At 64.5% G+C, this 56,849-nt stretch carries 49 protein-coding genes (1 of these 49 running past the window's edge); 26 read left to right on the top strand and 23 right to left on the bottom strand.

Annotation, left to right across the window (positions count from 1 at the left end):
- Window positions 1–199: 199 nt before the first annotated feature.
- On the top strand, window positions 200–634 hold the full coding sequence (locus tag KVP70_RS25940) for a hypothetical protein (RefSeq protein ID WP_217945314.1): 435 nt from the start codon (window positions 200–202) through the stop codon (window positions 632–634).
- A 137-nt stretch (window positions 635–771) separates the two neighbouring features.
- On the opposite strand, the gene KVP70_RS25945 is transcribed toward KVP70_RS25940, so the two are convergent.
- From KVP70_RS25945 to KVP70_RS25955, 3 genes are all read right to left on the bottom strand, one after another.
- Window positions 772–2,190 carry a tyrosine-type recombinase/integrase gene (locus tag KVP70_RS25945; protein ID WP_217945315.1) on the bottom strand — a complete coding sequence of 473 codons (1,419 nt, stop codon included), beginning with the start codon at window positions 2,188–2,190 and terminating at the stop codon, window positions 772–774.
- 542 nt (window positions 2,191–2,732) lie between these two features.
- A complete protein-coding gene (locus KVP70_RS25950; RefSeq protein WP_262311791.1) occupies window positions 2,733–2,993 on the bottom strand; it encodes a helix-turn-helix domain-containing protein in 261 nt (86 codons plus the stop codon).
- Between the two features lie 373 nt (window positions 2,994–3,366).
- Complete coding sequence (locus tag KVP70_RS25955) at window positions 3,367–3,636, bottom strand: hypothetical protein (protein WP_217945316.1); 270 nt, start codon at window positions 3,634–3,636, stop codon at window positions 3,367–3,369.
- Between the two features lie 458 nt (window positions 3,637–4,094).
- Between KVP70_RS25955 and KVP70_RS25960 the strand changes: the two genes are divergently transcribed.
- On the top strand, window positions 4,095–4,340 hold the full coding sequence (locus KVP70_RS25960; protein WP_217945317.1) for a hypothetical protein: 246 nt from the start codon (window positions 4,095–4,097) through the stop codon (window positions 4,338–4,340).
- A 177-nt stretch (window positions 4,341–4,517) separates the two neighbouring features.
- Here the strand turns inward: KVP70_RS25960 and KVP70_RS25965 are convergent, their stop codons facing one another.
- From KVP70_RS25965 to KVP70_RS25995, 7 genes are all read right to left on the bottom strand, one after another.
- Window positions 4,518–4,955, bottom strand: a complete 438-nt coding sequence (locus KVP70_RS25965) for a YeeE/YedE family protein (protein WP_217945318.1) — start codon at window positions 4,953–4,955, stop codon at window positions 4,518–4,520.
- 1 nt (window position 4,956) lies between these two features.
- Entirely contained in the window at window positions 4,957–5,391 is a 435-nt protein-coding gene (locus KVP70_RS25970) for a YeeE/YedE family protein (RefSeq protein ID WP_217945319.1), read from the bottom strand.
- Window positions 5,385–5,723, bottom strand: a complete 339-nt coding sequence (locus KVP70_RS25975; RefSeq protein WP_217945320.1) for an ArsR/SmtB family transcription factor — start codon at window positions 5,721–5,723, stop codon at window positions 5,385–5,387. Before KVP70_RS25975 ends, KVP70_RS25970 begins: the two co-directional genes overlap by 7 nt.
- A gap of 90 nt (window positions 5,724–5,813) precedes the next feature.
- Window positions 5,814–6,236 carry a hypothetical protein gene (locus KVP70_RS25980; protein WP_217945321.1) on the bottom strand — a complete coding sequence of 141 codons (423 nt, stop codon included), beginning with the start codon at window positions 6,234–6,236 and terminating at the stop codon, window positions 5,814–5,816.
- Between the two features lie 46 nt (window positions 6,237–6,282).
- Window positions 6,283–6,780 (bottom strand): TPM domain-containing protein, encoded by a 498-nt coding sequence (locus KVP70_RS25985; protein WP_217945322.1) that lies wholly within the window; start codon window positions 6,778–6,780, stop codon window positions 6,283–6,285.
- Between the two features lie 2 nt (window positions 6,781–6,782).
- Window positions 6,783–7,634, bottom strand: a complete 852-nt coding sequence (locus KVP70_RS25990; protein ID WP_217945420.1) for a TPM domain-containing protein — start codon at window positions 7,632–7,634, stop codon at window positions 6,783–6,785.
- 5 nt (window positions 7,635–7,639) lie between these two features.
- Window positions 7,640–8,257 (bottom strand): LemA family protein, encoded by a 618-nt coding sequence (locus tag KVP70_RS25995; RefSeq protein ID WP_217945421.1) that lies wholly within the window; start codon window positions 8,255–8,257, stop codon window positions 7,640–7,642.
- A gap of 397 nt (window positions 8,258–8,654) precedes the next feature.
- Here KVP70_RS25995 and KVP70_RS26000 point away from each other — a divergent pair, with 397 nt between their 5' ends.
- Both KVP70_RS26000 and KVP70_RS26005 read left to right on the top strand, forming a co-directional pair.
- The gene (locus KVP70_RS26000) at window positions 8,655–11,765 is read left to right on the top strand and encodes a TonB-dependent receptor (protein ID WP_217945323.1); all 3,111 of its coding nucleotides are present in this window, start codon (window positions 8,655–8,657) and stop codon (window positions 11,763–11,765) included.
- Between the two features lie 109 nt (window positions 11,766–11,874).
- Window positions 11,875–13,392 carry a tryptophan halogenase family protein gene (locus KVP70_RS26005; RefSeq protein WP_217945324.1) on the top strand — a complete coding sequence of 506 codons (1,518 nt, stop codon included), beginning with the start codon at window positions 11,875–11,877 and terminating at the stop codon, window positions 13,390–13,392.
- A 45-nt stretch (window positions 13,393–13,437) separates the two neighbouring features.
- Here KVP70_RS26005 and KVP70_RS26010 read toward each other — a convergent pair whose 3' ends face one another.
- The 3 genes from KVP70_RS26010 to KVP70_RS26020 all read right to left on the bottom strand — a co-directional run bounded on the left by KVP70_RS26010 (window position 13,438) and on the right by KVP70_RS26020 (window position 18,763).
- The gene (locus tag KVP70_RS26010; RefSeq protein WP_217945325.1) at window positions 13,438–15,882 is read right to left on the bottom strand and encodes a GH92 family glycosyl hydrolase; all 2,445 of its coding nucleotides are present in this window, start codon (window positions 15,880–15,882) and stop codon (window positions 13,438–13,440) included.
- A 114-nt stretch (window positions 15,883–15,996) separates the two neighbouring features.
- On the bottom strand, window positions 15,997–18,030 hold the full coding sequence (locus tag KVP70_RS26015) for a glycoside hydrolase family 97 protein (RefSeq protein WP_217945326.1): 2,034 nt from the start codon (window positions 18,028–18,030) through the stop codon (window positions 15,997–15,999).
- A 202-nt stretch (window positions 18,031–18,232) separates the two neighbouring features.
- Complete coding sequence (locus KVP70_RS26020; RefSeq protein ID WP_217945327.1) at window positions 18,233–18,763, bottom strand: DUF2939 domain-containing protein; 531 nt, start codon at window positions 18,761–18,763, stop codon at window positions 18,233–18,235.
- A gap of 208 nt (window positions 18,764–18,971) precedes the next feature.
- Here KVP70_RS26020 and KVP70_RS26025 point away from each other — a divergent pair, with 208 nt between their 5' ends.
- Genes KVP70_RS26025 through KVP70_RS26035 form a run of 3 tightly spaced genes read left to right on the top strand, consistent with a single transcriptional unit; the run spans window position 18,972 to window position 22,250 of the window.
- Entirely contained in the window at window positions 18,972–19,727 is a 756-nt protein-coding gene (locus KVP70_RS26025) for an ABC transporter ATP-binding protein (RefSeq protein ID WP_229225100.1), read from the top strand.
- Window positions 19,720–22,125, top strand: coding sequence for an ABC transporter permease (locus KVP70_RS26030; RefSeq protein ID WP_217945328.1), 2,406 nt, complete (start codon window positions 19,720–19,722; stop codon window positions 22,123–22,125). Before KVP70_RS26025 ends, KVP70_RS26030 begins: the two co-directional genes overlap by 8 nt.
- Window positions 22,126–22,136: 11 nt before the next feature.
- Window positions 22,137–22,250, top strand: a complete 114-nt coding sequence (locus tag KVP70_RS26035) for a YdgA family protein (protein WP_217945329.1) — start codon at window positions 22,137–22,139, stop codon at window positions 22,248–22,250.
- Between the two features lie 8 nt (window positions 22,251–22,258).
- On the opposite strand, the gene KVP70_RS26040 is transcribed toward KVP70_RS26035, so the two are convergent.
- Together KVP70_RS26040 and KVP70_RS26045 are read right to left on the bottom strand one after the other, a co-directional pair.
- The gene (locus tag KVP70_RS26040) at window positions 22,259–22,495 is read right to left on the bottom strand and encodes a hypothetical protein (RefSeq protein ID WP_217945330.1); all 237 of its coding nucleotides are present in this window, start codon (window positions 22,493–22,495) and stop codon (window positions 22,259–22,261) included.
- Window positions 22,496–22,594: 99 nt separating this feature from the next.
- The gene (locus tag KVP70_RS26045) at window positions 22,595–23,302 is read right to left on the bottom strand and encodes a substrate-binding periplasmic protein (protein ID WP_217945331.1); all 708 of its coding nucleotides are present in this window, start codon (window positions 23,300–23,302) and stop codon (window positions 22,595–22,597) included.
- Window positions 23,303–23,526: 224 nt separating this feature from the next.
- On the opposite strand from KVP70_RS26045, the gene KVP70_RS26050 reads away from it, so the two are divergent.
- A complete protein-coding gene (locus KVP70_RS26050; RefSeq protein ID WP_217945332.1) occupies window positions 23,527–23,850 on the top strand; it encodes an energy transducer TonB in 324 nt (107 codons plus the stop codon).
- 7 nt (window positions 23,851–23,857) lie between these two features.
- Here the strand turns inward: KVP70_RS26050 and KVP70_RS26055 are convergent, their stop codons facing one another.
- From KVP70_RS26055 to KVP70_RS26065, 3 genes are read right to left on the bottom strand one after another with little or no spacing between them, the layout of a single operon-like run.
- Window positions 23,858–24,448, bottom strand: a complete 591-nt coding sequence (locus KVP70_RS26055) for a TadE/TadG family type IV pilus assembly protein (protein WP_217945333.1) — start codon at window positions 24,446–24,448, stop codon at window positions 23,858–23,860.
- Window positions 24,435–24,908, bottom strand: coding sequence for a TadE/TadG family type IV pilus assembly protein (locus KVP70_RS26060; protein ID WP_217945334.1), 474 nt, complete (start codon window positions 24,906–24,908; stop codon window positions 24,435–24,437). Before KVP70_RS26060 ends, KVP70_RS26055 begins: the two co-directional genes overlap by 14 nt.
- Window positions 24,905–26,425 (bottom strand): pilus assembly protein TadG-related protein, encoded by a 1,521-nt coding sequence (locus KVP70_RS26065; protein WP_217945335.1) that lies wholly within the window; start codon window positions 26,423–26,425, stop codon window positions 24,905–24,907. Before KVP70_RS26065 ends, KVP70_RS26060 begins: the two co-directional genes overlap by 4 nt.
- Before the next feature lie 178 nt (window positions 26,426–26,603).
- On the opposite strand from KVP70_RS26065, the gene KVP70_RS26070 reads away from it, so the two are divergent.
- From KVP70_RS26070 to KVP70_RS26110, 9 genes are all read left to right on the top strand, one after another.
- Window positions 26,604–26,975: a VOC family protein gene (locus tag KVP70_RS26070; RefSeq protein WP_217945336.1), complete on the top strand. Its 372-nt coding sequence runs from the start codon at window positions 26,604–26,606 to the stop codon at window positions 26,973–26,975.
- A gap of 249 nt (window positions 26,976–27,224) precedes the next feature.
- Window positions 27,225–28,490, top strand: coding sequence for an ABC transporter substrate-binding protein (locus tag KVP70_RS26075; RefSeq protein WP_217945337.1), 1,266 nt, complete (start codon window positions 27,225–27,227; stop codon window positions 28,488–28,490).
- A 73-nt stretch (window positions 28,491–28,563) separates the two neighbouring features.
- Entirely contained in the window at window positions 28,564–29,580 is a 1,017-nt protein-coding gene (locus tag KVP70_RS26080; protein WP_217945338.1) for a LacI family DNA-binding transcriptional regulator, read from the top strand.
- A gap of 76 nt (window positions 29,581–29,656) precedes the next feature.
- Entirely contained in the window at window positions 29,657–30,958 is a 1,302-nt protein-coding gene (locus KVP70_RS26085; protein WP_217945339.1) for a glycoside hydrolase family 5 protein, read from the top strand.
- Between the two features lie 4 nt (window positions 30,959–30,962).
- Window positions 30,963–32,327: a GH1 family beta-glucosidase gene (locus tag KVP70_RS26090; RefSeq protein WP_217945340.1), complete on the top strand. Its 1,365-nt coding sequence runs from the start codon at window positions 30,963–30,965 to the stop codon at window positions 32,325–32,327.
- A gap of 31 nt (window positions 32,328–32,358) precedes the next feature.
- Window positions 32,359–34,887 carry a glycoside hydrolase family 3 protein gene (locus tag KVP70_RS26095; protein ID WP_217945341.1) on the top strand — a complete coding sequence of 843 codons (2,529 nt, stop codon included), beginning with the start codon at window positions 32,359–32,361 and terminating at the stop codon, window positions 34,885–34,887.
- A gap of 21 nt (window positions 34,888–34,908) precedes the next feature.
- The gene (locus KVP70_RS26100) at window positions 34,909–36,198 is read left to right on the top strand and encodes a sugar MFS transporter (protein WP_217945342.1); all 1,290 of its coding nucleotides are present in this window, start codon (window positions 34,909–34,911) and stop codon (window positions 36,196–36,198) included.
- 324 nt (window positions 36,199–36,522) lie between these two features.
- The gene (locus KVP70_RS26105; RefSeq protein WP_217945343.1) at window positions 36,523–38,094 is read left to right on the top strand and encodes an oleate hydratase; all 1,572 of its coding nucleotides are present in this window, start codon (window positions 36,523–36,525) and stop codon (window positions 38,092–38,094) included.
- A gap of 39 nt (window positions 38,095–38,133) precedes the next feature.
- A complete protein-coding gene (locus tag KVP70_RS26110; RefSeq protein WP_217945344.1) occupies window positions 38,134–39,168 on the top strand; it encodes a hypothetical protein in 1,035 nt (344 codons plus the stop codon).
- Here the strand turns inward: KVP70_RS26110 and KVP70_RS26115 are convergent.
- A complete protein-coding gene (locus KVP70_RS26115) occupies window positions 39,160–39,624 on the bottom strand; it encodes a hypothetical protein (RefSeq protein ID WP_217945345.1) in 465 nt (154 codons plus the stop codon). The genes KVP70_RS26110 and KVP70_RS26115 overlap by 9 nt on opposite strands.
- 251 nt (window positions 39,625–39,875) lie before the next feature.
- Between KVP70_RS26115 and KVP70_RS26120 the strand changes: the two genes are divergently transcribed.
- Window positions 39,876–40,487, top strand: a complete 612-nt coding sequence (locus KVP70_RS26120) for a 2OG-Fe(II) oxygenase (protein ID WP_217945346.1) — start codon at window positions 39,876–39,878, stop codon at window positions 40,485–40,487.
- 10 nt (window positions 40,488–40,497) lie between these two features.
- On the opposite strand, the gene KVP70_RS26125 is transcribed toward KVP70_RS26120, so the two are convergent.
- Both KVP70_RS26125 and KVP70_RS26130 read right to left on the bottom strand, forming a co-directional pair.
- A complete protein-coding gene (locus KVP70_RS26125; RefSeq protein ID WP_217945347.1) occupies window positions 40,498–40,965 on the bottom strand; it encodes a cyanophycin metabolism-associated DUF1854 family protein in 468 nt (155 codons plus the stop codon).
- 12 nt (window positions 40,966–40,977) lie between these two features.
- On the bottom strand, window positions 40,978–43,251 hold the full coding sequence (locus KVP70_RS26130; RefSeq protein WP_217945348.1) for a cyanophycin metabolism-associated ABC transporter: 2,274 nt from the start codon (window positions 43,249–43,251) through the stop codon (window positions 40,978–40,980).
- A 261-nt stretch (window positions 43,252–43,512) separates the two neighbouring features.
- On the opposite strand from KVP70_RS26130, the gene KVP70_RS26135 reads away from it, so the two are divergent.
- The 4 genes from KVP70_RS26135 to KVP70_RS26150 all read left to right on the top strand — a co-directional run bounded on the left by KVP70_RS26135 (window position 43,513) and on the right by KVP70_RS26150 (window position 51,122).
- Entirely contained in the window at window positions 43,513–45,690 is a 2,178-nt protein-coding gene (locus KVP70_RS26135) for a cyanophycin synthetase (protein WP_217945349.1), read from the top strand.
- 27 nt (window positions 45,691–45,717) lie between these two features.
- Window positions 45,718–48,288, top strand: a complete 2,571-nt coding sequence (gene cphA / locus KVP70_RS26140) for a cyanophycin synthetase (RefSeq protein WP_217945350.1) — start codon at window positions 45,718–45,720, stop codon at window positions 48,286–48,288.
- 181 nt (window positions 48,289–48,469) lie between these two features.
- Window positions 48,470–49,933 (top strand): catalase, encoded by a 1,464-nt coding sequence (locus KVP70_RS26145; RefSeq protein WP_217945351.1) that lies wholly within the window; start codon window positions 48,470–48,472, stop codon window positions 49,931–49,933.
- Between the two features lie 118 nt (window positions 49,934–50,051).
- Window positions 50,052–51,122 (top strand): patatin-like phospholipase family protein, encoded by a 1,071-nt coding sequence (locus tag KVP70_RS26150; RefSeq protein WP_217945423.1) that lies wholly within the window; start codon window positions 50,052–50,054, stop codon window positions 51,120–51,122.
- A gap of 1 nt (window position 51,123) precedes the next feature.
- Here the strand turns inward: KVP70_RS26150 and KVP70_RS26155 are convergent, their stop codons facing one another.
- Complete coding sequence (locus KVP70_RS26155; protein ID WP_217945352.1) at window positions 51,124–52,005, bottom strand: LysR family transcriptional regulator; 882 nt, start codon at window positions 52,003–52,005, stop codon at window positions 51,124–51,126.
- A gap of 87 nt (window positions 52,006–52,092) precedes the next feature.
- Between KVP70_RS26155 and scpC the strand changes: the two genes are divergently transcribed.
- The 4 genes from scpC to KVP70_RS26175 are packed head-to-tail and all read left to right on the top strand — an operon-like array spanning window position 52,093 to window position 55,534.
- Window positions 52,093–53,586 (top strand): succinyl-CoA:acetate CoA-transferase ScpC, encoded by a 1,494-nt coding sequence (scpC, locus tag KVP70_RS26160; protein ID WP_217945353.1) that lies wholly within the window; start codon window positions 52,093–52,095, stop codon window positions 53,584–53,586.
- Between the two features lie 32 nt (window positions 53,587–53,618).
- Entirely contained in the window at window positions 53,619–54,743 is a 1,125-nt protein-coding gene (locus tag KVP70_RS26165; protein ID WP_217945354.1) for a M14 family metallopeptidase, read from the top strand.
- Between the two features lies 1 nt (window position 54,744).
- Window positions 54,745–55,209, top strand: a complete 465-nt coding sequence (locus KVP70_RS26170) for a CYTH domain-containing protein (protein ID WP_217945355.1) — start codon at window positions 54,745–54,747, stop codon at window positions 55,207–55,209.
- A 28-nt stretch (window positions 55,210–55,237) separates the two neighbouring features.
- Window positions 55,238–55,534 (top strand): hypothetical protein, encoded by a 297-nt coding sequence (locus KVP70_RS26175; protein WP_217945356.1) that lies wholly within the window; start codon window positions 55,238–55,240, stop codon window positions 55,532–55,534.
- Window positions 55,535–55,607: 73 nt separating this feature from the next.
- On the opposite strand, the gene KVP70_RS26180 is transcribed toward KVP70_RS26175, so the two are convergent.
- A protein-coding gene (locus KVP70_RS26180) for a DUF2863 family protein (protein ID WP_217945357.1) crosses the window boundary here: on the bottom strand, window positions 55,608–56,849 show its 3' portion. 27 nt of this gene lie beyond the right edge of the window; only the last 1,242 of its 1,269 coding nucleotides appear in the window; its start codon lies beyond the right edge, outside the window — the gene reads right to left on this strand; the stop codon is at window positions 55,608–55,610.

Consider the following 56,849-nt stretch of genomic DNA (forward strand, 5'->3'; position numbering starts at 1 on the left):
GCCTCCAGGCCGACCTTGCCCTTGAACTCCGCCGTGTGCACCCGCCGTTTTTTTCCTTCACTCATTTGCTGTCATCCTTTCACGGACCACAGCTTAAACCATCGTCTCAGATTCGGGATCCACTATAGATGAAAAAATACGAAGGCTTGAAAAAGAGCTGACCGAAAAAAAATCTGCGCTTGCCGCTGCAAATTCGTTAATGGCAGAAGCTACCGCTAATACACCTTTTCTTCCCGGAAGTGTCTATCCCGTAGGAATCGACAAGATTCACATCGGCTCAACGCGCGAACAGGTCGCCGAAGCCTTCCCAAACGCAAAATGGACTGAGGATGACTATGTTTCTGTACAGTTCAACCATACACTGTTTTCTAGCGCTGCATATTATTTTAGTGGTGACAAGAAAAAACGATACGTTTCTAGCATATTATTTTTCTTCGGAAGCAAATCTCCATTGACCACTGACGCTATAAAAAATCGGTTTAGTATTCTCTTTGGCCCGCCAGCGGCCACCAGTCGTCGGGGTGAAAATTGGTGGAGAGCGACGCCTAGAGAAGTCATCGTAATGGATGTCCCTGGAACATATTCGGTTAGGCTTGGCAGTTACGTCCCATATTGGGCATCGACAAATCATTAGGTCTTAACTGAGCAAAGACAAATGTCTGATTTGGTGCGGTAACCGACGTTGGCTTTGCAAATGACGTAGAAAGAGGATCACTTGGTCAGCAGTGGTCGAACTCATGACACGGCTAATCGGGAATGCTCAACCCCTTTTTATTTATCGGGCAAAGCAGCGTCATTTTCAGCATTAACGATTGCTTCTAACTGCCGCCCTAGCTTGTTCCAAGCGTCCCGTTTTTCACGAGCATAGTCGTAGTGCAGGTAGTGGCGGCGAACCTTGCTTCCCGCCAGTACGTGGTTTTGGCAACGGTCGATGACGTCCAGGGTGATGCCGAGACTTTGCATCAGTGTGGCACCCGTCCTGCGCAAGTCATGCGCGGTCCACGCGCCGTACTTCCCACGCTGCAGCACAAGACGATCGTCCTGGCGGCGATGCGTCATCTTGGCGCGAGGCCCGCCGTCGCGCCCGTGCTTGAACATGGTTTGCCGGTCGCTGATCTGTTTGGTGATCGCTCGCGGGGAAATGTGGAGCGTGCCCATGTAGTTCGGGAAGCACCAGTCGGTGTCCCCGCTGCAATCGTACAAGCGGCGAAAATATCGCAGCGCGAAATCGGATAGCGAGATCGTCAGACTGCTGATGCGGTCCTTCACGTTCTCCTTTGGTATAAACCATTCTGCGCGCTCGAAACTGACGTGTTCCCAGCGCGCCATGGTCAGCTCGCCGACCCGGCACAGGGTCGACAGCATGATCCAGATCGCGCATTCGGTTGTGATTTCGATGGGCTGCACGGCGGTGCGTCTGTTTGCAGCTTGCGCATATTCCTTCCGCGCGCGGTCGAGGACGCTGTGCAATTCGTGAATCTCGGCAGGGGAGAGCACCCGCTCACGCACGCCGCGCGGATCGAAGTCCGGGCTGACGATGCGGCCGATCTCGATCAGATCCATCGGGTTGCCCTCGACGAGTAGGCGGCGCCACGGCTGACGCTCCTGTGCCCAGTTCAGCATCTGCTTCAGGTTGTTCCTCAGCGAGACGGCGCTGCGGTTGGCGCCACGTGCCACCATGGTACGCAGCACGTGACGCAGATCGTGCTCCGTCAGTGCGCGGACGGCGACGCCGCCAATCTTGGGCAAGACGTCGGCATTGAACTGCCGTTTCAATTCTGCGTTGTCGTTCCTGCGCCGCACGCCGTCCAGCAGCCAGACGTCGAACATGTCGCGCACCGTCAGGCCTGCCTCGCGTTGCGCCTCGACCTGGGCCAGCTTCGCTTCCAGCATCTCCTGGACCTCGATCTTCTGCACCTTTTTTACCGTGGCAGGATCGGCTCCAGTGGCCGCGCGGTCGCGCGCGGCATCGCGGGCTTCCCTGATCTGCGCCAAGCTGTCATGCGGCCAGGAGCCGCACGAAATGTCGTGCAGCTTGTCGCCATGCCGGTAGCGGTAGTAGAAGGGGATGGTGAGCGTATTGTCGGCCTTCACGCGTACGCGCCCGAACAGTCCGCCATCATCCCGGACGATGAGTCCGACTTGTTTCGTCGTAATCGCCAACAAATCCTTCTGTGTGATCCTAGGCATCTTGTATTCCAGAACGTCAGCCCTGCAATGGGCCGGAGGTTTTTACAAGGGGTCGCAAGAGGAGCAAAAAATACCCCAACAAATACCCCAACAAGACGCTCGGCTAGGACTGGATGAGTACGGATGGGTATAGACGCATGGTAGCGCCAAGCCATTGATTCTTAATGATGTTGCTCAATGGATGGACGTTCCCGGACGCTAAAGGAAGAGTTAACTCGGCCATGGGGTGCAAGGGGTCGGAAGTTCGAATCTTCTCGCCCCGACCAAAGAAAATGTAGTAAGGACAAGGACTTACGATTCATCTGGATCGTAGGTCTTTTTTCTTTTCTGGGCCTGTACACTAGCTGACCACAGTGTGGCGCTTCCCGAATGCATCGCTGATGGACGTGGCGGCCGAGGCGCGTGTGGAGCTGGCGGGCAAACTGCGGAAAAACATTTGTACAGCGGTGCTCCTCTAGGCGCCCAGCAAAATTATCGCGCCAATGCAAAAGCCCGCTGCCAATGGTAGCGGGCTCGTTTATGGCCGGGAGTAAGAAATCTTACTACGCCGCTTCTAATTCCCTTACGCTGAAATGAACGCACAAGCCCAAGGCCGAAACAATGTTGACGAGTGCGTCCAAATAAAAGCGAGACACTCGACCACGCAAGAGATCGTTCACTCGAGGTTGAGCAACGCCGCAGTGCTCAGCTGCCTCTGCTTGTTTCCATCCATTGTCACGAATGATTTTAGTGATCAAGAGAATCAATTCGCCACGGGCCTGCAGGTTGGCGCCCCGCCTGGGGTGTCTGCAAGGGCATCCCACACATTGCTAAAAATCTCAACGTTTTCCATTTTGATCTCCGCCAATCTGGACCTTGTGAAGTTGGAAACCTACATCCTGCATTGCATTGCATCGCCAGCAAAATTGCGGATTTGCTTCAGGCTATCCCCACAAGAGCTAATTTTTTCATTTGGCGTTGATCAAATTCGAATAAGCATTTATATCCATATCAGGATAATTTACAACCGTCATCGTCGTCCGAAATCAGTACCGATGACCCAAATGCTTGTGTTTTCCTCGACATTGCTGATATGATGGGGTCATAGGCGGATCTCGTTCGCCTTGAATTAAGTTCACCGCGCACCGATTGCCGCGGGAGCAAGCCACCCTAGAGGTGGCTTTTTCTATTCCAAGGCTACTCTTCTGTCGCCGCTTCTTCGATAGCAACCCGAACGTTGTCAGCGAAACCGAGATATTTTACGTCGCCGTTTGGTCCATCTTGATAGAAAGTATGGACTCCATCATCGTGCTCTGCGGTCCATATTTCTACCTCAGCGCGGTCTGATGGGTCTTGTGCGCTAACCGCGTCAATAGTCTGCCGTGAGCCAGGCTGCAAATGTTTGATGACGTTTTTGGTCCGCTTTGTTGCAAGCGGGATATACGCTGCTTCGATGTGATTAGGCATGGATTCTCCTCGTGATAATTCATGGTAGTCGATCGCTGGATATGTCGGCGCGCAGCTGGCCGGGGAGGGCCGGATGAGCAATACCACGCATTCGCCCAAGGAAACCGTGAGGGGCATACATGGAGCGCCGCACGCACGCGCCGCTGGACCCACCGCCAACGGGCGAAGAGATCCGCCGGCAGCTCGGCTGGCACCTGGTTCCGGCGAGTCGACAGCCGGACCGGGAGCTCGCGCGGTGTACTTGGGCCGTTGGAACAGGATCTTATGTGGTCAGACAGACCGGTCAGGCTGCACACTGTCCTTGGTGTTAGGCTGCGCACAGACCTACGAAACCTGATAGTCCATGCTGAAATGGTGTGTTTGTAAAGAGGTTGGCGCCGATGCCTAGCCCGACGGGTGCCTTACGAAAGCGACGCCTCGGGCCGATGTAGACGATTATCTAAGCGCGCGGAGGCAGCATGCTGAACCTCACAGATAAAATTGAAAGATTTCTCAAGCAAACCGGTGCTCTTATCAAAGACAGCGATGGACAGGATGTACTGCGGGGACTGAGCTATTCAGAGTCCAGCTTTTTCATTGAATACGAGCAAAATGAAGACCCGTCAAGTGCTGAGCGTGAGCTATATCTGCAATTGAGAAAACGTCACCTGTCCGCACGGCTACACGCGATGGGCCTTAGCGCGCCCGTCCATTTTTACAATTAAGCGTATGGCCATGGGCGCACCCCGACCATTGCACAGGTTGCGGGCCTCGCAGATCAAATCTCGAAGCTGAAGGGCGGGGCTGCACAGATCAGCTGGTCATGGCCGAGTGGCTTGTTGTGTTTCGCGAACGCGGCGGCGGCAAACATACGCGCCATTCCCGCGCCCATGCAAATCCCTTCACTGCGGGCGTTGTGTTGTGCGCAACTTAACCCGTTCAAATATTTCGAAGAGGCCCATTCCCGCTACCATGGCGGCCACGAAGCCGATCGCCTTTGGATATCCCGCACCCAACGCAACCAGCGCGGGGCCGGGGCAGAAGCCCGCCAGGCCCCAGCCGACGCCGAAGGCGGCGCTGCCCAGTACCAGTCGCAGCGTCACGTCGGCGCTGGCCGGCAGTTGGACGGGCAATCCGAGGAAGGAGCGCTTGCGGCGTTGGGCTATCAGAAATGCGAGCGAACCGATGGCGATGGCGCCGGCCATGACGAAGGCCAGGGAAGGATCCCAGCGCCCAGCCAGGTCGAGAAAATTCTGCACCTTGGCGGGATTGGCCATGCCAGAGACCATCAATCCCGCGCTGAAGAGCAGTCCCGCGAACAGCGCGGTTATTGCGCTCATGTCAGCCTCCAATCACATGTCGTTGCACGAAGACCGTGAGGAACCCAGCCGCCATGAACGTCAGCGTGGCGACCAGGGAGCGAATCGACCCGCGCGAGATGCCGCAAACGCCATGGCCGCTGGTGCAGCCGCTGGCATAGCGGGTGCCGATGCCGACCAGGAAACCGGCGACCAGAATTTCGTTCCAGTTCGCCTGTATGTCGGCAATGGACGGCTTACCGAGCAACCCCGCGATCACCGGACCGGCAACCAGGCCGATCAGGAAGGTCAGGCGCCAGGCCATGTCCGCGCGCGGAAGGCTGAGCAGGCCCCCGAGGATGCCGCTGATGCCAGCGATGCGGCCGTTGAACAGTATCAGCACGGCCGCCGCCGCGCCGATGATGAGCCCGCCCACCAGGGACATGGCGGGGGTGAAGTTGGCGAGGTCAATCAGCATGTGGTCTCCACTGAGGTATCGGCGCAGAATTGTTGATACAGCACGGCCATGACGGCCAGGGCCTGTTTGTTCGCCACCGAATAAAAGATGCTTTTGCCATCACGGCGCGTGCTCACCAGGCCGCTTTCACGGAGCACGGTCAGTTGCTGCGATAGCGTGGGTTGCCGGATGCCGAGCAGCTTTTCCAGTTCACCCACGGACAATTCGCCTTGCGATAGCTGGCACATCACTAGCAGGCGGTCCTGATTGGCAAGAACCTTGAGCAGCGCGCAGACGTTCGCCGCGGCGGCCTGCATCACGCTTGGGTCGATGGGGGGATGGGTTTGCTCCATGGGGCACCTGAGATTTCAATAGAAATCAGTATATCACTAAATATAATATAAGTGAGTATAGCTTGTTTCACCCAAGGAGACCATCATGCCTCATTTGGACGCCGGCGCCGCTTCCTTCACACCTTGATGTTGCACCATCTGCTCCATCATCATCTGCATCATATCCATGCGCTTTTCCATCATGTCGGGGCGCATCATCATGCCGCCACCGGCCTTGCCTTGATGCTTGTCGCTCGCCGGCGAAGCATCGGCGGCGCGCATGGCCTTCATATTGTCCTGCATCGCCTGCATGTGCTCCTGCATCAGCTTTTGCCGTTCCTTGGGGTCGGTGGTCGCCTGAATTTTCTCCATCTGGCGCTGCATCTTCTGCATGTTTTCCATCATGCCGGCTGATGTGGCGTCCGGCGTCTTTTTTTCCTGCTGTGCAGGATCTGGATGATGCGGGTCTGCGGCGCCAGCGTGGGATACGCTCAGCAGCGCGGCGAGGAAGGTAATTGCGATAGTGGTTTTCATGGTCGTTTCCTGGTTAGATTTTCGTTCTGGTTGTTTGATTCACGGGTTAAAGCACCAGCACCTGGTTTGGCAATTCGTTTTTCACCTCGCCATCTGCCGGATAGTGCTGCTTCAAATGGAGGGTCACCGCTTCGATGCCGCTGAGCACCCCGGCCTCATAGTCCCCTTGCCTGAAGGCGGTCTCCATCTGATGGCAAATCCTTTCCCATTCGTGCGCACCGGCTTTGCCGTGAATGCCGCGGTCGGCGACAATCTCGACGCTGCGGTCGGCCAGCAGCAGGTAGATCAACACGCCGTTGTTTTGCTCCGTGTCCCATATCCGGTATTGTGAAAATATATCGATGGCACGCGCCCTGGATGACTGGTCGCTGAACAGTGGCGAGCCGTCCAACGCGGCTTCCACCACAAAACGAATTTCGCCGGCATGGGTACGCTCGCTGTCGGCGATTGCATTTTCAATCGCGCTCAGCGCCTCCGGTGGAAAGGTGCGTTTGATGTTCCGGCGTGTCGTCAACAGATGCCGCACCAGGCGTTGAATGTCCATCGCTACCATCTCCCTGAAGCGCCACCGCCACCAAAGCTGCCGCCGCCTCCGCCGAAGCCGCCTCCGCCTGAACCGCCACGACCGAATCCGCCGGCGACACCGCCAAGACCCCGTGCGAGCATGCCGCCGCCAAGCAAGGTGAACAACAACGCCAGCGCGCCCGCGCCGACGGCAATGTAGACCGTTCCCGCCAGCAGCCAGACGACGCCGGCCACCGCGCCGCCGGTGAGTACGGCGGCGGGAAGCCTGCCCAGCAGGGCGCGCAACACGCTGCCGATGGTGAACACCAGGATGAAGGCGACCGGCAGGTAGCGTTGCGCGCCGTCCGCGCGGTCCAGCCTGGTTTCAGGCGCCGGCAATTGCTCGCCGTCGACCAGCCGCATCATCTGCCCGGTGCCGGCGGCAATGCCGCCATAGAAATCGCCTTGCTTGAAATAGGGCGTAATGATCTCGCTGATGATGCGCTTGCTGGTCGCGTCATTGAGCGGCCCCTCCAATCCGTAGCCGACTTCGATGCGCAACGCGCGATCGTTCTTGGCCACCAGCAGGATGGCGCCGTCGTCGATTTTCTTGCGTCCCAGCTTCCATTGCTCGGCGACGCGCAACGCGTATTGCTCGATCGTCTCCGGCGCAGTGGTGGGAACGATGAGGACGGCGAGCTGGCTGCCTTTCTTCGCTTCAAACGATTGCAGTGTTTGTTCCAGGCTGTTTGCCTGCTCGGCTGTCAGCGTCGCGGTCTGATCGGTAACGTGTCCTGTCAATGGCGGCACGGCGATTTGAGCGCCGGCGCTGAACGGCACCCATAGGGCGAAGGCCAGCAACGACGCCGATGCCGCGCGCCTGGCGCCGGCCATCGTCGTCATTTTGTCTGCTCCTGGGCGCCAGCTTGAGGCTTGGCGGGCGCGGATTTGAAATCGACCATCGGTGGCTTGCTGATTTCCTTTTCATTCTCGACCGAGAAATTGGCTTTCGTCTTGTAGCCGAAGGCCGTCGCGGTCAGATTGGATGGAAACGAACGCACGGTGACGTTGTATTCCTGTACCGACTGAATATAGCGATTGCGCGCCACGGTGATGCGGTTTTCAGTGCCTTCCAGCTGCGCCTGCAGATCCCGGAAATTGGCATCGGCTTTCAGCTGCGGGTAGTTTTCACTGACCGCAAGCAGCCGCGACAACGCACCGGACAACGCGCCTTGCGCCGCCTGGAATTTTGCGAAGGCGGCCGGGTCGTTCAATACTTCCGGCGTGACTTGCAGCGACGTCGCGGCCGCCCGCGCCTGTGTCACCTGCGTCAGCACGTCTTGCTCATGCGTGGCATAGCCCTTGACGGTATTGACCAGATTGGGGATCAGGTCGGCCCGCCGCTGGTATTGGTTGACCACCTCCGACCAGCTCGCCTTGATTTGCTCGTCCTGGCTTTGCAGGGCGTTGTAACCACACCCCGACAGCCCAAGTAGGGCCAATATTGCTAGCATCATCCACAATTTACGCACTTTATTTCTCCCAATATCTGCAGTGTTGATCTGGTCTGGCCCCGTCTAACCTGGCATGTTCGCTCCAGACTAGTCGTCTGACGATTGACTTTCTATGACGCAGATCAAAACAGACGGGGAAGCCGTCCGGCAGCCGGCTGTCGCACGCCCACCTCACTTGTTTCCTAAACAACGCTAAACTTCATGCAAACTTTGAAAGTTTGTAGAGCCACCATCGCTTCTTCTGTATAAATCTTTCTGGTTGGAATGCGGTCCCCATCGATATGCAAGCGGCTTTTGAGTCGTTTAGGAAAACTTCAGGGTTCGCGTTGCAATGCGGTAGCCAGCTACCGCCAAATAATAAATACAGCCCCTCGTTGGGCACACGACCAGGAGACAGCACATGACGTTAAAAACCCCTCACGCTGCACGCCAGCGCCGCTGGACCAAGACGCCGATCGCCACGGCCTTGAGCCTCGGCCTGATGACCCTTTCCAGCGCCCACGCGCAAACCGCGCCAGCCGATAAACCCGCCGAGAAAACCGCCGACGGCAAGCCGATCGACTCCGTGGTCGTCACCGGCTACCGCTACGCGATCGAGAAAAGCCTCGACCAGAAGCGCAACGCCAACGCCATCGTCGACGTGGTCACCGCCGAAGACATCGGCAAGTTCCCCGACAAGAACGTGGCCGACGCGCTGCAGCGCGTGCCTGGCGTGATCATCGACCGCAGCGGCGGCGAGGGCAAGAACGTCAGCGTGCGCGGCCTGTCGTCGGAGCTGACGCTGACCCAATTGAACGGCAACTACATCGCCACGGCCGAGTCCAACGGCGATCCGACCCGTTCCTTCAACTACATGCTGATGCCGGCCAACATGCTGTCCAGCGCCGAACTGTTCAAGACGCCGGAAGCGCGCATCGACGAGGGCGGCATCGGCGGCACCGTGATCCTGCACACCCGCCGTCCGCTGGAAGTGAAGTCGGGCACCGGCTTCGTTTCCGCCGAGGGCACCTGGGCCGACACCAGCAAGAAGACCGACGGCCAGTTCTCCGGCCAGTACGCGTGGCACGACGAGGGCAACCGTTTCGGCGTGCTGGTCGGCTACACCCAACAGAAGCGCACCACCCGCACCATGGGCGCCAGCACCGAAAACTGGCAATGGTATGGCGACGACTACGACGCCCATCCGGCCACCGACGTCAACGGCAAGCCGTCCAATATGAACAGCTACTGGTGGGGCCAGTCCGGCTTCAAGGACCAGAGCGGCAAGAAGTACACCAACTTCATGATGCCGACCGCGGTCGACTTCGACGTCAAGACCGAGGAACGCGAACGCAAGGGCGGCCAGCTGACCCTGCAGGCCAAGCCGGTCCGCAACCTGACAGTCACCGGTAACTACTTCCGCTTCGACCTGTCGCAGAACTCGCAGACCAACACGCTGAAGATCCCGGAATGGAACCTGGCGCGCTACGACGGCGACGGCAACTGGGCGGGCGGGCGCATGCTCGACGGCCTGACCTTCGACCGCAGCGGCACCATCGTCACCGGCGCGCAATACAGCGCGCACCCTGGCAAGACCTACTACTGCAGCGGCGACCAGGCCAAGGCTGGCGGCCTGACCAACACCGGCGGCTTCGGTCCGGACGATTGCACCATCCCGACGCCGCAGATCACCGGCAGCTACAACCGCGAAAAGGCGCTGTCGCAAACCGCCGACATCGAAATCGAATGGCACGGCGACTCGCTGGACGCCACCTTCAAGGGCGGCCGTACCTGGGCCGGCGGCGGTCCGGACCTGCAATTTGCCATGCCGATCAAGCCGCGCCTGCAAAACGCCGACGGCAGCTGGACCCTGGGCAACTACGCCAGCGCCTGGAGCACGGCCGGCAAGCCGAGCATGACCTTCTCGCCGGAACTGATGGCCAATCTGCAAAAGGGCATCGGTGAAATCGATCTCGGCTCGACCAGCTCGTCGTGGACCCACAACAGCACCCAGCAGAAATACGCCCAGGCCGACTTCACCTGGCACGCCGACAGCAACTGGCTGGACTCGCTGCAATTCGGCGGCAAGTACCGCGACGGCGGCACCCACCGCAGCACCGGCAACAACTACTGGGTGTGCAAGGGCGCCGATCCGACCAACTACGACAAGCGCTACCAGGCTGGCTGCGATCCGACCGCCAACAAGTTCCAGTCGCAGTTCCTGTACGGCCAATCGCTGGACAACCTGGCCGGCGGCATCAGCGCCAGCGCCTTCCCGGCGATTAACTACCCGGCCTACATCGGTTACCTGAACCAGACCTACGGCGCCATGCAGACCCGCAACGAAGACAACTTCGTCTACAACGTCAACGAGAAGATCTCCTCGACGTATTTGCAGGCCAACATCAAGACCGACCGTCTGCGCGGCAACGTCGGCCTGCGCGTGGTGCGCACCAAGCAGCATGCCGATTCGACCGACCGCGTCGACAACTACAACGACTACTTCTTCAACGGCGCCAACGGCAGCCCGGCGCCTTGCCAGGCGGGCGGCGCTCCAGCGGTCGGCGCGCCTGCCGGCTCCGGCTGCACCAGCGGCTTCACCCGTCTGCCGGACAGCACCGCGCGCAGCTCGTCGTTCGTGCTCAGTTCGCTCGACCGCAACTACACCGACGTCCTGCCCAGCTTCAACCTGGCCTTCGACGTACGCAAGGACCTGCTGCTGCGCATGGCCGCGTCCAAGGTGGTGTCGCGGCCGAGCTACGGCGACATCGCGTCGCCGGGCGGCTTGCAGTACTACAGCCAGGAATACGTCAACGACCGCCGCCTGATCGGTGGCGGCGACAAGCAGGGTTGGTTCGGCGAAGGCAGCAACAAGCAGCTCGATCCGTACAAGGCGACCCAGCTCGACCTGGGCCTGGAGTGGTACTTCCACCGCGGCTCCGTGCTCGGCGCCGACCTGTTCCGCAAGAACGTCAGCAACTTCGCGGTGCCGGTGGTGCGCGACGTGACCATGAACGTGGGCGGCCAGACCGTGACGGTGCAGAACTACTCGACCAGCGCCGGCGGCCGTAACGGCGTCTCGCAGGGTATCGAGATGTATGCGCAGCACACGCTCGATTCCGGCCTCGGCTTCCAGGTCAACTACACCTACAACAAGACCAACCAGGCGGCCATCACCCTGAGCGACGGCACCGAGATCGGCAAGTCGCCGCTGGTCGGCAGCGCCAAGAACCAGGCCAACATCACCGTGTTCTACGAAACCGACAAGTATCTGGCGCGCGCCTCGTACAACCGTCGCGGCGAAGTGGTCAACGGCCTGGTCAACGGCTTGAACGTGTATTCGGAGCCGTACAGCCAGGTCGACGTGAATGTGGCCTACAACCTGACCAAGGAGCTGAGCCTGACCGCTTCGGTGCTGAACCTGACCAGGGAAGAGACCCGTTCCCACCTGGGCAGCGACACCAAGGATCGCTTCTACTCCAACGGTTACACCGGCCGCATCGCCTACTTTGGCTTGAACTACAAGTTCTGATACCTTCCTCCCGCCCCCTCGCGCCCGTTGGCGCGAGGGGAGGTTCCCGTCGGCGCCTGCCTGTTTTGGCAAGCGTCGACTTTTTTGCTTCTGCAAGGGATAAAGAAAAATGACAAACAACCGTATCCAACGCGTGGTCGTGGTCGGCGGCGGCAGCGCCGGCTGGATGGCGGCTGCGGCGCTGGCCACCTACCTGGGCAAGCAGGCTTCGGTACGCCTGATCGAGTCCGAGGAGATCGGCATCGTCGGCGTCGGCGAAGCCAGTGTTCCGCATATCCGCATGTTCAACAGCCAGATGCTGGGCATAGCCGAGACCGAGTTCGTCAAACGGACCCAGGGCACGGTCAAGCTCGGTATCGAGTTCAAGGATTGGTCGCGCATCGGCGACAGCTACATCCACGGTTTCGGCGTCATCGGCCGTTCGCTGGGGCCGCTGCCCTTCCACCAGTTCTGGCTCAAGCTGTTCCAGTCCGGCCGCGCGGCGGCGATCGGCGACTATTCGGCCCAGACGGTGATGGCGCCACAGGGCAAGTTCGTGCCCGGCGTCGGGGATGCGCCGCCGAGTTCGCCGCTGTCCGACATCGCCTATGCCTATCACTTCGACGCCAGCCTGTACGCGCGCTTCCTGCGCGAGCTGTCGGCGCAGCGCGGCGTGCAGCGCATCGAAGGCAAGATCGTCGGCGTCAACCAGCGCGCCGACGATGGCTATGTCGAATCGGTGACGATGGAAAATGGCGACGTCGTCGAAGGCGAGCTGTTCATCGATTGCTCGGGTTTCCGTGGGCTGCTGATCGAGCAGACCCTCAAGACCGGCTACGTGGACTGGACGCACTGGCTGCCGTGCGACCGCGCGATGGCCGTGCCCAGCGAACGCATCGACCCGATCGCGCCGTACACACGCGCCACCGCGCGCGCGGCGGGCTGGCAGTGGCGCATACCGCTGCAACACCGCACCGGCAATGGCTATGTGTATGCGAGCCGCTACCTCGGCGACGACGAGGCCGCCGCGACCTTGCTGGCCAACCTGGACGGCAAGGCGCTGGCCGAGCCGCGCCCGCTGCGCTTCACGCCCGGCATGCGCAAGAAGTTCTGGAACAAGAATGTGGTGGCGCTGGGCTTGGCCAGCGGCTTCCTGGAGCCGCTGGAGTCGACCAGCATCTATATGGTCCAGTCGGGCATCAGCCGTCTGCTGTCGTTGTTTCCCGGCCGCGATTTCAATCCCTTGCTGGCCGAGCGCTTCAACCGCGAATCCGCGTTCGAGTACGAGCGGGTGCGCGATTTCCTGATCCTGCACTACCACGCGACCGAACGCAACGACACGCCGTTCTGGAACTACTGCCGCACCATGTCCATCCCGGACAGTTTGAAGGAGGCGATGGATTTGTTCCGCAGCGACGGGCGCTACTTCCGCAACGGCGACGATTTCTTCGCGCTGCCGAGTTGGGTGCAGGTGATGCTGGGCCAGCGCATCATGCCGCAAAGCTACCATCCGATCGTGGACGATATGCCGGAAGAGAAGTTGGTGCAATACGTCGAAGGCATGCGCGCGACGTTGGCGCGGGCTGTGGCGGCCATGCCGACGCATGGGGACTGGATCAACCGGTATTGGAAGGCGGCCGCGCAGTAAGTAAGCCGGGTGGCGGCTCGCTGCCGCCTCCCGGCATGTCCTGCGTTATGGACGTTGTGGCTCGCGCAGATCGGCGGGCAGGGCGTCCGCCTGCGTCCCCCAGGTTTGGGCGGCGGCATCGCTGCCCAGCTTCATCTGGATCTGTCCACCGGCGTTGAGCTGCTCCCAATCCAGCCAGACCTGCGGCCGTGGCTGGCCATTCCAGCGCACCTGCTCGATCGCCATCGGCGCCTTGCCGTTGGCCGCGTTGCTGTTGATGCGCAGGGTCTTGCCATTGCCGATGTCAATCTCGGCGCTGGCGAATTTCGGCGCGTGCAGCAGGAAGTGTCCGCTGCCCGGCATCGATGGGTACAGACCCAGCACACTGAACACATACCACGCCGACATCGTGCCCAGGTCGTCATTGCCGGTGACGCCGTTCGGCGCGTTGGTGAACAGCGTCTCGGCCGCGCGCAACACGGTGCTGGTCTTCCACGGCTGGCCGACCAGCGTGTACATCCACGGCGCGTGCAGGTCAGGCTCGTTGTTCGGGTTGTAGCGGTACTGGCTGTAGTAGTTGTACGGCCCCATCACCCAATCCTTGCGCACCGCCTCGTAGGGATTCTTGCGCAAGGCGTCGTAGGCGAAGAAGGCGTCGAGACGGCGCGCAGTTTGCGCGCGTCCGCCCATGGCCGCGACCATGCCGCCCACGTCCTGCTGCACCAGCCATTGATATTGCCATGCCGTGCCTTCGTGGAAGCCGTGTTCGGCGCGCGGGCTGTAGCTGCCATCGAGTTCGGCGAACCATTCGCCGTCGGTCATGCGCGCGCGCGGGAAGCCCTTGAAACCGAGTTCCTTGTCGTCCGCCGCGTCGTCCCACACCTTGTGCCAATTGCCGGCGCGCTTGCGCAGCAGCGCGGCGTCATCATGCTTGCCCAGCGCCTCGGCCATGTAGGCCAGCGCGCCGTCGGCCTGCGCGTATTCCAGCGTGGCGGAGCCGCCGTGGTGCGGATCGACATCCATGCCCTTGGCGCGGAAGGCGCGGTCGTACTGCACGTAGCCGTTTTCCAGGTAGCTCGGATTGCCGGCCCGGCCTTCGCTGCGGCTGCCGAACGGCGGCGTGCCGAAGGCGTTTTCACGCAGCGCCGTGTAGGCGCGCTGCTCCTGGCCTTTCAGCGCGCCGAAGCGCCACAGGTCGACCAGGAAAGGCGTCACCGGGTCGCCGGTCATCACGTTCGATTCGAAGTTGGCGTAGCCCCAGCGCGGCAACCAGCCGCCTTGCTCGCGTGTCTTCAGCACCGAGTCGGCGATGTCGCGCGCGCGTTCCGGCCGCAGCAATGCCAGCAGCTGGTTGTGGGCGCGGTAGGTGTCCCACAGCGAGAAGAACTCGTAGTAGGTGGAGCCGCTGGCGTTGTGCAGGGCGTCGTCGTAGCCGCGATAACGGCCGTCGGCGTCATTGCCTGTCAAAGGCTGCAGCAGCGCGTGATAGAGGGCGGTGTAGAACACCGTGCGCTGGTCCTTGTCGGCGCCGCCGATGCGCACCGTGTTCAGTTCCTTCTGCCAGGCGCGCTGCGAGGCCTCGCGCATCGCGTCGAAGCTGCGCGGCTGCGTGCCTGCGTAGGCGTCGGCGTGCAGGTTGCGGCGCGCGCCTTCGGCATCGACGTGGGAGATGGCGCTGATGGCGGTGACGGCCTTGCCGTCTTTCAGGTCGAAGGTGAACCATGCGCCATGCGGACGGCTGTCGCCTTGCTGGCTCACGCCGCGCGTGCCGGACGTGCCGCCGGCGTCGCTCCACACGCCGTGCGTGCTGAAGGGACGGTCGAACTCCATGCGGAACCAGGTCGCGTACTGGGCGCCGCCGCAAAAACTCTTGGTGACGATCTTGCCTTCGATGGCGCGGTCGCCGACTACCTGCAAGGTGCTGCCCACTACCGAGTGGCGCTCATTGGCCTGGCCGACGTTGACCAGCACGTGGCCTTGGCGGGCGGTGTCGGCGAAGGTGTAGCGCTCGGCGCCGGCGCGCGTGAGCGCGGTGGTTTCGGCGACGATGCCGTCGTAGTCGGTGAGCTTGATCTTGAAGTAACCTGCCGTGCCGACTTCGCCGTCATGGGTGTAGCTGGACGCGTACTTCTTCTGGTCGAAGCTGGCCGGCTTTGTGGTGTCGAACCTGGCGCCGGGGCCGATGTCGCCGGTCACCGGCAGTACCGACAATTGGCCGCCCTGTTCCCAGCAACCCGCGCCGGACAGGAAGAAGTGGCCGAAGCCGCGGATCTTCGGGTCCAGGTAGCGCCAGCCTGCATAGTGCTCGCCGATTGGGCTCAATTGCAGCATGCCGAAAGGGGCGGAGGCGCCGGGGAAGGTGTTGCCGTCGTCCTGGGTGCCGATGAAGGTGTTGACCGGGAAGCCCGATTCCGGCGCCGGTGCAGGTGCAGGTGCAGCGACGGCCCAGAGGCTGGTCATGGCCAGTGCGATGCTGAGCGCGAGCTGGCTGGTGGTGCGGTGTTGCGTCATTGAGCGTCTCCAGTTGGTATTGTAGTTTTTCTGTTTATAGCACTTGAACCCTGCGGCGGCGAGGCCGGGGCGGCGCGAGTCGCGGAGTTTAGTGCGGTTTTAGTAAACATCGCCCTAGTCGATCGCCTTGAAGCGGATCGCGGCGCCGCCGCCGGCCGCCAGCCAGAGCTTCATCGTCTGGTCGCGTTGTGCGGCCTTCTTTTCGATGACGATGGCGTAGGGATTGGTTTCCCAGTGCGCGTCCGGGCCGTCGCGGTAGATCTCGGCCTGGTAGCGCTGGCCCGGCGCGAGGAAGTCGAGCTTGAGATCGAGCGTGCGCGCCGTTTCGTTGGTCAACGCGCCGAGGAACCAGTCGCGGCCCTCGCGCTGCTGGCGGGCGATGGCCACATACTGTCCCACTTCGCCGGCGATGGCGCGGCTCTCTTCCCAGTCGGTCGGAACATCGACGATGAACTGGAAGGCGTCGCGGCGCGCCTCGTAGTTCTCGGGCAGGTCGGCCGCCATCTGGATCGGGCTATACAGCACCACGTACAGCGACAGCTCCTTGGCCAGCGTCGAGCGCACGCGGTTCTCCGACTGCTCGCCGTTCGGCTTGAGGTTGAAGATACCAGGCGTGTAGTCGAACGGGCCGGAAAGCATGCGGGTAAAGGGCAGCAGCGCCGTGTGCTCGGGCGGATTGGGCGGATAGCCCCAGGCGTTGTACTCCTGGCCGCGCGCGCCCTCGCGCGTGAGCCAGTTGGGATAGGTGCGGCGCAAGCCGGTGTCCTTGATCGGCTCGTGGGTGTCGATGCTGATGTGGCGCTTGGCCGCCGCCACGACGGAGTGCAGGTATTCGCCGGCCATGTACTGGCCGTCGTGCCATTCGTAGCGGGTGATGCCTTCGGCGTCGACGCGCTTGATGCGGGCGTTGTCGGTGACGTAGCCGGTTTTTACCTGGGTGACGTTGTTGTCGCGGTAGTAGTCGAGCGCACCGTCCATCTGGCCGGCGTAGTGCGATACCGCGCCCGAGGTCTCGTGGTGGCCGATCAGGCCCACGCCCAGTTTCTTGCCGTAGGCGGCGATCTGGCGCATGTCGAAGTCCGGGTAGGGTTCGGTGAAGCTGAAGCGGTCGCCGTTGTCCTGCCATTCGCCGTCCCAGCCCACGTTCCAGCCTTCCACCAGCACGCCGGAGAAGCCGTACTTGGCGGCGAAGTCCATATAGCGCTTGGTCTCGGCCGTCGTCGCGCCGTGCTTGGGGCCCGAGGCCCAAGTCTTCTGCCACAGTTGCATGGCCCACCAGATGCCGACATATTTGCCTGGCTTGACCCAGGAGACGTCGCCCAGTTTATTCGGTTCGTTGAGGTTGAGGATCAGGTCCGAGTTCAGCAAGCCTTTGGCGTCGGGCGATACCTGCACCGTGCGCCACGGCGTCTTGAAGGCGCCTCGGGTCTTGACGCGGCTGCCGTCGTACCACGGCGTGAGGTCGGCCTTGAACACGCCGTCGTGCTGCTGGTTCAGCGTCATCGACGCGTAGTCGGTCAGCGCCGCCTCGTGGATCGACAGGTGCACGCCGGACGGCAGGCGCAGCGTGAATGGCGTTTCCACGTGCGGCGCGTCCTTCAGCAGCGTGGAGCGGTACAGGTATTCCAGGCCGCGCCAGGCGCGCGCGGGAATCCACCAGGCGCGCGTCTTGTCGGCGTCGGGGATCTGGAACTCGGTGGCTTCGTCGACGATCTCGATCTCGCCCGGCATGCCCGCTTGTTCGGGCACTTCGTAGCGGAAGCCGATGCCGTCATTGAACACCCGGAAGCGCACCGTGAATTTGCTGCGCGCGTCGAGCGCGCGCGCGAAGTCGACGCGCAGCTCGTTGTGCTGGTCGCGCACCATCTTGCGCTCGCCCCAGGGCTGGGTCCAGGTGGTGTCGGCCTTGTCGCTGGCGGTGGCGGTGATGTTGTAGCCCTCGCCGAACGAGGCGCCGCGCTTGAACACCATGCCGAGGTGGGAGGGCGTGATGACCGGCACGCCGCGATAGGTGACGCGATAGGTCGGGTTGGCGCGGTCGTCGCTGACGCTGACCACCAGCGCGCCATCGGGCGAACTGACGCTGGTGTCGCGCGCGTGGGCGAGGGGGGTGGCCAAAGCGAGTAGCAGGAGATAGGCAGGTTTCATTTTAGTTTTTGACGGCCGTTTATGAAACTGGCGGCAGTTGCTTGTTTTGATTGCGGTATTCTCACCTACCCAGTTGGCAAAATCGCGGAAAACAGGCTGGTATGGCGCAGTTTAGGAAGGATTACTAAACCTTAAAAAAACGGCCCGGTCGCGTCTGCGAGCGGGCCGTTCTGAGACTTGGTCAGCGTTGTTTTCGGGGCGACTACCTTTTCATGGCGTCGGCGGGTATTTCGATGGAGGTCAGCTTCCAGTCCCATAACCCGAACCGACGCAACGTCAGCGCGCCTTCGGAACCATCGGTGTCGGCGCGGCGCAGGATCACTTTGCTCCAGCCCTTGAACGATAATTTATAGTTCGGCTTTTCACTTGCCCCGGACGTGCCGGTTGCCGTATCGGGCGCCGTCGGTGTGCGTTGCATCAGCGCGATCAGCCCTGCGGGCGAGACCAGCGTATCGATCATCGGTCCGACCATGGCCGCGCCCAGCGCCTGGCCGACGCCGGCGAATGGGTTGGACTTCAATTCAGGTGCATCCATCGCAGCCATGATGCCGCCCAAGACCTGGCCTTTCAGGTTTTCCCGAAGGGCAGGGAAGTCGACATGGTCGGAGATGGCCTCCGCGTCGCGTTCGGCGATGGCCGTTCGGATCTGATAGAGGGCAATGTAGGGCGAGCCGAAGGTAATGACCAAGGCGATCGTAGCAACCGCAACGGCGCTGAGCGTAAGTTTTTTCAAGGATGTTCCGGGTATCGGCAGGGGCGTGCCGTGGCGCGGTTTGATTATATGGAATCGTGACAACTATGAAACTATCCAATTGTTACAAAAAGTGTTGCAAACCGCCGTTGATGTTGGCTACTTTACAAAACTTCACGCAACGGAGATAAAACGGCAATCGCCCGTCGGTTTAATGGCTGCAGTACCAACAAACCGACGGAAACCAACCATGACAACATCCGCAGCGGCGCGACCCTTGATGGTCTTGCGCGATTTGAGCAAACGTTACGACAGCAGCGCCGGCAGCCTGATGGCGCTCGATGGCATCAATCTGGAGGTGCAGGCCGGCGAGTTCGTCGCCGTGGTCGGCAAATCGGGCAGCGGCAAGTCGACCCTGCTGAACCTGGCCAGCGGCATCGATACGCCATCCTCCGGCGAAGTCTGGATAGACGGTGCCGCCGTGCACGGCATGCGGCAATCGGAGCTGGCGCGCTGGCGCGGCCGCCACCTCGGCATCGTGTTCCAGTTCTTCCAGCTGCTGCCGACGCTGACCGTGGCCGAAAACGTGATGCTGCCGATGGACTTCTGCGCCACCTACCCGGCGCGCCAGCGGCGTGCGCGGGCGCTGGCCTTGCTGGAGCAATTGGATATCGGTGCGCAGACCGACAAGCTGCCGTCGGCGCTGTCCGGCGGCCAGCAGCAGCGCGCCGCGATCGCGCGCGCGCTGGCCAACGACGCGCCCATCCTGGTGGCCGACGAGCCGACCGGCAATCTCGATAGCGACACCACGCGCCAGATCATGCAGCTGTTCGCCGGCCTGGTCGAACAGGGCAAGACGGTGCTGATGGTGACGCACGAACGCGACTTCAGCGAATACTTCACGCGCGTCGTCACGCTGGCCGACGGCCGTATCGGCAGCATCGGCGCGCCGCGCGACGGCGTGGCCGGCTTCGACACCAGCGCGAACCGGGTGCGTCATGCTTAGCCCGCGCTGGCGCAAGCTGTTGCGCGATGTCGCACTCACGCCGGGCCGCGTGGCGCTGATGGTGCTGGCGATGGCGGCCGGCGTGTGCGGGCTGGCCACCATGTTGAGCAGCTACACCATCCTCACGCGCGAGACTAGCCGCAACTACCTCGATACCAATCCGCCCTCGGCCACGCTGCAGCTGGAGCGCATCGACGCGCCCCTGCTGGCGGCGATACGCGCCTTCCCCGGCATCGCCCAGGCGCAGGCCAGCGGCACGGTCGGCGTCACCCTGGCGGGCGAGGGACCGGCGCTGCCGCTGACCATCTTCGTGGTGGACGATTTCAACAACCTGCACATCAACACCGTGTATCGCGAGCAGGGCGCGTGGCCGCCGCCTGACGGATCGCTGCTACTGGAGCGCGAGGCGCTGCGCCTGATCGGCGCGACCATCGGCCAGCGCCTCGCCGTCAGCACCGGCCACGGCGCGCTGCAGACATTGCTGATCTCCGGCACCGTGCACGACCCGTCGTTGCCGCCGGCCAGCCGTGGCCAGACCGTGTACGCCTATGCCACGCCGGCCACCGTGGCCGCGCTGGGGCTGGACGGCAGCCTGCGCCAGCTGAAGCTGACCGTCAGCGAGCAGCCCATGAATGTGGACGCCATCGAAGCGACCGTGGCGCGGCTGGCCGTCTGGCTGCGGCAGAACGGCCACGCGGTGGAGCGCATCCGCATTCCGCCGCCGGGCGAGCATCCGCATCAAAAGGTCATGAGCTCGATCCTGGCGATGCTGTTGGTGTTCAGCGGCGTGGCGCTGGTGCTGTCGGCGGTGCTGGCGGCGACGGTGGTGGGCGGCATGCTGCAGCAGCAGCGGCGCCAGATCGGCGTGATGAAGACCATCGGCGCGCGGCGCTCGCAGATCGCCGGCCTGTATCTGACGCTGGTGCTGGCCCTGGCAGGCGTGGCCACGGCGCTCGGCATGTCGGCCGGGCTGGCGGCCGGACGCGCGTTCTCGCGCGTGGTGCTGAACCAGATCCTCAACTTCACCATGCACAGCGGCGCGGTGCCGCACTGGTGCTATCTGCTGATGATCGCGGCCGGGGTGCTGCTGCCGCTGGCGATCGCCGCGCTGCCGATCGCGCAAGCCAGCGCGGCGACGGTGCAGGCGGCCATCAGCGACAGCGGCAGCCATGGCCAGCGCTACAGCGCGCCGGCGGCCTGGCTGGACCGGCTGCCGCTGGTCGACCGCAGCCTGTTGCTGGCGCTGCGCAACAGCCTGCGCCGGCGCGGCCGCCTGCTGCTGACCCTGGGCTTGCTGGCGCTGGCCGGCGCGATGACCATGAGCAGCCTGAATATCCGGGCCGCCTCCGCGCAGCACCTGGTCGACGCGGCGGCCGAGCGCCACTACGACATCGAAACCACGCTGGCCCGTCCGGCGCCGATCGCGCAGGTCAGCCAGCTGCTCGCGGCGCTGCCGCAGGTCGCGCTGGTCGAGGCCTGGGAGCGCAGCGGCGTGGCCCGCCAGCGCGCCGACGGCCTGGAGATCGAGCGCGTCTATCCGGACGGCGCGCACGGCACCTTGGCGGTGCAGGCGGTGCCGGAGCAGAACGCCACGCTCAAGCTGGAGATGCTGGCCGGCCAATGGCTCGGCGCCGGCCAGCCGGACGAGGTGGTGTTGAACAGCGCCGCGCTGGAGTTCTTCCCGCAGGCGCGGGTGGGCGGCAGCGTCGGCATCGCCGGCCATGGCCGCACGCTGACCTTGCGGCTGGCCGGCATCGCCCGCCAGGACATGACGGCGGCCACGGTGTTCGTCTCGGCACCGACCTATGCGCGCATGGCCGGACGGCCTGGGCAGGCTGCCAGCTATCGCATCGTGCTGCGCGCGCACGACGAGGCGGCCATCGCGGCGGCCGCGCGCCAGATCGGCCGCACGCTGGCCGCCGCCGGCATCGATGTCCGCATGAACCTGACGGAGACCATGCTGCGCAAGGAGGTCGACGGCCATTTCGACCTGTTGATCGCGGCCATGCTGTTCATCGCGCTGTTGATGGCGGCGGTCGGCCTGTTCGGCCTGGGCTCGGCGATGGGCAGCAACGTGGCCGAGCGCGGGCGCGAGTTCGGCGTCATGCGCAGCATCGGCGCCAGTTCCGCCGTGGTGCTGCGCAATGTGTTGTGCGAGGGTGTGCTGGTGGCGTTGATGAGCGTGCCGCTGGCCTTGGCCTTGTCGCTGCCCTTGTCGGCGGCGATCGGCGCCTATCTGGGCGAGCTGCTGTTCGGGCTGGCCTTCCCCTTGACCGTGTCGGGCGCCGGCGTCCTGGCCTGGACGGCGATGGTGCTGCTGGGCGCCTTGCTGGCCAGCGGCTTGCCGGCCTGGGCGGCGTCGCGCCTCAGCATACAGCTATCTCTTGCCAGTCTTTGAAAGGAAACACCATGAAAAAATCCACCGTGGTGGCGGCGCTGATCGTCGCCGCTTGCATCGGCCTGTATGTCGGCGCGCAGTATCTCGACCTGGGCGGCCTGTTCAAGCGCATGCACGGCATGTGAGCGCCGCGTCAGGCCGGCTTGAGCGGCAGTGCCTGCTGGCGCGCGAGCAAATGGCGATCCATCAATACCTGGAAGCGGGAGGCGCCTTGGTGGATCAGGCGCTGGTCGGTAAATTCTTGGTGCTTCAGGAAATAGTCCGATTCCGGCACCGTCAGGCCGATCAGTGTTTCGTCGCCGCATTCATCAACAACCAATGCGCCGACCATGTTGAGGAATTCTCGCCCACGGCTGGATAGATAGAGCATTCCGCTCTCCAATTGTTCTTGATCAAAAGAACAGTGTAAGCGGCGGCGGCCGGCGTTCGTTGCGGACTTCGCTTGCAAGAGTGTAGGAGGAACGCCCGCCTAGGACCCGGCGGCGACACGCTGTTGTATGTTTTCGATAATCTTGTCGGCGCGCATCTGGCGCAGCACGGCGGCCAGCTGCGGCACCAGCGCCGCGTGCTTCTTGTGCAGGTAGTGGTAGACCGGGAAGGCGGCCAGCGGCGGCGCCAGCATCACCACCTCGTCCAGCTTCAGTTGCTTGATCACGGCCATGCCGGACAGGCGGTTGCCGACCACCACGTCGGTGCGTCCCACCATCATTTTCTGGAAAGCCTGGGTCATGGTCGGCACCGCCTCGGTCTTCATGCCGATGGTGTTTTCCTGCACGATCTTGATGCCGCGCACGTGGCCGATGGTGTAGGGCTTGAGGCTGTCCCAGCCATTGAGGATGAAATTGGTGCCGTGCGTGAAGACCACGATCTCGTAGGTCAGCAGCGGCACCGGCACGATGATCAGGTTGCCGTAGCTGCGGTCCATGCCCAGCTTGCGATACAGCTCGCCGTCCATGCGGCCTTCGTTGGCGTAGATCAGGGTGCGCTCGCCGGGCAAGCGGTGCACCGCCAGCTGGTAGCCCAGGCGATTGTAGGCTTCGCGCAGCACCAGCTCGGCGACGTCCGTGGCGGGATCGTCGCCGACCAGGGTGGAGACGTTGACCACCGGCTTGGCCGGCGCCGCCATGGCGGGCAGCCACGGCAGCAATGCCAGCCGTATCAGGGAGCGGCGCTTCATTTGCGTGTGCTTTCAATCATGAAGCCAAGTCATCAGCATATACGCTGGCGCGTCGCGATGCCACTAGTATCGTGGCGGCGCCAGTTTTGCATAAAAGCAACACTCTCGCCGCCCGCCATCGACAGGCTGGCGTGCGCCAGCGTAGGATCGAAGTGCGCCCGGCGGCATCGCCGTCGCCGGCGGCAACCAGGGGTCATCCCCTCACTCCACCATAAGGAATATCCATGAAACGTTATGCCATTGCTGCGCTCAGTCTGTTGTCGGTCACGTTGCCGGCGCTCGCCGCCGACAAGATGGCGACGCTCGACCCCAAGGTGCCGTGCGTGATCGAGTACCCCAAGGCCTCGCTGATGAACGAAGAGAAGGGCACGGTCGTGCTGAGCCTGAAGCTGACGGCCGACGGCAAGGTGCAGGAGTCCAAGGTCAGCAAGTCGAGCGGCTTCAAGAACCTCGACAAGGCGGCCTCGACCAGCATCACCAAGTGCAAATTCCTGTCGCCGGGCGGGGATCAATGGCAAACCCTCGAGTACGTGTGGAAGCTGGAATAAGCCGGCGCTAGGGACACAGCGGGCTGCCGGCCTGCAAGCCGAGCGACTCGGCCTTGACGATCGTGGTCGCGGTCGGCAAGGTCGCCGGCAGGCTGAACAAGGGCACCACGGCCTGGTAGCTCACCGGGTCGCAGCTGTTGCCGTTCGGCGCGCACAGCCGCACGCGCACGAAGCGGATGCAGCTGGCGCCGTTCGGATCGGCGACGCAATTGAGGCGCGCACGCGCCACGCAGGCCGGCAGGCTGCCGCTCGGGATGGGCGTGAGCGTCAGGTCGCCATTGGCCGCGCGCGCCAGCGACAGGTAGTCGATGCGCAGGTGGGCGTCGGTGACGGGCTGGCCCAGCGTCAGCATGCCGGGGCCGGTGCGCATCAGCGCCGTCTGGCGCACCAGGTCCATCACGGCCGGGTCGCTGAAGTCGCTCACGGCGGCCAGCGCGGCCGCGCGCCGCGTCACCTCCTGCAAGGTGTTGAGCAAATACATGGCGCGCGCCACTTCCATGACGGCGAACAGCAGTGTGAAAAACAGCAGCGACAACAGGCTGAATTCGATCGCGATCGTGCCGCGCGGCAAGGCGCGTGCTGGCCTAGTTGCCGACATAATGCATCGTCACGGTGACATTGAGCTGCAGGCCGTTGCTGCCCACCAGGTTGTAGGAAATGTCGGGAAAGACATCGTCCTCCAGCAGGGTGATGATTTGCACGCTGACGGTGGTGGGCACGGCGAAGCCGCCGCACAGGCCGCCGTCGCAATTGACGCCGACCGCGGGCGGGTAGCTGCCGGCGCTGGCGCCGGCCAGCTCGGCGGCGACGAGGGTGCGCGCGGCGGCCTGCACGTCGGCGACGCGGGCCGGCGATTTGTAGTCGATGGTGGCGCACGAGGCCAGGTAGCGCGCGGCGTCGTGGGCGGCGCGGTGCATGATCTGGTAGTGGTACAGCGCGCGCCCGAGGAACAGCGGCAGCGCCAGCAGCAGCACAAAGACCGGCAGGATCAGCGCCATTTCCACAGCGGCGATGCCGCGCGGCCGGCGCGATGGGCGGGACGGGGCGGGCCGGCTCATGGCAGCAGCTCGACGGCGCCGCCCAGCGCCTGGTCCGGCACCGCGCCGGCGAATTCGGCGGTCAGGGCGGTGGCGCTGGCGGGCACCGTCATGAAGAATTTCCCCACCGCCAGCACAGTGGCGCTGACGGTGCCGCCGGCCGGCAGCGGGCAGGCCAGCAGCGCCACGTTGAGCACGCGGCGCTGGCGCAGGCCCGGCAGGTTGGCGGCGGACGGCGCCTGGTAGTTGGCGCCCGCCACCGCCAGGTAGGGCGTGCTGGCCGGGTAGCCGCTGGCGACCGGCACGCCGGGCGCGTACAGCGTGGGCCAGTTGCTGGTGGCGTAGGTGCTGTAGCCGGTGGCCGGTTCGGCGGCGCCGGCCACGTAGGACGCGAAGGGCACGGCCTTGGCGTAGGACCACAGCGGGCCGTAGTCGGCGCCCAGCGTGCCGGCCGGCGAGGGCAGCGGATCGGCCACGGTCCACAGCTTGCCGTTGGCGGCGTCGGCGACCTTCTTGGCGCCCTGGTTGTTGCGCGCCGTGCTCATCCAGGGAATCGCCGTGTAGACGTAGGACTTGACGTTGGCGTCGGGCGGCGCGCCGTTGGGCGAGCAGGCGCCGCCGGTGTACTGGTCGAAGCGCGAATTGAGCTGCGGGTACTGGCTGGCCAGCGGGAAGCCGCGGCTGACCGTGATGGCGCCGCCCTGCAGGCGCGGGATCTGCAGTGTGCCGGCGCAGACATAGGGACTGAGCACGCTGTCGGCGGTGTTGGCGGCGTTGCCGGGGCTGCCGGGCGGCGACAGCGGGTCGATGGCGAAATGCTCCGGCGCCAGGCCGTTCGGGTTCAGTTGCATCAGGTCGTAGCCGACGCCGCGCCGGAAGCCGTACTCCACCAGCTCGTTGAGCGGCCCCGACCCGCCGGAATTGACGCGGGCGGCGGCCGGCGTGTTCGACAGCGCGCACACCGCCAGCGGCGTGGCGGCGATGGTCAGGCGGCCGGCCACCGCGCGCGCCGCGGTGCTGACCGTGTCCAAGCCGCTCCCCAGCAGCCGTATGAACACGGTCTGCAGCTGGCCGTGGGCGGCGTCGAGCAGGCCGCTGTCGGCGCGCACGTACAGCAGGCCGTCCGGCGCGGCCTGGGCGGCGCCGGCGTTGAGCCAGTTGCCGGCCGCGTCCGGCGAGGCGCTGAAGCGCAGGGCGGCGCTGGACCAGGCCACCGGCAACTGGCCGAACTGGTAGTGCACGCCGGCGGCGGCGTCGGCGGCCTTGGTCAGCGCGCTGGCGACGCCGGCGCTGGTGCCGTTCAGCTCGCGCGCGGCGGCCAGCGCGGTGGCGTCGGCCAGCAGTTGCAGCTCGGCCTTGCGGGTGTACAGCTGGCCGAGGTCGAGCGCCATGCCCACCAGCAGCAACAGGCCGACCATGGCCACGCCGAGCATCAGGGCGAAGGCGCCGCGCTGCCGGCGCAGGGCGAGGGCGCCGCGCAGCCGGCGCAGGGCGAGGGAGCCGCGCAGCCGGCGCGGCGTGCGGCGTTGGGTGTCCATGCGTGGCCTCCTGGGTGTCGATACCGCTACAGTCTATCCACGTGGAAATATTCGCAGTTGATCGGGGACAAGCGCGACGCTCCTGACAGAAACTGTCACAGCCTGCCGTTAGCATTCTGTTCATGCGGCGCCGGGACAGCGCGCCGCGCCTACCTTAATCACCTCAAGGAGAACCCCCATGATCAGCCCTAACTTTGTTCTGTTGTACGTCGAGGACCCGGTCGCCAGCGCCACCTATTACGCCGACCTGCTGGGCCAGCAGCCGGTGGACGTGGCGCCGACCTTCGCGCTGTTCGTGCTGGCGTCCGGCCTGAAGCTGGGCCTGTGGTCGCGCGACCATGTCGAGCCGAAGACGCTGGCGTCCGGCGGCGGGGGCGAGTTGTGCATCAGCGTCGGCGACCGCACCGTGGTCAACGACATGCACGCCGACTGGTCGGCGCGCGGCGTGACCATCGCCCAGCGTCCGGTGGCGCTGGACTTCGGCTACACCTTCGTGGCCGTCGACCGCGACGGCCACCGCCTGCGCGTGTTCGTGCCGGAAGGCGTGTAAGCGCGGCGGCGGCCGGCCCGGCGCCGGCTGCCGCCATTTGTCGGTTGACACTCAAAAACAATGAATGCTATATTCGTCCGCATCAATTGGTAACGTTTCCAAAGCTTGTTGCAATACCGTGTCTCTTCGGTCGCGAAGTTGCCGGCGCCCTGTGCGGCGCCGGTTTTTTTGCCCGGGACGGCGGCAACGGCTAAGATCGCAAACCAGACCAGCACAGCGCCGGGGCACATCGGCGCACAAGGAGACAGGATGAGCAAACATCGTAGGGGCGGCGCGGCCGCGTCGCTGCTGGCCGCGCTGGGCGTGGCCGTCGCCGCCGCCGGCGCCGGCCACGCGGCCGCGCCGGCGGCCGGGCCGCGCGCCGAAGTGATGCACTGGTGGACTTCCAGCAGCGAGTCGGCCGCGGTGCGCAAGTTCGCCGAGGCCTACCGCGCCGCCGGCGGCGTCTGGGTCGACACCGCCGTGGCCGGCGCCGACCAGGCCAAGGCGGTGGCGATCAACCGCATCGTCGGCGGCAATCCGCCCAGCGCCGCCCAGTTCAACACCACCAAGCAGTTCCGCGACCTGATCGACCAGGGCTCGCTCAACAACGTCGACGACATCGCCGCGCGCGACCATTGGGACCAGCTGATGCCGGCGGCCATGCTCGACGTGATCCGCGTCAAGGGCCATTACTACGCGCTGCCGGTCGACCTCCACATGTCGACCTGGATCTGGTATTCGAAGGCGGCGTTCAAGAAGGCCGGCATCGTCAAGGAGCCGGCCACGCCGGATGAACTGTTCGCCGCGCTCGACAAGCTCAAGGCGGCCGGCCTGGTCGGCCTGGCGCACGGCGGCCAGCCGTGGCAGGAAAACATCGTGTTCCAGGCCATGCTGGCCAACGTCGGCGGCCGCGAGCTGTACCTGCAGGTGCTGCGCGAACGCGACCCCAAGGCGCTCAATTCGGAAGCGTTCAGGAAGGTGCTGGTGGCCTTCAAGCGGCTGCAGGGCTATGTCGACGCCGGCTCGCCCAACCGCAACTGGAACGACGCCACCGCCATGCTCATCAGCGGCAAGGCCGGGGTGCAGATCATGGGCGACTGGGCCAAGGGCGAGTTCGCCGCCGCCCAACAGAGCGCCGGCAAGGACTACGGCTGCATCGCCGGCCTGGGCCCGGCCGTGCCCTATCTGATCCAGGGCGACGCCTTCGTGTTCCCGAAGACCTCCAACGCCGACGCCGTCAAGGCGCAGAAGCTGCTGGCCACCACCATGCTGGCGCCGGCCGCGCAGCTGGCGTTCAGCAAGCTCAAAGGCTCGCTGCCGGTGCGCAGCGACATCGACGTGTCGAGCATGGACGCCTGCGCCCAGGCCGGCATGGCGATCATGAAGGACAAGGCGCGCCCGCTGGGCATGATCGAGGTCTACCTGACGCCCGACCAGAACGGCGCGCTGCAGGATGTGCTGACGGCGTTCTGGAACACCCGCATGCCGGTGGAGAAGGCGCAGAAGAGCATCGCCGCCGCGCTGCGCGACTGAGCGCGCCGGCGCGCTTGTCACCGCCGGGCGCGATGGGGTATGCTTGCCGCCGACTGAACGGAGAAGGGAAGCTGTGGCAACCATCAAAGACGTAGCCCGCCTGGCGGGAGTAGGGCTGGGCACAGCGTCGCGCGTGATCAGCGGCAAGGGTTCGGTGTCGCAGGCGACGCTGGAAAAGGTGCGCAAGGCGATCGAGGAGCTGGAGTTCCGGCCGTCGCACGCGGCGCGCTCGCTGCTGTCGGGCAGCTCGCAGATGATCGGGGTGTACATCCCGTATTTGAGCGGGACGTTCTACACGCCGATCCTGCAGTCGATCTACACGGCGCTGCGGGCCAGCGGCTTGAACATGGTGGTGGCCTTCGGCGTCGGCGAGGGCGATGCGCGGCAGCAGGCGATCGAGGGCGTCAACTTCCTGATCGAGCGCGGCAGCGACGGCTTGATCGTGATGAGCAACGCGCTGGAGGACGAGGATTTTGTGGCGCTGGGGCCGTTCCAGTCGCGGGTGGCGGTGATCAACCACGGCTACGCCAGCATCGCCGAGCAGTGCTTCACCGTCGACCACGAGGCCGGCGGCCGGCTGGCGGCGCGCACCCTGCTGGAGCTGGGCCACCGCCGGATCGCCGTGATCGCCGGCCGCGCCAGCGCGCCGGACAACCAGCAGCGCATCGCCGGTTTCATGGCGGAGCTGGCGGCGGCCGGCATCGCTCCGGCGTCGGTGTGGATGGAGGATGGGCAGTTTTCGCCCGAGGGCGGCTGGGCCTGCACCGAGCAGCTGCTGGCGTCGGGCTACGCATACACGGCGGTGTTTTGCGCCAACGATGAAATGGCGGTGGGGGCCTTGTCCTGCTTCCAGCAGGCGGGAGTGGCGGTGCCGGAGCAGGTCTCGGTGCTGGGATACGACGACACGCACAGCGCGGAATTCACCGCGCCGCGCCTGAGCAGCGTGCATATCCCGTGGAGCGAGATGACCTTGAACGGCCTGAACTTCCTGCTCAACCGCTGCTACGAGCTGAAGCGGCCGGTCGAGCGCGCCTACAGCGTGCAGGTGACGCAGCGCGCGTCGCTGGCGCCGCCCGCTGAGCAGCGGTAAAGAATGAGGGTGTGCGCCGGTCGCACGCTCTTTTTTTGTAGTATATTGGAAACGATTCCACACGGAGAGGCGCTGGATGGTCACGACACGATTGCTGAGCACCGCCTGGCTGGCGACAGCCCTGCTGGCCGGCGCCGCCGAGGCGCAGGGCGGGCCGTCCTTGCTGCCCATGCTGCACACGGAGGGCGCGCGCTGGCTGGCCGCCGACGGCAGCGCGCCGGCGCTGCGCGGCGTCAACCTGGGCAACTACCTGATCCAGGAATTCTGGATGATGGGCCAGGGCGGCGCCGGCATCGACGACCAGTGCAAGCTGGAGGCGGTGCTGGACCGGCGCTTCGGCTACGCCCAGCGCGAGCGCCTGTACGCGCTGTACCGCGACAACTGGATCACCCGGCGCGACTGGGACATGCTGCCCAAACTGAAGCTGAACCTGGTGCGCCTGCCCTTCATCTACAGCGTGCTGGAAGATGAGAAAAATCCGCGCCAGCTGCGCGCCGACGCCTGGCGCTACCTGGACCAGGCCATCAATGAGGCCGAGCAGCGCGGCATCTACGTGATCCTCGACCTGCACGGCGCGGTCGGCTCGCAGGGCTGGGAACACCACAGCGGCTGCGCCGGCCGGAACCAGTACTGGGACACGCCGGAATACCAGGCGCGCACCATCTGGTTGTGGCAGCAGATCGCCGCGCGCTACAAGGACCGTGGCGCGGTGGCCGGCTACAGCATCCTCAACGAACCGTGGGGCACGACGCCGGAAAACCTGGCCGTGGTCATGGACACGCTGTACCGCGAGATCCGCAAGGTCGATCCCAACCATGTGATCATCCTGCCGGGCCACAGCAAGGGCATAGACGCCTACGGCAAACCGTCCGAGCACGGCCAGGTCAACGTGGCGTTCGAGATGCATCCCTATCCCGGCCACTTCGGCTGGGGCAAGCCGGGCGCCGACGTGCACCGCGACTGGCTGCAATGCGGCGCCGGCGGCAAGGGCGGCGTCTGCGCATGGAAGGCCCAGCAGGAAAAGCTGGACACCGCCTACTTCATCGGCGAATTCCAGCCGTGGGCCTTGATGGGCGCGGAGCTGGGCGGCCAGGTCACGCGCGCCAGCTTCGATGCCTACGTCGCCAACGGCTGGGCCTCGACCGCCTGGTCCTACAAGCTGCTGTCCAACCGGGGCGGGCAGGGCAAGGGCAGCTGGGGCATGGTGACCAACGCGCCCGGCGCCCGCATCCCCAAGCTGGACTTCAACACGGCCTCGCTGGCCGAGATCGAAAACCTGTTCCGCCTGTTCGGCAGCGTGCCTTACGAACCGCAGCAAGCCGTCATCAAATGGATGAACGCCACCGTACCGCCCACTCCCTTCGCCCACAAAAACTAAAACCATGACCATGATTCTTACCGACCTGCCTACGGCGATCCAGCGTTCCGACTTTGCCAGCGACTTCCTGTGGGGCGTGTCGACATCGGCCTATCAAATCGAAGGCGCGGCCGCCGAGGACGGGCGCGTGCCGTCGATCTGGGACACCTTCAGCGCCACGCCGGGCAAGGTGCGCGACGGCTCCAGCGGCGCCGTGGCCTGCGACCACTACCACCGCTGGGAGGAGGACCTGGACCTGGCGCAGTCCATGGGCCTGAACTCCTACCGCTTCTCGATCGCCTGGCCGCGCATCTTCAACGGCGTCGACGCCGAACCGAACGCCAAGGGACTGGCGTTCTATTCGAAGCTGGTGGACGGCATGCTGGCGCGCGGCCTGCAACCGTGGTGCACGCTGTACCACTGGGACCTGCCGCAGTACCTGGAAGACCAGGGCGGCTGGGCCAACCGCGCCACCATAGCCGCCTTCCTGCATTACGCCGACGTGATCAGCAAGCACCTGGGCGACCGCGTGCAGCACTGGATCACGCACAACGAGCCGTGGTGCACGGCCATGCACGGCAACTGGGACGGCATGCACGCGCCGGGCAACAAGAGTCTGCCGCTGGCGCTGCAGGTGTGCCACAACGTGCTGGTCTCGCACGGCCTGGCGGTGCCGCTGATACGCGCCAACGTGCCGGGCGCGAAGGTCGGCATCGCCCTGAGCCTGCACCCGGTCAAGGCCGCCAGCGACAGCGCCGCCGACCAGCAGGCCGTTGTGCGCCACGACGCGCTGCGCAACCGCTGGTTTCTCGATTCGCTGTATGGACGCGGTTATCCCGAGCTGGCGCTGCAACTGGTGGGGCAGGACGCGCCGCAGGTGCTGCCGGGCGACATGGAGGCGATCGCCGCTCCGATGGACTTCCTTGGCGTGAACTACTACTTCCCCGAGGTGGTGAAGGACGCGCCGGACCAGTATCCGCTGCGCACCTCCATCGTCTATCCGCAGGACCGCCAGCGCACCGACTTCGGTTGGGAAGTGTCGCCGCAAGGCCTGGTCGAATTGCTGGAGCGCGTGGCGCGCGATTATCCGACCGGCGATTTGTACGTGACCGAAAACGGTTCATCGTATGACGATCACCTGGACGCGGACGGCGCCGTCAACGACACGGCGCGGCGCGATTACCTGATCCGCCACCTGGCCGCCGTGCGCGACGCCATCGCCGCCGGCGGCAACATCAAGGGCTACTTCGCCTGGAGCCTGCTGGACAACTTCGAATGGGCGGAAGGCTATCTGCGCCGCTTCGGCCTGACCTACATCGACTACCCGACGCAAGGCCGCATCCTCAAGCAGAGCGGCCAGTGGTACAGCGCCTTTCTGCGCGAAGCATAAAACAACATCAACAACGGAGACGACTACACGAATGAAGACCAATAACCACATCCTGCGCCGCGCCGTGCTGGCCGCCACGCTGGCGCTGGGCGGCGCCATCGCAAGCGCCGCCGCGCCGGCCGCCAAGCCGCTCGCCGACTGGCCGCACATCACCAGCGCCGTGAAGCAGGACAAAGCAATGGAAGCGCGTATCGCCAAGATCGTCGCCGGCATGACGCTGGCGCAGAAGATCGGCCAGATGACGCAGCCGGAAATCAAATTCAGCACGCCGGACGACATCCGCAAGTACTACATCGGCTCCGTGTTGAACGGCGGCGGCAGCTGGCCGGACGGGAACAAGCACGCCAGCGCGGCCGACTGGGTCAAGCTGGCCGACGCCTACTACGACGCCTCGATGGCCACCGACATGAAGGTGCAGATCCCGGTCATCTGGGGCATCGACGCCATGCACGGCAACAGCAATATGTACGGCGCCACGCTGTTCCCACATAACATCGGCCTGGGCGCGGCGCGCGACGCCAAGCTGATAGGCGAGATGGCGAAATCGGTCGCCAAGGCGGTGCGCGCCACCGGCATCGACTGGGTGTTCGCGCCGACGCTGGCCGTGGTGCGCGACGACCGCTGGGGACGCACCTACGAATCCTTCTCCGAAGACCCGGCCATCGTCAAGGACTACGCCGGCGCCTACGTCAAGGGCCTGCAGGGCGACCTGAAATCGGACAACAGCGTGGTCGCCACCGCCAAGCACTTCATCGGCGACGGCGGCACGGCCGAGGGCAAGGACCGCGGCGAGAACCAGTCGACGATGGCGGACATGATCAACATCCACGCCCAGGGCTACTACCCGGCGCTGCAGGCGGGCGTGCAGACGGTGATGGCGTCCTTCAACAGCTGGAACGACGTCAAGGGCGGCAAGGACCACGGCAAGATGCACGGCAGTAAAGAGCTGCTGACCGACGCGCTGAAGACCAAGATGGGCTTCGACGGCCTGGTGGTGAGCGACTGGAACGCCATCGCCGAAGTGCCGGGCTGCGCCAACGACAGCTGCGCCGCCTCGATCAACGCCGGCGTCGACATGGTGATGGTGCCGGAACACTGGAAGGCCTTCATCGCCAACACCATCGCGCAGGTGGAGAAGGGCGAGATCCCGATGGCGCGCATCGACGACGCGGTGACCCGCATCCTGCGCGTGAAACTGCGCGCCGGCCTGTTCGACGGCAAGAAGCCTTCGCAGAACATCTACGCCGGCAAGCAGGAGCTGCTGCAGGAGCGCGCGCTGGCGCGCCAGGCGGTGCGCGAATCCTTGGTGCTGTTGAAGAACAACGGCGGCGTGCTGCCGCTGGCGCGCGGCAAGAAGATCCTGGTGGTCGGCAAGAGCGCCGACAGCATGGCCAACCAGTCGGGCGGCTGGTCGCTGACCTGGCAGGGCACCGACAACAAGAATAGCGACTACCCGGTCAGCGACACCATCCTGGCCGGCATCCGCGACGCCGCAGGCACGGACAACGTCACCTTCAGCGAAAACGCCGCCGGCGTCGACGTCGGCAAGTTCGACGCCGTCATCGCCGTCATCGGCGAGACGCCGTATGCGGAAGGCGACGGCGACATCGGCCCATCGGGCACGCTGCGCCTGACCGGCCGCCATCCCGAGGACCTGGCGGTGTTGCAGGCGGTGGCGGGCAAGGGCAAGCCGGTGGTGACGGTGCTGGTGACCGGCCGTCCGCTGTTCGTCAACGATCTGCTCAACCTGTCGGACAGCTTCGTCTCGGCGTGGCTGCCTGGCACCGAAGGCAAGGGCGTCTCGGACGTCTTGTTCCGCAAGGCCGACGGCAAGGGCTATGTGGACTTCCACGGCAAGCTGTCGTTCTCGTGGCCGAAGTCGGCCTGCCAGTCTCCGCTGAACGTTGGCGACGCGGCCTACGATCCGCTGTTCAAATACGGCTATGGCTTGACGTATTCCAGCAAGGGCGCCTTGCCGCTGCTGGATGCCGGCTATCCGGCCGGCGGCTGCGGCAAGACCACCGCAGTGCCGGTGTACGCGCCGGCCGACCGTTCGACCTACGCGCTGTATGTCCACAGCGGCGGCCAGCGCGTGGCTTTGGGCGCGGACCTGAACGCCGTCTTCAAGCTGCCGACCGTCACCGTCGAAACCGCGCAGATCAACACCCAGCAGGACGCCAAGCGCCTCACCTGGACCGGCGTGGCCAAGTTGGAGGCGCAGGCGGCCAAGGCGCAGAAGCTGCCGGCCTTCGCTGCGACCGACGGCGCGCTGCAATTTGATGCTATCGTGTCGGCTGCGCCGCAGGGCAAGGTCAGCGTCGGCATCGAAACGGTGGAGCTGGACGCCAGCACCGTGTTCCAGCGCGTGGCGGGCAAGGGCAAGCAGACGGTTAAAATCCCGTTGGCCTGCTTCAGCGCCAAGGGACTGTCGCTGGCGGCACTGAGCACGCCGTTCAGCGTGGCAGCCGATGCGCCGTTCGCCGCGAGCTTCGCCAACATCCAGATCGTTGGCGGCGCCGCCAAAGACAAGGATGCGCTGGCGTGCGGCGACTTTAAATAAAATTCAGGAGACTACCAAAGCATGGAACAATATTCCCCAGCCGTCCCGATGTCGGGCGGCCAGACGCAGAGCGGCGGCAATACCGGCCCGCTGATCATCGTCACCATCCTGTTCTTCATGTGGGGTCTGCTGACCTCACTGAACGACGTGCTGATCCCGCACCTGAAGGCGGTCTACACGCTGACCTATGTGCAGGCGATGCTGGTGCAGTTCTGCTTCTTCGGCGCGTACTTCATCGTCTCGCTGCCGGCCGGTATGCTGATCCGGAAGATTGGCTACCAGAACGGCGCCGTCGCCGGCCTGACCATCGCGGCCGCCGGCTGCGCGTTGTTTTACCCGGCGGCGACCAGCGGCTACACGCTGTTCCTGATCGCCTTCTTCGTGCTGGCGGGCGGCATCACCATCCTGCAGGTGGCGGCCAATCCCTACGTGACGGTGCTGGGCGATCCGCAGACGGCGTCGAGCCGCCTGACGCTGACCCAGGCCTTCAATTCGCTGGGCACCACCGTGGCGCCCACGCTGGGCGGCATGCTGATCCTGGCCGGCGGCGTGATGAGCTCCGCCGACATGGCCAAGCTGACCGCCGAGCAGATGGCGGCCTACCATGCAACCCAGGCGGCCAGCGTGCAAGGCCCTTACCTGGTGCTGGCGGCGGCCTTGCTGGCGCTGGCGGTCTTGTTCGCGCTGGCGCGCCTGCCCAAGATCATCGACGCCGAACAGGCGGACGGTGAAAGCGCCGGCTGGTCGGCCGTGCTGCAACACCGCCATTTGGTATTGGGCGCGCTGGCGATCTTCCTGTACGTGGGCGGCGAAGTCAGTATCGGCAGCTTCATGATCAACTTCATCGGCGACGCGAAAGTGGCCGGCCTGTCGCCTGCCGACGCGGCGCCCTTCGTCAGCTACTACTGGGGCGGCGCGATGGTGGGCCGCTTCATCGGCTTCGCCGTGATGCGCTACGTCAGCCCAGGCAAGGCGCTGGCCTTCAACTCGGCGGCGGTGATCGCGCTGGTGCTGACCGCGATCTTCAGCGGCGGCCAGCTGGCGATGTGGGCGATGCTGGCGGTCGGCCTGTTCAACTCCATCATGTTCCCGACCATCTTCTCGATGGCGCTGAACAAGCTCGGTCCACTGACCGGCCAGGGTTCGGGCGTGCTGTGCATGGCCATCGTCGGCGGCGCGCTGGTGCCGTTCGCGCAAGGCCTGCTGGCCGACACCATCAGCCTGCAGATGTCCTTCCTGGTCCCTGCGGCCTGCTACACCTTCATCCTGTACTTCGGCCTGAAATACGCCGGCATGTATTCGGAGCAGTAACTTGCCGCGGGTATATCCACCATGGGTGTACCCGCGCGCTCCTTCTAGCAAACCTGCTGAATTTTTTACTGAATCCTACTGAATTGGACTTCCTCGGGCTCAGGGCGCGCCACTCAGTAATCCGAAGCAGAATTCAGTAGATTTCAGTAAGGAGAGCAGCAGGTTTGCTAGAAGGAGTGCGTAGGTCGCCCCCTCCTGAGCGGCCGATATATTTTTGAATTTTTGATCTGGCGCATGGATATGCTGCTTTGGCGTAAAGTGCGGCTTTTTTGGCAAGACAAGCCCCACTATCATGGCAACTTACTTACTCAAAAGGGTCGTGCCATGAGCAATAACATCAAAGCATATCTGGTCGGCGGCGGCATCGGCTCGCTGTCCGCAGCCGCCTTCATGATCCGCGACGGCGGCGTCGAAGGCAAAAACATCACCATCTTCGAGGCGATGCCGCTGGCCGGCGGCAGCCTCGATGGCGGCGGCAACGCGGACACCGGCTACACGCTGCGCGGCGGCCGCATGCTCACCACCGACAACTACGAATGCACCTGGGAGCTATTCAAGAGGATACCCTCGCTGGAGCACGAAGGCCAAAGCGTCTACGACGAAACCGTCGCCTTCAACGAGATGCACAAGTCCCACTCGCAGGCCCGCCTGGTCGACCGCAACCGCTTCCGTGTCGACGTGACGTCGATGGGCTTCAGCATGCAGGACCGCACCGAGCTGTTGGCGCTGGCCGAAGCCGACGAGGAAAAACTGGGCAACAGCGCCATCACCGACTGGCTGTCGCCGGAATTCTTCGACACCAAATTCTGGTATATGTGGGCCACCACCTTCGCCTTCCAGCCGTGGCACAGCGCGGTGGAGTTCAAGCGCTACCTGCATCGCTTCATGATGGAGTTCTCGCGCATCGAAACGCTGGCCGGCGTCAAGCGCACCGTCTACAACCAGTACGATTCGCTGGTGCGCCCCTTGCAGCACTGGCTGCAGCAGCAGGGCGTGCAGATCGTCCGCAACTGCAAGGTCGACGACATCGAGCTGCTGGAGGAGGGCGGCACGCTGACCGCCACCGCCTTGCAATGTACCCGCAACGGCGAGGCCGTGACCATTGCCGTCGCCCCGCACGACCTGGTGTTCTTCCAGAACGGCTCGATGACCGACGCATCGAGCTTCGGCAGCATGCGCAACGCGCCGCCCAAGCTGGACAAGCGCGACAGCCAGGGCTGGGCGCTGTGGGAAAAGCTGGCGGTGGACCGTCCGCAGTTCGGCAATCCGGCCGCCTTCAATGCCAGCATTCCGGAATCATGGTGGGAGTCGTTCACGGTCACGCTGAAGGACCCTGCGTTCTTCGACAAGATGGAGCAGTTCAGCGGCAACGTGGCCGGCACCGGCGGCCTGGTGACGTTCAAGGACTCGAACTGGCTGATGTCGATCGTGCTGGCCCACCAGCCGCACTTCGCCGGCCAGCCGGAAGGCGTGCAGGTGTTCTGGGGCTATTCGCTGCACCCCGACCGCATCGGCAATTTCGTCGCCAAGCCCATGGCCGATTGCAGCGGCGAAGAGATCCTGCGCGAACTGTGCGGCCATCTGAATTTCGACATGGAGATCATGGCCAAGGCGAACTGCATCCCATGCCGCATGCCCTACATCACCAGCATGTTCATGCCGCGCTTTACGAGCGATCGTCCGCTGCCGGTGCCGGCCAACTCGCGCAACCTGGCCTTCGTCAGCCAGTTCGTCGAGGTGGCGGAAGATGTGGTGTTCACCGTCGAATACTCGGTGCGGGCGGCGCAAATGGCGGTGTACCAGCTGCTTGGCGTCAAGCGCGAAGTGCCGCCCGTCAGCCACCACGACCAGTCGCTGAAGGTGAAACTGGACGCGCTCGTGAAAGCTTTTAAATAGACGGCTATACTCTCCGTATCCACCACACGGGGAGTGTCCATGATTGCCGGCATCGGAAGAAAACACTGGTTTGCGTTGATCGTCTTGGTGGCCATGTCGGCGCACTACTTCTACTTCCGCGTGCCGTTCATCGCCAACGACTACGGTCGCAACATGGCCGACTGGCCTTTGCTGGGCGACCTGCTGGTGAGCTTCCCGCTGCTGTACTACTTCATGTTCCGCCCGTCATGGAAGGTTTTCCTGCTCAAGTGGCTGGTGTTCGCGATGGCCGGATTTGCCTTCGGCAGCCTGATCATCCCCAACGGTAGCAAGGACCTGTGGCGCGGCATCGAGCGGCTTTGGCCGCTGCTGGCCGTGGTGCAGGGCGCGCTGGAGCTGTTCTTGCTGTTGTACATGGTGCGTCGTATCAGGGGGCTGATGCGCCTGAGCGGCAATGCCGACCAGGCGCTGGCGAGCGCCATCCACGGCCGCTTCGCCGGCACCGGCTTCGCGCCGTTCGCGCTGTTCGAGGCGCGGATCTGGTACTACGGCTTGTTCATGCGGCGAGGCGATCAACTGCGCTTCGCCGGCCAGCAGCACTTCAGCTACGACAAGAACGACGGCAACGTCTCCAACCAGTTCGCCTTGATCATGGTGATGCTGTTCGAGATGCCGCTGTCGCACCTGATGCTGCACCTGGTGTCGGTGCGGCCGCTGTTTGCATGGGTGGTCGATGTGCTCAGCGTGTGGTCGGTGCTGTACCTGGTGGCCGAGTACCGCGCCAGCCAATGGCGGCCGGTGTCGCTGGACGACCAGGCGATCCTGATACGTTACGGCGTGTTCGCGGCCGACCGCATGGTGCCGTATCACCTGATCGAATCGGTGGCGCGTTGTGGCGACGACATCAGCCGCCAGCGCGGCCTGCTGCGCTACCGCCAGTTCGGTAGCCTGAATGTGGAGCTGAACCTGAAAGCCGGCAGCACATTGCTAAATGCCTTCGGCCGCCCGCAGTCCGTCACTCGCATTTGCATCAGCCTCGACAAGCCCGACGCCTTCGTCGACGCCGTGCGCGGCCGGCTGGCGGAATCACGCTAGAACGCCCATCAACTTTTGCATCGGACTCAGTTCAATCAGCGAGTCCGGTTCGTCAATCTCCAACATGACATCGTTGTATGCCACCGCCCGCAGAGGCTCGATTTCCTCGGCATCGGTTTGTCTGGCTTCATGCAATAGATGCTGGATGGCAGATGCGTCCAGTAGATCGGACTTGGTGATCAGCGCCGCATATTTACGCACGTCGGCATGCAACGCCGCAATTTTCTCGGCCGGGCGTATCGCGAAATTGAGTATGCCGAAAATGGAGAAAGCCGCCAGCATCCCGGTCGCTGCGACCGGCATCTGTGCTGAGATAGCTGCGATGGCGCTGCTGCCGGCCAGCAAGCTAATGAAGGTCAGCGCGGTTTGTATGCGTCGATAGAAGCGCACGCTGCGCTGGCAAAAGCGCTGTGCGTAGCGCAACTCAATCTGTAATTGCTCCTTGTCCAGTTCCATGTCATTCCCCTTTCTTCGGCTGAGGCTGCTCCGGCTTGGGTTTGCGCTTCCGGCGTTTGGGTTTGGGGACGGTCCGTGGAGGCACAAAGGATTTGGGATCCGGGAGCTTCATTGTAGGCCTTTCGGGCCCGGACTGACGGGCGCACGGATTCATCTTGCGGTTGATTTTTGAGATCGCATTGCGCCAAATCAGAAGTGTGCCGGACTGGTCTGGGCAAGGGGTGTTACCATGGCCGCTCACCAGGAGTCCTATGCCCAATGAACTCCCCGCCAGCGACTATGGCCTGCATCAACTGACACTCGATGGATTGGCCTTGCACGGCTGGTCGCAGCAGAACCTGTTTTTATCGCATGAGTTGACGCTGACCCTGGCGGCCGAATGCCGCGCCGGCGCGCTGGCGCTGGCCGGCGTCGGCCGTGGCGCCGCGCAGGCGGTGCGCAGCGAGATACGCGGCGACCGCATCCTGTGGTTGGAAGCCGGCCAGTCCGCCGCCTGCGACAGCTATCTGCAGGTGATGGAGTCCCTGCGCCTGGCGCTGAACCGGGAATTCTTCCTCGGCCTCGACAGCTACGAAAGCCACTTCGCGCACTACGCGCCCGGCGCCGCCTACCACAAGCATCTGGACCGTTTCCGCGACGACGATTTGCGCACCGTCTCGGCGGTGATCTATCTGAACCCGGATTGGCAGGTGGAGCAGGGCGGCGCGCTGCGTGTACATCCGCTGGACGCGCCCAGCTGCGATATCGCGCCGATGGGCAGCCGGCTGGTGCTGTTCATGTCGGCCGACGTGCCGCATGAAGTGCTGCCGGCCACGCACGACCGGCTATCGCTGGCCGGCTGGTTCCGCCGCCGGCCGCACTGACAGCACGCGCTTACAGGAAGCGGTCGAGGATTTTCTTGCTGTGCTTGTCCAGCTCGCGCACGTCGCGGATCAGGTAGTGGATGCCGTGTATGTCGGAGATCAACAGCGTGTCCACCGTCAGCCGGCGGATGTCTTCCTCGCCGCGCAGCACGAACTCGGTGTCGCCGCGATCGGTCGCCACCGACCAGGTGCACGGCGTGGCGAAACTGGTCACGCTGTTGATGCGCGAAATCTCCGGCATGAACTCGCGTCCCTCCAGCTCCTCGCGCACCAGCTGGCCCACGGCCGCCGGCAAGTCCTCGATGCGGTCGATCCAGCCTACCTCTTTGCCATCGGTGCTCACCAGCGCGATGCCGTCGTCCGGCGCCTGCACCGGGAAGGCGCGCACCGGCGCCACGCTCTCGTGCACTTCGCCCGCGGCCGTGGTCAACACCAGGCGGCCAAAGGGATTGCGGGTCAAATCAAATGTCGTCGTCATATGCTTGTTCTCTTATTCTTTGCCGGCGCTGTCGTCGAGATCCGTGTCGACGTTGCGGGCCTGCGCCTGATACAGGCGGAAGTAGGCGCCTTCACGCGCCATCAGGTCGTCGTGCGGGCCTTCTTCCACCACCACGCCGCGGTCCAGCACCACCAGACGGTCGGCCTTCTGTAGCGTGGACAGGCGGTGCGCGATGGCGATGGTGGTGCGGCCTTGCACCAGGTTCTCCAGCGCGCGCTGGATTTCTTTTTCGGTCTCGGAATCGACCGAGGACGTGGCCTCGTCGAGGATCAAAATCTTCGGATCGATCAGCAGCGCGCGCGCGATCGAGATGCGCTGGCGCTCGCCGCCGGACAAGCCCTGTCCACGTTCGCCCACCATCGAATCGTAACCCTGCGGCAGGCGCAGAATGAACTCGTGCGCATGCGCGGCGCGCGCGGCGGCGATGATCTCGGCGCGCGTCGCCTCCGGCTTGCCGTAGGCCAGGTTCTCGGCGATGGTGCCGAAGAACAGGAACGGCTCCTGCAACACCAGGCCGATGTTGCGACGGTAGTCCGACACCGCGAACGAGCGGATGTCCACGCCATCGAGCATGATCGCGCCTTCCGACACGTCGTAGAAACGGCAGATCAGGTTGACCAGCGTCGACTTGCCGGAGCCCGAATGGCCCACCAGGCCGATCATCTCGCCGGCCTTGATGTCGAGCGAAATGCCGCGGTTGACGGCGCGGTTACCGTAGCGGAAGCCCACTTCGCGCAAGGTGATGTTGCCATCGACCTTGGCCAGCTTGACCGGATTGACCGGCTCCGGCACCGACGACACGTGGTCGAGAATATCGAAGATGCGCTTGGCGGCCGACGCCGATTTCTGCGTCACCGAGACGATGCGGCTCATCGAATCCAGGCGGCCGTAGAAGCGGCTGGAGTAGGCGATGAAGGCCGACAGCACACCGACCGTGATATGGCCCTTGGACACCTGGTAGATGCCGAACACCCAGATCACCAGCAAACCCAGCTCCGTCAGGAAGGACACGGTGGGCGAGAACAGCGACCAGATTTTATTGAGCTTGTCGTTGACGGCCAGATTGTGCTTGTTGGCGGTGCGGAAGCGCGACGCTTCGCGCGACTCCTGCGCGAACGCCTTCACCACGCGGATGCCGGGGATGGTATCGGCCAGCACGTTGGTCACTTCGCCCCAGACGCGGTCGATCTTTTCAAAGCCGGTGCGCAGGCGGTCGCGCACCACGTGGATCAGCCACGCGATGAACGGCAGCGGCAGCAGCGTGAAGATCGCCAGCCACGGATCGATCGAGAACAGGATAACGCCGGTCATGATGATCATCAGGCAGTCCGACGCGAAGTCCAGCAAGTGCAGCGACAGGAACACGCAGATGCGGTCGCTCTCGCTGCCGATGCGCGACATCAAGTCGCCGGTGCGCTTGCCGCCGAAGTATTCCAGCGACAGCCGCAGCAGGTGGTCGTAGGTCTCGGTGCGCAGGTCGGCGCCGATGCGCTCCGACACCAGCGCCAGCACATAGGTTTTGCCCCAACCCAGCACCCATGCCAGCACCGCCGACGCCACCAGGCCCGACATGTACAGCGCCACCAGCGAGGCATCGACCGGCTGGCCGTTCTGGTAGGGAATCAGCACCTTGTCCATCAGCGGGATGGTCAGGTAGGGCGGAATCATGTGCGCGCCGGTCGACAGCAGCATCAGCGCGAAGCCGAAGCCCAGCGGCAGCTTGTACGGCTTGGCGAAGCGCCACAGGCGGAACAAGGTCCAGGTCGACGGCGGCGTGTAGACCACCTTGGTGCAGATCGGGCATTCTTCCTGATCCGGCTCCAGCGGCGCCTTGCAGCTCGGGCAGACATTCTTTTCCTCGCGCGCCACCGGCACGCCCAGCGCATGGCTGTCGCGGTGCGCGCCGAACTGCTCGACCAGGCGGATCGCGTGCAGGTTCTGGCCCAGGGTGAAGCGCCAGGCGGCCAGGCGGCCGCTGTCGTCGATCAGCTCCAGGTGGCCGACGCCCGCGTGGTCGTGGTGCTTCAGCAGCAGATCCTTGGCGAAAGGCCAACGTTGCCAGTCGCCGCGGCCTGGCGCGCGCGCCAGCACGCCGCGTTCGGTGACGAGAATTATCCCCTTGGCGAAACGAAGTTGTTCATCCAGGTCAACCTCCAGGGCACTTACAACGTTTTCCCCTTGGGAAAGTTGTGCCTGTATCTCGGAACGCCAGCGTTCAGGAAGCTCGCTCTGGCTGGAGTTGGAGGAAAGTTGTTCTGTTGTCATCGTGCAGCGTACTCCGGTGGCGAAAAGGTGGAACAAAGGTGGTACTAGTCGACGTTGCGACTGATATAAGTGCTTTATTTACGGTATTCTGTCATTGCTTACATCCTTGACAGAAATCAAGAAAAACCAGTGTTTTGTTGGCGGCAAGTATAACGCACGCGCAGGGTGGACCAAATGCAATTTGGCCGCCGGCGGTGGTACAGAGGTTAAAATACGGCGCGGGCTGGCCACGGCTGATAACAAAGATACAAGAATAGAAACATGACCAAGAAGAAAGACATAGAAGTTCTCCGCGTAACCCATTTGCGCGGCCCCAACATCTGGACCTATCGCCCGGTGATCGAGGCGTGGCTGGATATTGGCGAACTGGAGAAATTTCCCTCGAATTTGTTGCCTGGCTTGTATGAGCGCCTGACCGCGATCCTGCCGGGGCTGATCGTCCACCGCTGCGGCGTGGGCGAGCACGGCGGCTTCCTCGAGCGCCTGCGCGACGGCACGTATGCCGGCCACATCCTCGAACACGTGGTGCTCGAACTGCAAAACCTGGCCGGCATGAAAACCGGCTTCGGCAAGACGCGCCAGATCGGCGACGGCACCGGCCTGTACAAGATGGCCTTCCGCACCCGCCAGGAGCAGGTCGGACGCGCCGCGCTGGCCGCCGGCCGCGACCTGCTGATGGCGATGATCGAAGATCAGCCCTACGACCTGGCCGCCACCGTCATCGACCTGACCGACCTGGTCGAGTCGGTCTGCCTGGGACCGAGCACCGCCAACATCGTCGACGCCGCCACCGTGCGCAAGATTCCAGCTATCCGCCTGACCGACGGCAACCTGGTGCAGCTGGGCCACGGCGCCATGCAGCGCCGCATCTGGACCGCCGAGACCGAAGAAACCAGCGCCATCGCCGAAGGCATCGCCAGCGACAAGGACTTGACCAAGTCGCTGCTGGCGTCGTGCGGCGTGCCCGTGCCCGAAGGCGAGCTGGTCACCAGCGCCGAAGCGGCCTGGGAGGCCGCTAAGGACATCGGCGTGCCGGTGGTGGTCAAGCCGTATGACGGCAACCACGGCCGCGGCGTCTCGCTCAACCTGATGACCGAAGCCGATGTCACCGCCGCCTACGCGCTGGCCGCGCGCAAGGGCGACAGCACCAGCGTGATCGTCGAGCGCTTCATCGCCGGCAACGAACACCGACTGCTGGTGGTGGGCAAGCGCCTGATCGCCGCCGCCGCCGGCGAATCGCTGTGGGTCACCGGCAACGGCAGCTCCAACATCATCGAGCTGGTCGACGACCAGATCAACACCGATCCGCGCCGCGGCACCACCGAGGATGCGCCGCTGAACGCGCTGGCGCCCGAGCATGGCGCCGAGATCATCCTGGAGCTGGAGCGCCAGGGCATGACCGCGTATTCCGTGCCGCAGGACGGCCAGAAAGTGCTGATCCAGCCGAACGGCAACGTCGCCTTCGACGTCACCGACCAGGTGCACCCGCAGGTGGCCGCGATGGCCACGCTGGCCGCGCGCGTGGTCGGCCTGGACATCGCCGGCATCGACGTGGTGGCGGCCGACATCTCCCGTCCGCTGGAAGAGCAGGGCGGCGCCATCATCGAAGTCAACGCCAGTCCCGGCCTGCTGGCCCACCTGAAGCCGGCCAGCGGCGAGCCGCGCAACGTCGGCGAGGCCATCGTCGACCACCTGTTCGCGCCTGAGCAGAGCGGCCGCATGCCCATCGTCGGCATCGCCGGCAAGCACGGCGCCACCATGGCCTCGCGGTTGATCGCCTGGCTGCTGCAAATCAGCGGCAAGAAGGTCGGCCTGGCCTGCGCCGACGGCCTGTTCGTCAACGGCCGCCTGCTGCCCAAGGACGGCTTCAGCGACTGGGAAACCGGCGAACGGCTGCTGCTGAATAAAAACGTCGAAGCCGGCGTGTTCGAAGCCAGCGCCCGCATGATCCTGACCGAAGGCCTGGCCTACGACAAGTGCGCGGTCGGCGTGGTCACCGACGTCAGCGATTTCGAGGACGTGGCCGAGTTCCACATCGACAGCCACGACAAGTTGTACGGCGTGCTGCGTACCCAGGTCGACGTCATCCTGCCGAGCGGCGTGGCGGTGCTCAACGCCGCCGACGCGCAAGTGGTCGACATGGCCGACCTGTGCGACGGCGAAGTGATCTTCTACGGCGTCGACGAGCACCTGGCCGCCATCGCCGAACACCGCCAGGACGGCAAGCGCGTGGTGTTCCAGCGCCAGGACCAGCAAGCGCGCCGCATCGTGCTGGCCCAGGGTTACGACGATGTCGCCAGCCTGCCGCTGTCGCCGCTGGTGCCGCCGGAAGCCGTGCTGGCCGCGATCGCCGCCGGCTGGGCGCTGGGCCTGTCGCCGGAGCTGATCGGCGCCGGCCTGCGCACCTTCGATGCGAACCCAAAGCGAACTCATCACTGATACATCACGGAAAGAACAAGCAGATTTATGGAAGTCATCCGCACCCGCGCCCTTCGCGGCCCGAATCTTTGGAGCCACCACACGGCGGTGGAAGTGATCGTATCGTGCCCGCCCGAGGAGCAGTCGATCGCCACGCTGCCCGGCTTCGAGCAGCGCCTGCACGCGCGCTTTCCCGCCATCGGCGCCCTGCACACCACCGGCCACACCGACGCCGTGCCGCTGGCGCGCGTGCTGGAAGTGGCGGCGCTGAGCCTGCAGGCGCAGGCCGGCTGCCCGGTCACCTTCAGCCGCACCACGGCCACGCTGGAAGACGGTATTTATCAGACCGTGGTCGAGTACAGCGAAGAAGCGGTCGGCCGCCTGGCGCTGACGCTGGCGCACAACCTGATCAACGCCGCCCTGGCCGACACCCCGTTCGACCTGACCGGCGCGCTCAATGAACTGCGCGACCTGGATGAAGACGTGCGCCTGGGCCCGAGCACCGGCGCCATCGTCAGCGCCGCCGTCGCGCGCGACATTCCGATCCGCCGCCTGACCGAAGGCAGCATGGTGATGTTCGGCTGGGGCTCGCGCCAGCGCCGCATCCAGGCCGCCGAAATGGACAGCACCAGCGCCATCGGCGAATCGATCGCGCAGGACAAGGAACTGACCAAGAAACTGCTGCACGCGGCCGGCGTGCCGGTGCCTATCGGCCGCTCGGTCGAAGACGCGGAAGACGCCTGGGCGGCCGCGCTGGAAATCGGCCTGCCGGTAGTGGTCAAACCGAAGGACGGCAACCAGGGCAAGGGCGTCACGGTCAACGTGATGTCGAAGGAGCACCTGGAAAAGGCCTTCCACACCGCCAGGGAATTCCGCGACGACATCATGGTCGAACGCTACCTGCCGGGTCACGACTATCGCCTGCTCGTCATCGGCAACAAGCTGGTGGCCGCCGCGCGCCGCGATCCGCCGCAGGTGGTGGGCGACGGCGTGCACACCGTGCGTGAACTGGTCAGCATCGTCAATGCCGACCCGCGCCGCGGCAGCGGCCATTCGACCTCGCTGACCAAGATTCGCTTCGACGACATCGCCCTGGCGCGCCTGGCGCTGCAAGACCTGGAAGCCGATTCGATCCCGGCCAAGGGCCAGCGCGTCATCCTGCGCAACAACGCCAACCTGTCGACCGGCGGCACCGCCACCGACGTCACCGACGACGTGCACCCTGAAGTGGCGGCGCGCGCGGTGGAAGCGGCGCAGATGATCGGCCTCGATATCTGCGGCGTCGACGTGGTCTGCGACGGCGTGCTGCAACCGATCGAGAACCAGCGCGGCGGCGTGGTCGAAGTCAACGCCGCCCCCGGCCTGCGCATGCACATCGCACCATCGTTCGGCAAGGGCCGCGCGGTCGGCGAAGCGATCGTCAACACCATGTTCGCGCCGGGTGAGAACGGCCGCATTCCGGTGGTCGCCGTCACCGGCACCAATGGCAAGACCACCACCGTGCGTCTGATCGCCCACCTGCTGACCGCCAGCGGCCTGCGCACCGGCATGACCAACACGGACGGCGTCTACATCGAAGGCCGCCAGACCGACAGCGGCGACTGCAGCGGCCCGCGCAGCGCGCGCAACGTGCTGCTGCACCCGGACGTCGACGCGGCGGTGTTTGAAACCGCGCGCGGCGGCGTGCTGCGCGAAGGCCTGGCCTTCGACCGCTGCCAGGTGGCCGTCGTCACCAACATCGGCAGCGGCGACCACCTCGGCCTGAACTACATCACCACGGTGGAAGACCTGGCCGTGTTGAAACGCGTGATCGTGCAGAACGTCTCCGAGAGCGGCTTCGCGGTGCTCAACGCGATCGATCCCATCGTCGCCGGCATGGCGGCCAACTGCCGCGGCAAGGTGATCTTCTTCGGCGCCGAACGCGGTCACCCGGTGATCGCCACGCACCTGGCGCAAGGCTGCCGCACCGTGTACGTGGAAGACGGCCACCTGGTCGCCGCCGAAGGCAAGCACCTGCAGCGCATCGCGCTGTCGGAAGTGCCGATCACCCGCAACGGCACCATCGGCTTCCAGGTGGAGAACGTGATGGCCTCGGTCGCCGCCGCGTGGGGCGTGGGCATCAGCTGGGACGCGATCCGCCTCGGCCTGAAGACCTTCGCCAACGACTCCGACAACGCGCCCGGCCGCTTCAACGTGTTCGACTACAAGGGCGCGACGCTGATCGCCGACTACGGCCACAATCCGGACGCCATCCTGGCGCTGGTGCAGGCGGTGGAAACCATGCCGGCCAAGCGCCGCGCGGTGGTCATCAGCGGCGCCGGCGACCGCCGCGACCAGGACATTACGCAGCAGACGCAGATCCTCGGCCGCGCCTTCGACGACGTGATCCTGTATGAAGACGCCTGCCAGCGCGGCCGCGTCGACGGCGAAGTGGTGGGCCTGCTGCGCTCCGGCCTGAACGGCGCCCCGCGCACCTCGCACATCCAGGAGATCTACGGCGAGTTCCTCGCCATCGACACCGCCCTGGGCCGCCTGCAAGAGGGCGACCTGTGCCTGATCCTGGTCGACCAGGTGGAAGAAGCGCTGGCCCACATCGCCAAGCGCATCGCCGAAGCGTAAAACATAAAACACCGGGTCAGTTCCGGCATTCGGACATGCGTGTCCGAATGCCGGAACTGACCCCATTTTTTTGTCCATGCTCATTGTCTGTGACTATCGATTCCATAAATATATATAGGTTTTACTTATGGCGTTGCGCCGGTAGAATGATTTCACTACCAAACAACGAGGAGTCATAGTAATGAGCCAGCCGCCAATCACCACCGCCTCCGGCATCCCGGTCGCCGACAACCAGAACTCCGCCAGCGCAGGCCCGCGCGGCCCGCTGCTGCTGCAAGACTTCCATCTGATCGAAAAGCTGCAGCACTTCAACCGCGAGCGCATCCCCGAGCGCGTGGTGCACGCCAAGGGTTCGGGCGCCTATGGCAGCTTCACCGTCACCCACGACATCACCAAGTACACCAAGGCCAAGCTGTTCTCCGAGGTCGGCAAGAAGACCGACACCTTCGTGCGCTTCTCCACGGTCGGCGGCGAGAAGGGCAGCGCCGACACCGAACGTGATCCGCGCGGCTTCGCCATGCGCTTCTACACCGAGGAAGGCAACTGGGATCTGGTCGGCAACAACACGCCGATGTTCTTCATCAAGGACGGCATCAAGTTCCCCGACTTCATCCACACCCAGAAACGTGATCCGCAGACCAACCTGAAATCGCCGACCATGATGTTCGACTTCTGGAGCAAGACGCCGGAAAGCCTGCACCAGGTGACGATGCTGTTCTCGGATCGCGGCACGCCGGACGGCTACCGCCACATGGACGGTTTCGGCAGCCACACCTTCAGCATGATCAACGCCGCCGGTGAACGCGTCTACGTCAAATGGCACCTGAAGACCAAACAAGGCATCAAGAACCTGCCCGCCGCCGAAGCGACCCGCATCGCCGGCACCGACCCGGACTACGCGCAGCGCGACCTGTTCGGCGCCATCGCCGCCGGCGACTTCCCGCAGTGGGACGTCAGGCTGCAGGTGGCCACCGAGGCCGAGCTGGCCGCATGGGAAGCGCGCACCGGCTGGAATCCGTTCGACCTGACCAAGGTCTGGCCGCACAAGGACTTCCCGCTGATTCCGGTCGGCGTGTTTGAACTGAACCGCAACCCGCTGAACTACCACGCGGAAGTGGAGCAGGCCGCGCTGTCGCCATCGAACGTGGTGCCCGGCCTGGGCTACTCGCCGGACAAGATGCTGCAGGCGCGCCTGTTCGCCTACCACGACGCGCAGCTGTACCGCGTCGGCACCAACCACCAGCACCTGCCGGTGAACGCGCCGCGCTGCCCCTTCCACAACCAGCAGCGCGACGGCGCGATGGCGATCGCCAACGGCGGCGCCGAGCAGAACTACGCGGCCACCGAAGCGGGCGGCAGCCATCCGCAGGGCCTGGGCCACGGCGAACCGGCACTGGCACTGCAAGGCGGCGCGGCCCGCTACGACGGCCGCGGCAAGGAAGACGATTACACGCAAGCCGGTAATCTGTTCCGCCTGATGCCGGCGCAGGAGCAGCAGAACCTGTTCGACAACATCGCCGGTCCCCTGAGCCAGGTGAACGCCGAGATCATCGCCCGCCAGCTGGCCCACTTCGACCAGGCCGACCCGGCCTACGGCGCCGGCGTGCGCGCCGCGCTGGCGGCCAAGGGTGTGATCGTGGCATAAAGGAAGTCTGCGGGCTGCGCTGAATTGCACTACAATCGCATGGTGCAGTGCAGCGTAGTCCGCATCCTTCCGGAGGTCACACTTGAATCGCAAACCCGCCCGTCTCTCGTCTCCTTCGATGCCGGGACAAGTCGTACTGGCGCTGCAAGGCGGCGGCGCGCTGGGCGCCTACCAGGTGGGCGTCTACCAGGCCATGCACGAAGCCGGCGTCGAGCCGGACTGGGTGATCGGTACTTCCATCGGCGCCATCAACGGCGCCATCATCGCCGGCAACGAGCCGCGCTACCGCATGGACCGGCTGCGCCAGTTCTGGCAGCGCATGGAACAGAACGCGCTGGGCTTTTCCGTCATGCCGCGCGCGCTGGCCAACGCGGTGACGATGGGGCAGGGCATAGCGGCATTCTTCGAACCCAATCCCTCCTCGTGGTGGAATCCCAACGCCAAGGTCGGCATCGAACACGCCTCCTACTATCAAACCGCGCCACTGCGCACCACGCTCGATACGCTGGTCGATTTCGAGCGTCTCAACGAGGGCGACACCCGCTTCACGGTCGGCGCGGTCAACGCGCGCACCGGCGGCATGCGCTATTTCGACAGCCGCAAGGACACGCTGAGCGCCTCGCACGTGATGGCCTCCGGCGCACTGCCGCCGGCCTTTCCCGCCGTGCGCATCGACGGCCAGCCCTACTGGGATGGCGGCATCTATTCCAACACGCCGATCGAGGCGGTGCTGGACGACGAGCCGCGCCGCAGCTCGGTGATCTTCTCGGTGCAGGTGTGGAACCCGGACGGCAGCGAGCCGCAAAGCATGCTGCAGGTGCTGGACAAGTACAAGGAGATCCAGTACGCCAGCCGCGCCAGCAATATCGAGCAGCAGCGCAAGCTGCACCGGCTGCGCCACGTGATCCGCCAGTTGACGCTGCACCTGTCGGATGAAGCGGCGATGTCGCCCGAGGTGCGCGAGCTGGCCGCGTGGGGCTGCGGCACCACCATGCATGTGGTGTCGCTCAAGGCCCCGCGCGTCGGCGGCGAGGACCACACCAAGGACATCGACTTCAGCGCCGCCGGCATCCGCGCCCGCTGGCAGGCCGGCTACGAGGACACCCAGCGCATGATCGCGCTGCGGCCATGGGACCTCGAGATCGATCCCATCGAGGGCATCGCCATCCACGAGCTGCCGCCGCTCTAGGCTAGGCGCGCAGCACGTCGCGGCACACGTCCAGCCAGGCGCGCGCCGCGTGCGACAGGTAGGGGCCGCGCCACACATGCGCCGCCTGCCACTGCAGTTCCGGTTCCACCAGCCGCACCGCGTCCAGATGGCCGATCGCCAGCCGGTGTATGAACGGCTCCGGCAGCAGCGCCACGCCCATGCCGGCCGAGGCCATCGCCACCAGCCAGTCCCACTGGCCGCTTTGCGCGGCGATCTGCGGCTCGAAGCCGGCCGCGCTGAAGGCGTGGCGCAGGCTGCGGGTCAGCGCGAAATCGTCCTTCAGCAGCACCAGCGGCATGCCGGTCAGCGCCTTCAGCTTGAGCGTGGTGCGGTGCTTCTGGAACGTGCCGCGCGCGGCCAGCGCCCAGATCGGGTAGCTGGCGATGGGCGCCGTCTGCAAATCAAGTTGCGGATCGGCCGGCAGCACCGTCATGCCGATCTCCAGTTCTCCCGACGCCACCTGGCGCTCCAGCGCCTGCCCGGCATCCTCCCTCAGCGTCAGCGCGATGTCGGGATGGCGCTGGCGGAAGGCCTTGAGCACAGGCGTGAACAGCAGGTTGATCATCGGCGGGATGCCGATCGTCAGCTGGCCGCGCCGCGCGGCCTGGGTGTCGCGCACTTCCGCCGCCAACTGGCCCATGGTTGCCAGCATCTGCTCGCCGCGCGCGTAGACCACGTTGCCGGTGTCGGTCAGCGTCAGCTTGCGGCCGTCGCGTATCAGCAGCTGGGCGCCGACTTCCTGCTCCAGCTGGCGCACCATCTTGCTGATGGTCGATTGCGTGACGTGCAGCGACTCCGCCGCCTGGGTGAAGCTGTTCAGGCGGACAGTTTCGACGAAGTAGCGCAGCGATCGCAGGTCCATGAATAATACGACTGGAAAGTGAGAATTTAAGTCATGCAGCGACTGATCTTCGAATTCTATACTGAATCAAAGAATGAGGAGATCGCCATGTATGAAGACCGTATCCGCCACCAGGCGCTGATGGGAAAAGTGATGAGCGCCGCGCAGGCGGCCAAACTGTTCAAGAGCGGCATGACCGTCGGCATGAGCGGCTTCACCCGCGCCGGCGACGCCAAGGCGCTGCCGCTGGCGCTGGTCGAGCGCGCCCGCGCCGAGCCGCTGAACCTGAACCTGTTGACCGGCGCCTCGCTGGGCAACGATAGCGACGGCTTGATGGCCAACGCCGGCGTGGTGGCGCGCCGCATGCCGTTCCAGGCCGACGCCGCGCTGCGCCGTAAGATCAACGCCGGCGAGGTGATGTTCATCGACCAGCATCTGTCGGAGACGGCGGAGCAGCTGCGCTCGGGCGACCTGAAGGCGGTCGACATCGCCGTCATCGAAGCGGTGGCGATCACGCCGGACGGCGGCATCGTGCCCACCATGTCGGTCGGGAACTCGGCCAACTTCGCCCAGCAGGCGGACAAGGTGATCGTCGAGATCAACCTGAGCGCGCCGCTGGCGCTGGAGGGCTTCCACGACATCTACATTCCTGGCGCGCGTCCGCGCCGGGGCGCGATTCCCTTGCTGGCGCCGTGGCAGCGCATGGGCTGGACCTCGATTCCGGTGCACCCCGACCGCATCGCCGCCATCGTCATCACCGACAGCCCGGACAGCCCCTCGAACGCGCTGCCGCCGGACGCCGAGACCGACGCCATCGCCCGCCACGTGATCGCCTTCCTCGCGGGCGAAGTCAAGGCCGGCCGCATGGGGCCGGAGCTGCGGCCGCTGCAGGCGGGGATAGGCACCATCGCCAACGCGGTGCTGCATGGCCTGATCGATTCGCCGTTCCGTCACATGACCATGTATTCGGAAGTGCTGCAGGACAGCGCGATCGAGCTGCTCGACTCGGGCCAGCTGGATATGGCGTCGGCGTCGTCGATCACGCTGTCGGCGGCGATGCATGAAAAATTCATCCGCAACATCGAGCAGTACCGCGAGCGCATCGTGCTGCGGCCACAGGAGATCAGCAACCATCCCGAGGTGGTGCGGCGGCTGGGGCTCATCGCGCTGAACACGGCGCTGGAGTTCGACATCTACGGCAACGTCAATTCCACCCATGTCGGCGGCACGCATATGATGAACGGCATCGGCGGTTCGGGCGATTTCGCGCGCAACGCCCAGATCTCGATGTTCGTCAGTAAATCGGTGGCCAAGGGCGGCGCCATTTCCAGCGTGGTGCCGTTTGCCGCCCATGTCGACCACACCGAGCATGACGTCGACGTGCTGGTGACGGAATGGGGCCTGGCCGACCTGCGCGGCCTGGCGCCGCGCGAACGGGCGCCGCTGATCATCGAACACTGCGCCCATCCCGACTATCGCCCGCAGCTGCGCGCCTACCTGGCCGCGGCGCTCAAGCGCGGCGGCCAGACGCCGCACGTGCTGGAGCAGGCCTTGTCCTGGCATGCCCGCTATCAGACGGAAGGGAGCATGCTGGTAAAATAGCGTCATCGGCATTCACTTCATATTGGATCGACATGACTATCAAAATCAGCCAAAACTTCGACTCCGGCGCCATCGAGGTGCTGCGCGCGGACAGCGCGGCGGAGATCGAACTGAATCTGCGCAAGGACTCGCACGCCGACATCCACCAGTGGTTCCACTTCCGCCTGCAGGGCGCGCGTGGCCAGCAGGTGCGCATGCGCTTCCTGAATGCGGGCCAGGCCACCTACGCCAAGGGTTACGAGGACTACCAGGCCGTCGCCAGCTACGACACCGAAAACTGGTTCCGCGTGCCGACCGCCTTCGACGGCGAGGTCATGACCATCAAGCACACGCCGGAAACCGACAGCGTCTACTACGCCTACTTCGAGCCGTATTCGTTCGAGCGCCACCTGCGCCTGCTGGGCGAAGTGGCCGAGCACCCGCTGGCCCGCGTGCAGGATCTGGGCAACACCATCGACGGCCGCGACATGAATCTGGTGGTCATCGGCAAGCCGGAAGCGGAGAAGAAAATCTGGGTCATCGCGCGCCAGCACCCGGGCGAATCGATGGCCGAGTGGTTCGTCGAAGGCCTGATCGATTCGCTGCTGGACGACGCCAATCCGATCGCCCGCAAGCTGCTGCAGCGCTGCGTGTTCTACATCGTGCCGAACATGAACCCGGACGGCTCGGTGCGCGGCAACCTGCGCACCAACGCCTCGGGCGCCAACCTCAATCGCGAGTGGATGACGCCATCGGTCGAGCGCAGCCCGGAAGTGCTGGTCGTGAAGCAGAAGATGCACGAAACCGGCATCGACATGTTCTTCGACATCCACGGCGACGAGGCGCTGCCGTACAACTTCGTGGCCGGCAACGAGATGCTGGAGAACTTCAGCGAAGAGCGCCGCGTCAAGCAGCAGGCCTTCATCGACCGCTACAAGAACGCCAGCCCGGACTTCCAGGACAAATACGGCTACGCCGCCAGCAAGTACAAGGAAGACATGCTGACCCTGGCGTCCAAGTACGTCGGCCACCACTTCGGCTGCCTGGCGCTGACGCTGGAGATGCCGTTCAAGGACAACGCCGACCTGCCGGACCCGCACGTGGGCTGGAACGGCGCCCGCAGCGCGGCGCTGGGCGCGTCCATCCTGCAGCCTATCCTGCTGTCGCTGGACGCCTGAGATGGGCATTGAAATCGAGCGCAAGTTCCTGCTGCGCGGCGATGCGTGGAAAAGTCTTGGCGAGCCGGTGTTTTTTCGCCAGGGCTATCTGTCGTCGCACAAAGACCGCGTGGTGCGGGTGCGCATTGAGGGCGATCGGGCGGTGATGACGATCAAGGGCCGCAACGTCGGCGCCACCCGCGGCGAGTGGGAGTATCCGATCCCGATGGCCGACGCCGCCGAGTTGCTGGACCGTTTGTGCGAACAGCCGCTGATCGAAAAATACCGTCGCTGCATCAGCTACGCGGGCAACGTGTGGGAGGTCGACGAGTTCCTCGGCGCGAACGCCGGACTGGTCGTGGCCGAGATCGAATTGAGCTCGGAAGACCAGGTCTTCGACAAGCCGGACTGGATCGGCGACGAAGTCACGGATGACCTGCGCTACCTCAACTCGAGCCTGATAAAGCATCCGTTTTCGGCTTGGTAGCGCTCAGGATTTGTACTAAGCTGGTTAGATGGACAACGAGCGATTTGCCGTACTTGAGGCGCACTACAATGCCATCCTGCCGACGCTGGCGACGAAGGCGGACATTGAGGCTTTGCGTGCCGAAATGCACAAGATGTCGGCGGATACGCATAAGTGGATGGTTGCCAGCCTGATCGGCTTGTTTATCGGTTTTGGCGGACTCGGCATCACGCTCGGTCAGATTTTGAAGCCGCAGGCGCAATCGGCGGCCATGCAGATGGCCGCCCAGCAGCCGCAGCCCATTATCATCTACTTGCCGCAACCACTGCCGGCACCAAAAAAATAAGAAAAAGGCGGGGTCAGTTCCGGCAACGTGCCACGCGTGGCACGTTGCCGGAACTGACCCCGCCTTTTTTTCATCAGTGGAAGTGCTCGGTGCCGCTAGGCGTATCCTCGGGCATTTCCGCGTGCGCCAGTTCGCCGACCGGGTCGGCAAACAGCGGCGCGCCGCAATCGTCGCAGAACTCGGCCACGAAACGCTCGCTGTGCTTCTTGATCTGCGTGATGCCGGCCTCGTTCAGGTTGTTGATGATTTCCTCCACCGGCGTCACCGGCTGCTGCACGATGCCGCCCGGACCGCCTTGCAGCGGACCTTCCGGCGGCGTGCCTTCCTCATCTTCCTGCCCGTACAGCGGCCACACCACGCCGTAGATCACGTCCGGCGACGAACGCTGCGTGAACGCCACGCGGTATTCGTCGATCTGGCCGTCGGCGTTTTCCTCGCCGAAGCCGGCGATCACCGCGCGCAGTTCGGACGGCTCGACCGCCAGCGTATGCGTCAGGTAATGCACGGCAGCGCGGATCGACACCGGGCGGATCAATTTGTCCGCCTCGCGGCAGGCCATGTAGTAAGCCTCCGGCAGCAGCAGCTCGACGCCGCAACCCGGCAGCAAACGGTTGATGGTCGGCGTGACCTGCGCGCGCCACTGCTCCAGCGCGTTGGTGCGTTCGGTCACGAAGTTGGCCTGGTTGGCCGGCATCTGCCAGCGGAACAGCGGGCCGCCCGCCGGCGTCACCACGGCCACCAGCAGGTAGCGGGTGTCGGCCAGGAAGGGCGCCGTCTCCGGCACCTTGGTGTCGGGCTTCAGCACAGTGCCCTTGAGCGCGGCCTGCGCCAGCTTGTGCACCTTGGCATAGGTCTCGACATGGCTGCGCGGCAGCTGGTCGATCGAGAACAGCGTCGGCGACATCGCCATGTGCGTGCCGTCGGCCAGCAGGTGGGCCGAGAAGTGCGCCGACAGCGTGCTCAGGATATCAGCCGGGATCGCGCCCGAGGCGATGGCGAAGCGGGTCCACGCCAGGATGGGCGCGGCCACCAGCAGCACGTCGTACTGCTTGGCGACGCCGTCGGTTTCGATAGTGATGCTGCTCGACTCGCTGACCGCTTCCACGCCATCCATCAACACGTCGTACGCGTTCAGGTCTTCCTTGAACAGGCTGTTCAAGGTCGAATCGATGGTTTCCTGGTGACCGGTCTTGAGGAGTTTGTGGAGCTGCGCATCGAGGCTGTGTTCCCAGGCCCGCTCTTCGATACGGCTGGCCGCCTGCCCAACTGCGAGGGCATAGGTGACCAAGCGCTGGCTCTCGGCAGACAATTTATG

The organism is Duganella violaceipulchra, from assembly GCF_019166075.1.
Taxonomy (GTDB): domain Bacteria; phylum Pseudomonadota; class Gammaproteobacteria; order Burkholderiales; family Burkholderiaceae_D; genus Rugamonas; species Rugamonas violaceipulchra.

Bases quoted from the DNA above. Each gene is read 5' to 3' on its own strand.
- KVP70_RS26010 (WP_217945325.1), bottom strand. From the start codon at position 15,882: ATGACGCAACACCGCACCACCAGCCAGCTCGCGCTCAGCATCGCACTG.
- KVP70_RS26000 (WP_217945323.1), top strand. From the start codon at position 8,655: ATGACGTTAAAAACCCCTCACGCTGCACGCCAGCGCCGCTGGACCAAG.
- KVP70_RS25955 (WP_217945316.1), bottom strand. From the start codon at position 3,636: ATGCCTAATCACATCGAAGCAGCGTATATCCCGCTTGCAACAAAGCGG.
- KVP70_RS26120 (WP_217945346.1), top strand. From the start codon at position 39,876: ATGCCCAATGAACTCCCCGCCAGCGACTATGGCCTGCATCAACTGACA.
- KVP70_RS26065 (WP_217945335.1), bottom strand. From the start codon at position 26,425: ATGGACACCCAACGCCGCACGCCGCGCCGGCTGCGCGGCTCCCTCGCC.
- KVP70_RS25960 (WP_217945317.1), top strand. From the start codon at position 4,095: ATGCTGAACCTCACAGATAAAATTGAAAGATTTCTCAAGCAAACCGGT.
- scpC (WP_217945353.1), top strand. From the start codon at position 52,093: ATGTATGAAGACCGTATCCGCCACCAGGCGCTGATGGGAAAAGTGATG.
- KVP70_RS25975 (WP_217945320.1), bottom strand. From the start codon at position 5,723: ATGGAGCAAACCCATCCCCCCATCGACCCAAGCGTGATGCAGGCCGCC.
- KVP70_RS25970 (WP_217945319.1), bottom strand. From the start codon at position 5,391: ATGCTGATTGACCTCGCCAACTTCACCCCCGCCATGTCCCTGGTGGGC.
- KVP70_RS26090 (WP_217945340.1), top strand. From the start codon at position 30,963: ATGACCATGATTCTTACCGACCTGCCTACGGCGATCCAGCGTTCCGAC.
- KVP70_RS25990 (WP_217945420.1), bottom strand. From the start codon at position 7,634: ATGGCCGGCGCCAGGCGCGCGGCATCGGCGTCGTTGCTGGCCTTCGCC.
- KVP70_RS26015 (WP_217945326.1), bottom strand. From the start codon at position 18,030: ATGAAACCTGCCTATCTCCTGCTACTCGCTTTGGCCACCCCCCTCGCC.
- KVP70_RS26155 (WP_217945352.1), bottom strand. From the start codon at position 52,005: ATGGACCTGCGATCGCTGCGCTACTTCGTCGAAACTGTCCGCCTGAAC.
- KVP70_RS25995 (WP_217945421.1), bottom strand. From the start codon at position 8,257: ATGATGCTAGCAATATTGGCCCTACTTGGGCTGTCGGGGTGTGGTTAC.
- KVP70_RS25945 (WP_217945315.1), bottom strand. From the start codon at position 2,190: ATGCCTAGGATCACACAGAAGGATTTGTTGGCGATTACGACGAAACAA.
- KVP70_RS26085 (WP_217945339.1), top strand. From the start codon at position 29,657: ATGGTCACGACACGATTGCTGAGCACCGCCTGGCTGGCGACAGCCCTG.
- KVP70_RS26055 (WP_217945333.1), bottom strand. From the start codon at position 24,448: ATGTCGGCAACTAGGCCAGCACGCGCCTTGCCGCGCGGCACGATCGCG.
- KVP70_RS26025 (WP_229225100.1), top strand. From the start codon at position 18,972: ATGACAACATCCGCAGCGGCGCGACCCTTGATGGTCTTGCGCGATTTG.
- KVP70_RS26100 (WP_217945342.1), top strand. From the start codon at position 34,909: ATGGAACAATATTCCCCAGCCGTCCCGATGTCGGGCGGCCAGACGCAG.
- KVP70_RS25980 (WP_217945321.1), bottom strand. From the start codon at position 6,236: ATGAAAACCACTATCGCAATTACCTTCCTCGCCGCGCTGCTGAGCGTA.
- KVP70_RS26095 (WP_217945341.1), top strand. From the start codon at position 32,359: ATGAAGACCAATAACCACATCCTGCGCCGCGCCGTGCTGGCCGCCACG.
- KVP70_RS26035 (WP_217945329.1), top strand. From the start codon at position 22,137: ATGAAAAAATCCACCGTGGTGGCGGCGCTGATCGTCGCCGCTTGCATC.
- KVP70_RS25965 (WP_217945318.1), bottom strand. From the start codon at position 4,955: ATGAGCGCAATAACCGCGCTGTTCGCGGGACTGCTCTTCAGCGCGGGA.
- KVP70_RS26030 (WP_217945328.1), top strand. From the start codon at position 19,720: ATGCTTAGCCCGCGCTGGCGCAAGCTGTTGCGCGATGTCGCACTCACG.
- KVP70_RS26170 (WP_217945355.1), top strand. From the start codon at position 54,745: ATGGGCATTGAAATCGAGCGCAAGTTCCTGCTGCGCGGCGATGCGTGG.
- KVP70_RS26130 (WP_217945348.1), bottom strand. From the start codon at position 43,251: ATGACAACAGAACAACTTTCCTCCAACTCCAGCCAGAGCGAGCTTCCT.
- KVP70_RS26150 (WP_217945423.1), top strand. From the start codon at position 50,052: ATGCCGGGACAAGTCGTACTGGCGCTGCAAGGCGGCGGCGCGCTGGGC.
- KVP70_RS26125 (WP_217945347.1), bottom strand. From the start codon at position 40,965: ATGACGACGACATTTGATTTGACCCGCAATCCCTTTGGCCGCCTGGTG.
- KVP70_RS26175 (WP_217945356.1), top strand. From the start codon at position 55,238: ATGGACAACGAGCGATTTGCCGTACTTGAGGCGCACTACAATGCCATC.
- KVP70_RS26115 (WP_217945345.1), bottom strand. From the start codon at position 39,624: ATGGAACTGGACAAGGAGCAATTACAGATTGAGTTGCGCTACGCACAG.
- KVP70_RS26050 (WP_217945332.1), top strand. From the start codon at position 23,527: ATGAAACGTTATGCCATTGCTGCGCTCAGTCTGTTGTCGGTCACGTTG.
- KVP70_RS26040 (WP_217945330.1), bottom strand. From the start codon at position 22,495: ATGCTCTATCTATCCAGCCGTGGGCGAGAATTCCTCAACATGGTCGGC.
- KVP70_RS26110 (WP_217945344.1), top strand. From the start codon at position 38,134: ATGATTGCCGGCATCGGAAGAAAACACTGGTTTGCGTTGATCGTCTTG.
- cphA (WP_217945350.1), top strand. From the start codon at position 45,718: ATGGAAGTCATCCGCACCCGCGCCCTTCGCGGCCCGAATCTTTGGAGC.
- KVP70_RS26165 (WP_217945354.1), top strand. From the start codon at position 53,619: ATGACTATCAAAATCAGCCAAAACTTCGACTCCGGCGCCATCGAGGTG.
- KVP70_RS26105 (WP_217945343.1), top strand. From the start codon at position 36,523: ATGAGCAATAACATCAAAGCATATCTGGTCGGCGGCGGCATCGGCTCG.
- KVP70_RS26135 (WP_217945349.1), top strand. From the start codon at position 43,513: ATGACCAAGAAGAAAGACATAGAAGTTCTCCGCGTAACCCATTTGCGC.
- KVP70_RS26070 (WP_217945336.1), top strand. From the start codon at position 26,604: ATGATCAGCCCTAACTTTGTTCTGTTGTACGTCGAGGACCCGGTCGCC.
- KVP70_RS26005 (WP_217945324.1), top strand. From the start codon at position 11,875: ATGACAAACAACCGTATCCAACGCGTGGTCGTGGTCGGCGGCGGCAGC.
- KVP70_RS25940 (WP_217945314.1), top strand. From the start codon at position 200: ATGGCAGAAGCTACCGCTAATACACCTTTTCTTCCCGGAAGTGTCTAT.
- KVP70_RS26075 (WP_217945337.1), top strand. From the start codon at position 27,225: ATGAGCAAACATCGTAGGGGCGGCGCGGCCGCGTCGCTGCTGGCCGCG.
- KVP70_RS26045 (WP_217945331.1), bottom strand. From the start codon at position 23,302: ATGAAGCGCCGCTCCCTGATACGGCTGGCATTGCTGCCGTGGCTGCCC.
- KVP70_RS25985 (WP_217945322.1), bottom strand. From the start codon at position 6,780: ATGGACATTCAACGCCTGGTGCGGCATCTGTTGACGACACGCCGGAAC.
- KVP70_RS26145 (WP_217945351.1), top strand. From the start codon at position 48,470: ATGAGCCAGCCGCCAATCACCACCGCCTCCGGCATCCCGGTCGCCGAC.
- KVP70_RS26060 (WP_217945334.1), bottom strand. From the start codon at position 24,908: ATGAGCCGGCCCGCCCCGTCCCGCCCATCGCGCCGGCCGCGCGGCATC.